52 protein-coding genes and 3 pseudogenes (2 of these 55 running past the window's edge) are annotated in these 57,671 nt (G+C 59.0%); 23 read left to right on the forward strand and 32 right to left on the reverse strand.

Annotated elements, in window-relative coordinates; translation table 11 throughout:
* Positions 1-515, forward strand: partial view of an NUDIX hydrolase gene (locus BW686_RS05040; RefSeq protein ID WP_084914933.1) — the 3' portion only. 49 nt of this gene lie to the left of the window's left edge; 515 of the gene's 564 nt are visible here — the last part of the coding sequence; its start codon lies off the left edge, out of view; its stop codon occupies positions 513-515.
* Here BW686_RS05040 and BW686_RS05045 read toward each other — a convergent pair.
* Positions 512-811: a DUF1330 domain-containing protein gene (locus BW686_RS05045; RefSeq protein ID WP_084914936.1), complete on the reverse strand. Its 300-nt coding sequence runs from the start codon at positions 809-811 to the stop codon at positions 512-514. The two genes, BW686_RS05040 and BW686_RS05045, sit on opposite strands and share 4 nt — an antisense overlap.
* A 94-nt stretch (positions 812-905) precedes the next feature.
* On the opposite strand from BW686_RS05045, the gene ribBA reads away from it, so the two are divergent.
* The 5 genes from ribBA (at position 906) to BW686_RS05070 (ending at position 6,246) form a co-directional block, all read left to right on the forward strand.
* On the forward strand, positions 906-2,015 hold the full coding sequence (ribBA, locus tag BW686_RS05050; RefSeq protein ID WP_084914939.1) for a bifunctional 3,4-dihydroxy-2-butanone-4-phosphate synthase/GTP cyclohydrolase II: 1,110 nt from the start codon (positions 906-908) through the stop codon (positions 2,013-2,015).
* A 291-nt stretch (positions 2,016-2,306) separates the two neighbouring features.
* A complete protein-coding gene (locus BW686_RS05055) occupies positions 2,307-3,332 on the forward strand; it encodes an ABC transporter substrate-binding protein (protein WP_084914941.1) in 1,026 nt (341 codons plus the stop codon).
* A complete protein-coding gene (locus BW686_RS05060) occupies positions 3,317-4,273 on the forward strand; it encodes an ABC transporter permease (RefSeq protein ID WP_084914944.1) in 957 nt (318 codons plus the stop codon). The genes BW686_RS05055 and BW686_RS05060 overlap by 16 nt, the downstream gene beginning before the upstream one ends.
* Positions 4,274-4,279: 6 nt before the next feature.
* Positions 4,280-5,095, forward strand: coding sequence for an ABC transporter permease (locus BW686_RS05065; protein WP_084914947.1), 816 nt, complete (start codon positions 4,280-4,282; stop codon positions 5,093-5,095).
* Positions 5,092-6,246 carry an ABC transporter ATP-binding protein gene (locus tag BW686_RS05070; protein WP_084914949.1) on the forward strand — a complete coding sequence of 385 codons (1,155 nt, stop codon included), beginning with the start codon at positions 5,092-5,094 and terminating at the stop codon, positions 6,244-6,246. The genes BW686_RS05065 and BW686_RS05070 overlap by 4 nt, the downstream gene beginning before the upstream one ends.
* A 7-nt stretch (positions 6,247-6,253) precedes the next feature.
* Here BW686_RS05070 and BW686_RS05075 read toward each other — a convergent pair whose 3' ends face one another.
* A complete protein-coding gene (locus BW686_RS05075; RefSeq protein WP_084914951.1) occupies positions 6,254-7,159 on the reverse strand; it encodes a LysR substrate-binding domain-containing protein in 906 nt (301 codons plus the stop codon).
* 113 nt (positions 7,160-7,272) lie between these two features.
* Between BW686_RS05075 and BW686_RS05080 the strand changes: the two genes are divergently transcribed.
* Positions 7,273-8,367: a tartrate dehydrogenase gene (locus tag BW686_RS05080; protein WP_084914954.1), complete on the forward strand. Its 1,095-nt coding sequence runs from the start codon at positions 7,273-7,275 to the stop codon at positions 8,365-8,367.
* 3 nt (positions 8,368-8,370) lie between these two features.
* On the opposite strand, the gene ptrR is transcribed toward BW686_RS05080, so the two are convergent.
* Positions 8,371-9,249 carry a putrescine utilization regulator PtrR gene (gene ptrR / locus BW686_RS05085; RefSeq protein WP_084914956.1) on the reverse strand — a complete coding sequence of 293 codons (879 nt, stop codon included), beginning with the start codon at positions 9,247-9,249 and terminating at the stop codon, positions 8,371-8,373.
* Between the two features lie 102 nt (positions 9,250-9,351).
* Here ptrR and BW686_RS05090 point away from each other — a divergent pair, with 102 nt between their 5' ends.
* Positions 9,352-10,743 carry an aldehyde dehydrogenase family protein gene (locus BW686_RS05090; RefSeq protein ID WP_084914958.1) on the forward strand — a complete coding sequence of 464 codons (1,392 nt, stop codon included), beginning with the start codon at positions 9,352-9,354 and terminating at the stop codon, positions 10,741-10,743.
* A 484-nt stretch (positions 10,744-11,227) separates the two neighbouring features.
* Here BW686_RS05090 and BW686_RS05095 read toward each other — a convergent pair whose 3' ends face one another.
* On the reverse strand, positions 11,228-11,812 hold the full coding sequence (locus BW686_RS05095) for a flavin reductase family protein (RefSeq protein ID WP_084914960.1): 585 nt from the start codon (positions 11,810-11,812) through the stop codon (positions 11,228-11,230).
* 130 nt (positions 11,813-11,942) lie between these two features.
* Here BW686_RS05095 and BW686_RS05100 point away from each other — a divergent pair, with 130 nt between their 5' ends.
* On the forward strand, positions 11,943-12,566 hold the full coding sequence (locus tag BW686_RS05100) for a nucleotidyltransferase family protein (protein WP_084914963.1): 624 nt from the start codon (positions 11,943-11,945) through the stop codon (positions 12,564-12,566).
* On the opposite strand, the gene BW686_RS05105 is transcribed toward BW686_RS05100, so the two are convergent.
* Genes BW686_RS05105 through BW686_RS05120 form a run of 4 tightly spaced genes read right to left on the reverse strand, consistent with a single transcriptional unit; the run spans position 12,547 to position 17,407 of the window.
* Positions 12,547-13,515 carry an XdhC family protein gene (locus tag BW686_RS05105; protein WP_084914965.1) on the reverse strand — a complete coding sequence of 323 codons (969 nt, stop codon included), beginning with the start codon at positions 13,513-13,515 and terminating at the stop codon, positions 12,547-12,549. The genes BW686_RS05100 and BW686_RS05105 overlap by 20 nt on opposite strands.
* A 2-nt stretch (positions 13,516-13,517) precedes the next feature.
* Positions 13,518-15,734 carry a xanthine dehydrogenase family protein molybdopterin-binding subunit gene (locus BW686_RS05110; RefSeq protein WP_084914967.1) on the reverse strand — a complete coding sequence of 739 codons (2,217 nt, stop codon included), beginning with the start codon at positions 15,732-15,734 and terminating at the stop codon, positions 13,518-13,520.
* A gap of 9 nt (positions 15,735-15,743) precedes the next feature.
* The gene (locus BW686_RS05115; protein ID WP_084914969.1) at positions 15,744-16,727 is read right to left on the reverse strand and encodes an FAD binding domain-containing protein; all 984 of its coding nucleotides are present in this window, start codon (positions 16,725-16,727) and stop codon (positions 15,744-15,746) included.
* On the reverse strand, positions 16,727-17,407 hold the full coding sequence (locus BW686_RS05120; RefSeq protein ID WP_084914971.1) for a (2Fe-2S)-binding protein: 681 nt from the start codon (positions 17,405-17,407) through the stop codon (positions 16,727-16,729). The genes BW686_RS05115 and BW686_RS05120 overlap by 1 nt, the downstream gene beginning before the upstream one ends.
* 923 nt (positions 17,408-18,330) lie before the next feature.
* Here BW686_RS05120 and mqo point away from each other — a divergent pair.
* The 3 genes from mqo to BW686_RS05135 all read left to right on the forward strand — a co-directional run bounded on the left by mqo (position 18,331) and on the right by BW686_RS05135 (position 23,700).
* Complete coding sequence (gene mqo / locus BW686_RS05125; RefSeq protein WP_179149176.1) at positions 18,331-19,968, forward strand: malate dehydrogenase (quinone); 1,638 nt, start codon at positions 18,331-18,333, stop codon at positions 19,966-19,968.
* A gap of 361 nt (positions 19,969-20,329) precedes the next feature.
* Positions 20,330-23,326, forward strand: coding sequence for an ATP-binding protein (locus BW686_RS05130; protein WP_084914976.1), 2,997 nt, complete (start codon positions 20,330-20,332; stop codon positions 23,324-23,326).
* Positions 23,323-23,700 carry a response regulator gene (locus BW686_RS05135; RefSeq protein ID WP_084914978.1) on the forward strand — a complete coding sequence of 126 codons (378 nt, stop codon included), beginning with the start codon at positions 23,323-23,325 and terminating at the stop codon, positions 23,698-23,700. The genes BW686_RS05130 and BW686_RS05135 overlap by 4 nt, the downstream gene beginning before the upstream one ends.
* A gap of 67 nt (positions 23,701-23,767) precedes the next feature.
* Here the strand turns inward: BW686_RS05135 and BW686_RS05140 are convergent, their stop codons facing one another.
* On the reverse strand, positions 23,768-24,628 hold the full coding sequence (locus tag BW686_RS05140; RefSeq protein ID WP_084915089.1) for a CAP domain-containing protein: 861 nt from the start codon (positions 24,626-24,628) through the stop codon (positions 23,768-23,770).
* Positions 24,629-24,832: 204 nt separating this feature from the next.
* Between BW686_RS05140 and BW686_RS05145 the strand changes: the two genes are divergently transcribed.
* Entirely contained in the window at positions 24,833-26,176 is a 1,344-nt protein-coding gene (locus tag BW686_RS05145; protein ID WP_084914981.1) for an APC family permease, read from the forward strand.
* Positions 26,177-26,193: 17 nt separating this feature from the next.
* Here the strand turns inward: BW686_RS05145 and BW686_RS27065 are convergent.
* The 5 genes and pseudogenes from BW686_RS27065 to BW686_RS05165 form a co-directional block, all read right to left on the reverse strand.
* A pseudogene (locus BW686_RS27065) lies at positions 26,194-26,301 on the reverse strand (TetR/AcrR family transcriptional regulator); the annotation flags it as partial.
* Positions 26,302-26,373: 72 nt separating this feature from the next.
* Entirely contained in the window at positions 26,374-27,339 is a 966-nt protein-coding gene (gene araH, locus BW686_RS05150) for an L-arabinose ABC transporter permease AraH (protein ID WP_179149177.1), read from the reverse strand.
* A 40-nt stretch (positions 27,340-27,379) separates the two neighbouring features.
* Positions 27,380-28,903, reverse strand: coding sequence for an L-arabinose ABC transporter ATP-binding protein AraG (araG, locus tag BW686_RS05155; protein ID WP_084914985.1), 1,524 nt, complete (start codon positions 28,901-28,903; stop codon positions 27,380-27,382).
* A gap of 91 nt (positions 28,904-28,994) precedes the next feature.
* A complete protein-coding gene (locus tag BW686_RS05160; protein WP_084914987.1) occupies positions 28,995-30,026 on the reverse strand; it encodes a substrate-binding domain-containing protein in 1,032 nt (343 codons plus the stop codon).
* A 182-nt stretch (positions 30,027-30,208) separates the two neighbouring features.
* A complete protein-coding gene (locus tag BW686_RS05165; RefSeq protein WP_084914989.1) occupies positions 30,209-31,084 on the reverse strand; it encodes an SMP-30/gluconolactonase/LRE family protein in 876 nt (291 codons plus the stop codon).
* 254 nt (positions 31,085-31,338) lie between these two features.
* Between BW686_RS05165 and BW686_RS05170 the strand changes: the two genes are divergently transcribed.
* Positions 31,339-32,481, forward strand: coding sequence for an aldose epimerase family protein (locus BW686_RS05170; RefSeq protein ID WP_084914991.1), 1,143 nt, complete (start codon positions 31,339-31,341; stop codon positions 32,479-32,481).
* A gap of 52 nt (positions 32,482-32,533) precedes the next feature.
* Here the strand turns inward: BW686_RS05170 and BW686_RS05175 are convergent, their stop codons facing one another.
* Genes BW686_RS05175 through BW686_RS27070 form a run of 4 tightly spaced genes read right to left on the reverse strand, consistent with a single transcriptional unit; the run spans position 32,534 to position 35,185 of the window.
* A complete protein-coding gene (locus tag BW686_RS05175) occupies positions 32,534-33,430 on the reverse strand; it encodes a metal ABC transporter substrate-binding protein (RefSeq protein WP_084914993.1) in 897 nt (298 codons plus the stop codon).
* Positions 33,431-33,441: 11 nt separating this feature from the next.
* Positions 33,442-34,311 carry a metal ABC transporter permease gene (locus tag BW686_RS05180; RefSeq protein ID WP_084914995.1) on the reverse strand — a complete coding sequence of 290 codons (870 nt, stop codon included), beginning with the start codon at positions 34,309-34,311 and terminating at the stop codon, positions 33,442-33,444.
* Entirely contained in the window at positions 34,308-35,057 is a 750-nt protein-coding gene (gene aztA, locus BW686_RS05185) for a zinc ABC transporter ATP-binding protein AztA (RefSeq protein ID WP_084914998.1), read from the reverse strand. The genes BW686_RS05180 and aztA overlap by 4 nt, the downstream gene beginning before the upstream one ends.
* A complete protein-coding gene (locus tag BW686_RS27070; protein WP_256898186.1) occupies positions 35,054-35,185 on the reverse strand; it encodes a hypothetical protein in 132 nt (43 codons plus the stop codon). The genes aztA and BW686_RS27070 overlap by 4 nt, the downstream gene beginning before the upstream one ends.
* A gap of 189 nt (positions 35,186-35,374) precedes the next feature.
* Between BW686_RS27070 and BW686_RS05190 the strand changes: the two genes are divergently transcribed.
* From BW686_RS05190 to BW686_RS05200, 3 genes are all read left to right on the forward strand, one after another.
* Complete coding sequence (locus BW686_RS05190; RefSeq protein WP_084915001.1) at positions 35,375-36,595, forward strand: putative DNA modification/repair radical SAM protein; 1,221 nt, start codon at positions 35,375-35,377, stop codon at positions 36,593-36,595.
* Positions 36,592-37,431 carry a TIGR03915 family putative DNA repair protein gene (locus BW686_RS05195; protein WP_084915003.1) on the forward strand — a complete coding sequence of 280 codons (840 nt, stop codon included), beginning with the start codon at positions 36,592-36,594 and terminating at the stop codon, positions 37,429-37,431. Before BW686_RS05190 ends, BW686_RS05195 begins: the two co-directional genes overlap by 4 nt.
* Before the next feature lie 91 nt (positions 37,432-37,522).
* A complete protein-coding gene (locus BW686_RS05200) occupies positions 37,523-38,368 on the forward strand; it encodes an NAD-dependent protein deacetylase (protein WP_084915005.1) in 846 nt (281 codons plus the stop codon).
* On the opposite strand, the gene BW686_RS05205 is transcribed toward BW686_RS05200, so the two are convergent.
* On the reverse strand, positions 38,365-40,728 hold the full coding sequence (locus tag BW686_RS05205; RefSeq protein ID WP_084915007.1) for a DNA polymerase II: 2,364 nt from the start codon (positions 40,726-40,728) through the stop codon (positions 38,365-38,367). The genes BW686_RS05200 and BW686_RS05205 overlap by 4 nt on opposite strands.
* Before the next feature lie 222 nt (positions 40,729-40,950).
* On the opposite strand from BW686_RS05205, the gene BW686_RS05210 reads away from it, so the two are divergent.
* On the forward strand, positions 40,951-41,391 hold the full coding sequence (locus tag BW686_RS05210; RefSeq protein ID WP_084915009.1) for a CBS domain-containing protein: 441 nt from the start codon (positions 40,951-40,953) through the stop codon (positions 41,389-41,391).
* Positions 41,392-41,442: 51 nt separating this feature from the next.
* Here the strand turns inward: BW686_RS05210 and BW686_RS05215 are convergent, their stop codons facing one another.
* Positions 41,443-41,976, reverse strand: coding sequence for a DUF4174 domain-containing protein (locus BW686_RS05215; RefSeq protein WP_084915012.1), 534 nt, complete (start codon positions 41,974-41,976; stop codon positions 41,443-41,445).
* 121 nt (positions 41,977-42,097) lie between these two features.
* On the reverse strand, positions 42,098-43,300 hold the full coding sequence (locus tag BW686_RS05220; RefSeq protein WP_084915014.1) for an aspartate aminotransferase family protein: 1,203 nt from the start codon (positions 43,298-43,300) through the stop codon (positions 42,098-42,100).
* A gap of 103 nt (positions 43,301-43,403) precedes the next feature.
* Here BW686_RS05220 and BW686_RS05225 point away from each other — a divergent pair, with 103 nt between their 5' ends.
* Positions 43,404-44,309 carry a LysR family transcriptional regulator gene (locus BW686_RS05225; RefSeq protein ID WP_084915016.1) on the forward strand — a complete coding sequence of 302 codons (906 nt, stop codon included), beginning with the start codon at positions 43,404-43,406 and terminating at the stop codon, positions 44,307-44,309.
* A gap of 61 nt (positions 44,310-44,370) precedes the next feature.
* Here the strand turns inward: BW686_RS05225 and BW686_RS27390 are convergent, their stop codons facing one another.
* Positions 44,371-45,243, reverse strand: coding sequence for a methyl-accepting chemotaxis protein (locus tag BW686_RS27390; protein ID WP_373270983.1), 873 nt, complete (start codon positions 45,241-45,243; stop codon positions 44,371-44,373).
* Positions 45,226-46,272: pseudogene (locus tag BW686_RS27395) on the reverse strand (methyl-accepting chemotaxis protein); the annotation flags it as partial. The pseudogene BW686_RS27395 and the gene BW686_RS27390, both read right to left, overlap by 18 nt.
* A 217-nt stretch (positions 46,273-46,489) precedes the next feature.
* On the opposite strand from BW686_RS27395, the gene BW686_RS05235 reads away from it, so the two are divergent.
* On the forward strand, positions 46,490-46,996 hold the full coding sequence (locus tag BW686_RS05235) for a GAF domain-containing protein (protein ID WP_084915021.1): 507 nt from the start codon (positions 46,490-46,492) through the stop codon (positions 46,994-46,996).
* A gap of 14 nt (positions 46,997-47,010) precedes the next feature.
* Here the strand turns inward: BW686_RS05235 and BW686_RS05240 are convergent, their stop codons facing one another.
* The 3 genes from BW686_RS05240 to BW686_RS05250 form a co-directional block, all read right to left on the reverse strand.
* Positions 47,011-47,259 carry a hypothetical protein gene (locus tag BW686_RS05240; RefSeq protein ID WP_084915023.1) on the reverse strand — a complete coding sequence of 83 codons (249 nt, stop codon included), beginning with the start codon at positions 47,257-47,259 and terminating at the stop codon, positions 47,011-47,013.
* Positions 47,260-47,352: 93 nt separating this feature from the next.
* Positions 47,353-48,192 carry a TauD/TfdA dioxygenase family protein gene (locus BW686_RS05245; RefSeq protein WP_084915026.1) on the reverse strand — a complete coding sequence of 280 codons (840 nt, stop codon included), beginning with the start codon at positions 48,190-48,192 and terminating at the stop codon, positions 47,353-47,355.
* An 82-nt stretch (positions 48,193-48,274) separates the two neighbouring features.
* Positions 48,275-49,441: a DUF2314 domain-containing protein gene (locus tag BW686_RS05250; RefSeq protein ID WP_084915028.1), complete on the reverse strand. Its 1,167-nt coding sequence runs from the start codon at positions 49,439-49,441 to the stop codon at positions 48,275-48,277.
* 78 nt (positions 49,442-49,519) lie between these two features.
* Here BW686_RS05250 and BW686_RS26760 point away from each other — a divergent pair, with 78 nt between their 5' ends.
* The 3 genes from BW686_RS26760 (at position 49,520) to BW686_RS05265 (ending at position 51,120) form a co-directional block, all read left to right on the forward strand.
* Complete coding sequence (locus BW686_RS26760) at positions 49,520-49,681, forward strand: hypothetical protein (protein WP_256898188.1); 162 nt, start codon at positions 49,520-49,522, stop codon at positions 49,679-49,681.
* 91 nt (positions 49,682-49,772) lie between these two features.
* Positions 49,773-50,276: a GNAT family N-acetyltransferase gene (locus BW686_RS05260; protein ID WP_084915030.1), complete on the forward strand. Its 504-nt coding sequence runs from the start codon at positions 49,773-49,775 to the stop codon at positions 50,274-50,276.
* A 289-nt stretch (positions 50,277-50,565) separates the two neighbouring features.
* Positions 50,566-51,120, forward strand: coding sequence for an ATP phosphoribosyltransferase regulatory subunit (locus tag BW686_RS05265; protein ID WP_306298894.1), 555 nt, complete (start codon positions 50,566-50,568; stop codon positions 51,118-51,120).
* Here BW686_RS05265 and BW686_RS05270 read toward each other — a convergent pair.
* The 6 genes and pseudogenes from BW686_RS05270 to tssB all read right to left on the reverse strand — a co-directional run.
* Positions 51,045-52,682, reverse strand: a pseudogene (locus tag BW686_RS05270) (AAA family ATPase); the annotation flags it as partial. The gene BW686_RS05265 and the pseudogene BW686_RS05270 sit on opposite strands and share 76 nt — an antisense overlap.
* 9 nt (positions 52,683-52,691) lie before the next feature.
* The gene (gene tssG, locus BW686_RS05275; protein ID WP_084915034.1) at positions 52,692-53,699 is read right to left on the reverse strand and encodes a type VI secretion system baseplate subunit TssG; all 1,008 of its coding nucleotides are present in this window, start codon (positions 53,697-53,699) and stop codon (positions 52,692-52,694) included.
* The gene (gene tssF / locus BW686_RS05280; RefSeq protein ID WP_179149178.1) at positions 53,663-55,450 is read right to left on the reverse strand and encodes a type VI secretion system baseplate subunit TssF; all 1,788 of its coding nucleotides are present in this window, start codon (positions 55,448-55,450) and stop codon (positions 53,663-53,665) included. The genes tssG and tssF overlap by 37 nt, the downstream gene beginning before the upstream one ends.
* 90 nt (positions 55,451-55,540) lie before the next feature.
* On the reverse strand, positions 55,541-55,951 hold the full coding sequence (tssE, locus tag BW686_RS05285; protein WP_084915037.1) for a type VI secretion system baseplate subunit TssE: 411 nt from the start codon (positions 55,949-55,951) through the stop codon (positions 55,541-55,543).
* Positions 55,952-55,964: 13 nt separating this feature from the next.
* Positions 55,965-57,440 carry a type VI secretion system contractile sheath large subunit gene (tssC, locus tag BW686_RS05290; protein WP_084915039.1) on the reverse strand — a complete coding sequence of 492 codons (1,476 nt, stop codon included), beginning with the start codon at positions 57,438-57,440 and terminating at the stop codon, positions 55,965-55,967.
* Between the two features lie 33 nt (positions 57,441-57,473).
* Positions 57,474-57,671, reverse strand: the final stretch of a protein-coding gene (gene tssB, locus BW686_RS05295) for a type VI secretion system contractile sheath small subunit (protein WP_084915041.1). Its footprint extends 300 nt past the window's final position; the window shows 198 of its 498 coding nt (coding positions 301-498); its start codon lies beyond the right edge, outside the window; it ends in the stop codon at positions 57,474-57,476.

The raw sequence follows: 57,671 nt of genomic DNA on the forward strand, positions 1-57,671 counted from the left end.
AGCGCATCCCTTCGGGCGACACCCATGCGCGGTTGATATGCGGCGGCTGCCAGTACATTCATTACGTCAACCCGAAGATCATCGCCGGCTGCATCATCGAACAGGACGGCAAATACCTGCTCTGCCAGCGCGCGATCCCACCTCGGCCCGGCACCTGGACACTGCCCGCAGGCTTCATGGAAAGCGGCGAGACCACTGAGCAGGCGGCGTTGCGGGAGGTCTGGGAAGAGAGCGGCGTACGCGCCGAGATCATCTCGCCCTACTCCATCTTCAGCGTGCCGAAAATCAGCGAGGTGTATATCGTCTTTCGCGCCATCGCGCTGGAAGTCACCGGCCAGTTCGGACCGGAAACCCTCGATTACAAATTCTTCGCCCCCGAAGACATCCCCTGGGACAGCATCTACTACCCCGCCATCCGCCAGATCCTCGAACGCTACATCGAAGAGCGCCAGGCCGGTGTGTACGGCATCTACATCGGCAACGACGACACCGGCAAGGTCCACTTCATTCGCTAGCGGCTGCTCTCAACCCCCTCGACTATCACAATCTCGGCGTTCGATGCGCCTTGACGGTGGCTCATCGCGTTCTGGTATTGGGGCGATTGATAACAGGCCACCGCCTGCTCGTAGGACTCAAATTCGATAATCACCGTTCGCTGCGGCGTGACTCGTCCCTCAATCGCTTCCGAGCGGCCACCCCGGGCGAGAAATTTCCCACCAAATAACTGGAAAGCGGCTGGCGCGCGCTGGGTGTATTCGCTGTACTGCTGTGGGTCGGTTACATCGACGTGTGCAATCCAATAAGCCTTCATCGCGATCTCACTGTTTCAATGATAGGGAATCTGTGAAATATTCTGTCTTATGGTATACCACGATTTAGTCATCCATTAAACCGGGATTCCGAGCATGGCATTCGACCGTATCGAAGACATTATTGAAGACTACCGCCAAGGCAGGATGGTGTTGCTGGTCGACGATGAAGACCGTGAAAACGAAGGTGATCTGCTGCTGGCCGCTGACTGCTGTTCGGCCCAGGCCATCAGCTTCATGGCCCGTGAGGCGCGCGGGTTGATCTGCCTGACGCTGACCGATGAACACTGCCAGCGTCTGGGCCTGGAACAAATGGTGCCGAGTAATGGCAGTGTGTTTGCCACCGCGTTTACGGTTTCCATCGAAGCGACCACGGGTGTGACCACCGGCATCAGTGCGGCAGATCGCGCCCGCACGGTGCAGGCTACGGTCAATCCGGCTGCGGTGCCCGAAGACCTGGTGCAACCGGGTCATATCTTCCCTTTGCGGGCGCGGGACGGCGGTGTGCTGACCCGCGCCGGCCACACCGAAGCAGGCTGCGACCTCGCAAGGCTGGCCGGTTTCACACCGGCCTCGGTGATTGTCGAAGTCATGAACGATGACGGCACGATGGCACGGCGCCCCGACCTGGAACTGTTTGCAGAAAAACACGGCATCCGCATCGGCACGATTGCTGACCTGATTCACTACCGGCTGAGCACCGAACACACGGTCGTCAGAATCGGCGAACGCGAACTGCCGACGGTACACGGCACGTTCCGCCTGTTCAGCTACGAAGACCGTATCGAAGGCGGCGTACACATGGCGATGGTGATGGGCGACATCCGCCGCGACGAGCCTGCGCTGGTGCGCGTGCATGTGGTAGACCCGCTGCGTGATCTGGTCGGCGCCGAGTACACCGGCCCCGCCAACTGGACGTTATGGGCGGCCCTGCAACGGGTTGCCGAAGAACGCCGCGGGGTGGTCGTTGTTCTGGCCAATCACGAATCCTCGCAAGCCTTGCTGGAGCGCATTCCGCAGCTGACCCAGCCACCGCGCCAATACACCCGTTCACAGTCGCGCATTTATTCCGAGGTCGGCACCGGCGCGCAGATCTTGCAGGACCTGGGTGTCGGCAAGCTGCGCCATCTCGGTCCACCACTGAAATACGCTGGTCTGACGGGCTACGATCTGGAAGTGATTGAAAGCATTCCCTTTCCCGGCTGACGTCGACGCCGCGCTGACCGGGCGGTGAGGCAAACCGCCCTCAGCCATTGGGTTCGACGCGTTAAAAAGCATCGAATGAAGGCATTTTGACAGGGCAAAACGCTTGCAGAAAGTTTGGAATACCATAATATGATATTCCATAAACCGGAGGTTTTGTCAGGTACACCCCGCAAAGGACAGCCTCAATAAAAGCGCCTGACAGTTTCAAGTTTCGAGGCCCATTGGACCTACTGCTCCCGACCAAGCGGGCGACAAAGCCCGCTCAAAAACACAACAAATGAGGGCGTGAACATGGTGTTGAACAAACGTGCAACGGCGGTCCTGGCGGCTGGCGTGCTGGCTTTATCGAGTGCCGCCGCTATCGCCGCCGAAAGCGTCAACTTCGTGAGCTGGGGCGGTTCCACCCAAGACTTCCAGAAAGAAGCCTGGGCCGCTCCGTTCAGCAAGGCCAGCGGCATCACCGTCGTGCAGGACGGCCCGACCGACTACGGCAAACTCAAGGCGATGGTCGAAAGCGGTAACGTGCAGTGGGACGTGGTCGACGTCGAGGCCGACTTCGCTTTGCGGGCCGCCAGCGAAGGCCTGCTGGAGCCTCTGGACTTCAACACCATCAAGCGTGACGAGATCGACAAGCGCTTTGTCACCGACCACGGTGCCGGTTCGTTCTTCTTCTCCTTCGTCCTCGGCTTCAACGAAGGCAAAGTGGGCGCCAAACCGCCGACGGACTGGTCCGCCATGTTCGACACCAAGACCTACCCCGGCAAACGCGCGCTGTACAAATGGCCTAGCCCCGGCGTACTCGAACTGGCCCTGCTGGCGGACGGTGTAACGCCTGACAAGCTGTACCCGCTGGACCTGGACCGCGCCTTCAAGAAACTCGACACCATCAAGAAAGACATCGTCTGGTGGGGCGGCGGTGCGCAATCCCAGCAACTGCTTGCTTCCGGCGAAGTGTCGATGGGCCAGATGTGGAACGGCCGCGTCTATGCCTTGCAACAGGACGGCGCACCGGTGGGCGTGAGCTGGAAGCAGAACCTGGTCATGGCTGATTTTCTGGTGGTGCCCAAAGGCGCGAAAAACAAGGACGCCTCGATGAAGTTCATCGCCAACGCGACCAGCGCCAAAGGCCAGGCAGACTTCTCCAACCTCAGCGCCTACGCGCCGGTCAACACCCAAAGCGTGGCGCGTCTGGACTCCACGCTGGCGCCTAACCTGCCGACCGCCCATGTCGCCGACCAGATCACTCTCGACTTCGCCTACTGGGCCAAGAACGGTGCGGACATTGCGACACGGTGGAACGAATGGCTGGTCAAGTAAAAATGACGGCTGTCGTCCCTCGTCAATCCAACCCGGCCGGTGGTGCGCACAGCACTGCCGGCGCGGCTTACCACAAGGCGACGAGCATGCAGCCATCTCCTTCCCTCGCCCAGCGCTGGCGCGGCAGTCGCAACCTGCTTCCGGCGCTGCTGTTCCTGGGGCTGTTTTTCTTCGCACCGCTGATCGGCTTGCTGCTGCGCGGCGTGCTTGAGCCGGTTCCCGGTCTGGGCAACTACGAACAGCTGTTCGCCAACTCGGCCTATTCAAGGGTATTGCTGAACACCTTTTCCGTGGCCGGTTTTGTAACGCTGTTCAGCCTGCTGTTGGGCTTTCCGCTGGCCTGGGTCATCACGCTGGTGCCGCGGGGCTGGGGGCGCTGGATTCTCAACATCGTGCTGCTGTCGATGTGGACCAGCCTGTTGGCACGCACCTATTCCTGGCTGGTGCTGCTCCAGGCATCCGGGGTCATCAACAAAGTGCTGATGGGCATGGGCATCATCGATCAACCACTGGAAATGGTACACAACCTGACCGGCGTGGTGATCGGCATGACCTACATCATGATTCCGTTCATCGTCCTGCCATTGCAGGCGACGATGCAGGCCATTGACCCGATGGTGTTGCAAGCCGGCTCGATCTGCGGCGCCAGTCCGTGGACCAACTTCTTCCGGGTGTTTCTGCCGCTGTGCCGGCCGGGGCTGTTTTCCGGAGGCCTGATGGTGTTCGTCATGTCGCTGGGTTACTACGTCACTCCGGCGTTGCTGGGTGGCGCGCAGAACATGATGCTGCCTGAATTCATCGTCCAGCAGGTGCAGTCGTTCCTCAACTGGGGGCTGGCCAGTGCCGCCGCTGCGTTGCTGGTCCTGATCACGCTGGTGCTGTTCTACTTCTACCTGAAGCTCCAGCCGGAATCCCCGGTCGGCGCCAGTAACGCGAGGTAAACCGCCATGCTCCTGACACCCAATGCCATGAGCCCCGGTCTGCGCAAAGGTCTGTACCTGACCACCGCGCTGATTGCGCTGTTTCTGTTGCTGCCGATCCTGTTCATCGTCCTGCTGTCGTTCGGCTCCTCCCAATGGCTGGTGTTTCCGCCGCCTGGCTGGACCTTGAAGTGGTATCAGCAGTTCTTCTCCAACCCTGACTGGGTGGCGGCTGCCCTGTCCAGTTTCAAGGTGGCGATTCTGACCACCATCGCCTCGGTGGCGCTGGGTCTGCCGACCGCTTTCGCGCTGGTGCGTGGCCGCTTTCCTGGGCGCGATATCCTGTATGGGGTCTTCACCTTGCCGATGATCGTGCCGCTGGTGATCATCGCCGTGGCGGTCTATGCGCTGTTTCTCAAACTCGGTTACACCGGGACGCTGTTTTCCTTCGTCGTCAGCCACGTGATCGTCGCGCTGCCGTTCACCATCATCTCGATCATCAATTCGCTGAAGCTGTTCGATCAGTCCATCGAAGATGCTGCGGTGATTTGCGGCGCATCGCGCATGCAGGCGATCTACAAGGTGACCTTTCCGGGCATCCGGCCAGGCATGATGGCCGGCGCACTGTTCGCGTTTCTGGTGTCGTGGGACGAGGTGGTGTTGAGCGTGATGATGGCCAGCCCGACCTTGCAGACCCTCCCCGTTAAAATGTGGACCACCCTGCGGCAGGACCTGACCCCGGTCATCGCCGTCGCCTCAACGCTGCTGATCGCGCTGTCGGTGATCATCATGTTCATCGCCGCGACCCTGCGTCGCCGCAACGAAGCCAGGAGTACGTCATGAGTGCCGTGATCAAAGACCCCGCCCAGTCGCATCAGAAACCCCTGGTCGCGCTGTGCAACCTGAACAAGCATTACGGCAACTTCGCCGCCGTCGATGACATTTCCCTGGACATTCAGGACGGTGAATTCCTGACCTTCCTCGGCTCCAGCGGCTCGGGCAAAAGCACCACGCTGTCGATGCTCGCCGGTTTCGAAACACCCAGTTCAGGCGAGATTCTGGTCAGCGGCAAATCGCTGGTCAACGTCCCTCCGCACAAGCGTGACATCGGCATGGTGTTCCAGCGCTACTCGCTGTTTCCGCACCTGTCGGTTCGCGACAACATCGCTTTCCCGCTCTCGATCCGCAAACTGCCTGCGGCTGAGCGCGAAAAGAAAGTCGATGCAATGCTCAAGCTGGTTCAACTGGAAGAGTTCGCCCATCGCCGCCCTTCACAACTGTCCGGCGGCCAGCAGCAACGGGTCGCCATTGCCAGAGCGCTGGTGTATGAACCGCGCATTCTGCTGATGGACGAGCCGCTGGGCGCGCTGGACAAGAAGCTGCGCGAGGACTTGCAAGACGAACTGCGTCAGCTGCACCGCCGGCTGGGCATCACCATCGTCTACGTGACGCACGACCAGGAAGAAGCCATGCGCCTGTCCCAGCGCATCGCGATTTTCAGCCACGGCAAGATCGTGGGGCTGGGCACCGGCTACGATCTGTATCAGAACCCGCCCAATGCGTTTGTCGCGTCGTTTCTCGGCAACTCCAACTTCCTCAGGCTCAAGGCGCAGGGCAATGCCGTGGCGACGTTCGAGGGCAGCCCGCTGGCGATTCGCCTGACCTCGGGATTGAAAACCGATCAGGACGTGCTGCTGATGGTTCGTCCGGAAAAAGCCCAGGCATTGAGTGTTTCCCAGGCCGCCGCCACACCGCTGGAAGCAGGCTGGAACGAAGTCAGCGCCAACGTCACCGAGGTGCTGTTTCTGGGTGAGAGCCAGACCTGTTCGGTGGTGACAACGGGCGGCACGGCGATGACCGTCAAGGCGCTGTCTGCCACCGGCATGCCGCTCAAGGCCGGCGATCCGGTGCGCGTGCGCTGGGCCGCTGCGGATGCGTGTATCTACACCGAATGGACAGACAATGACCTGAACAAGGCAGCCGGAGCGCACTGAACCGGAATCAGGCTGGCACATGATGCACGGCGAAGTAATCGCGCAGGAACTCCACCGTGACGCGAATCTTCGCCGAGCTCATGAGCGGCGAGGTATGCACCGCCCAGATATCGGCCTCCTGGCGGTACTCCGGCAGCAGTTGAATCAGCCGGCCTTCGGCCAGGTCAGTCCGCACGTCCCACAGCGAACGCAACAACACGCCTCGCCCGTCCAGGCACCACTGGCGGGCGATTTCGCCATGGTTGGTGGACAGGCTGCCGGTCACCTTCACGGTTTCAGCGCCTTGCGGCCCGCTCAAATGCCAGATGCCAAACGGACGGTCGCGCTCCTTGATCACCAGGCAGTCGTGATTCGCCAGTTCGCCGAGGCTGAGCGGCGTGCCGTACTGCTGCAGATACGCCGGGCTGGCGCACAGCACTCGCCAGTTACGGGCCAGATGCCTGGCGCGCAGATGCGGCGCGATTTCGTTACCGACGCGGATGTCCAGGTCCACGCCCTCCTCGATCAGGTCCACCAGCCGGTCCTGAATATCCAGTCGTATATCCAGCTTCGGATAACGCGCCGCCAGCTCTGACAACGCGGGCGCGACAAAGCGGCGACCGAAGCCCTGGCTGCTGATCACTCGCAACAGCCCGCTTGGCTCGCCGTGCAACGCTGCCACTTCATCGCTCATCTGCTGCACGGACTCAAGAATACCCTTGGCCCACTCATAGACCCGCTCGCCATCTTCAGTAATCGAGACCTGCCGGGTTGAGCGGTGCAACAGCACCACGCCCATGTTCCGCTCCAGCAATTTGACGCGCTTGCTGACGTACGCAGCAGACATGCCCAGCTCATTGGCAGCTCCCACAAAGCTTGAGCGCCGGGCGACGTGGATGAATACGTTCAGATCATCAAGGTGCGGATAATTCACGATTCGTGTTTTCTCAATCCATTAATCAGCTGATTATCTTTGTATCGTGCGCTTATAGCATGGATGGCCTGTGCTATTCAGCCCTTACATGCCGTCCAACAAGAGTGCCCGTCATGAACAACAAGAAACTGCGCATTGCTGCCATCGCCGGAGACGGCATTGGCCTGGAAGTCCTGCCTGAAGGTGTAAAGGTTGTTCAGGCCGCCGCCGCAAAGCACGGGCTGGACCTGGAATTCGAATACTTCGAGTGGGCCAGCTGCGACTACTACCTGGAACACGGCAAGATGATGCCGGATGACTGGTTTGAGCAACTGAAAGGCTTCGACTCGATTTTCTTCGGTGCCGTGGGCTGGCCGGACAAAGTGCCCGATCACATTTCCCTGTGGGGCTCGCTGCTGAAGTTTCGCCGTGAGTTCGATCAGTACGCCAATATCCGCCCGGTTCGACTCTTCCCCGGCGTACCCTGCCCGCTCGCCAACCGCAAACCGGGCGATATCGACTTCATCGTGGTGCGCGAAAACACCGAAGGTGAATACTCGTCGCTGGGCGGGATCATGTTCGAAAACACCGAAAACGAATTCGTGTTGCAAGAATCGGTGTTCACCCGCCGTGGCGTTGACCGCATCCTCAAGTTCGCCTTCGAAATGGCCAGCAAACGCGAGCGCAAGCACGTCACCTCGGCGACCAAATCCAACGGCATGGCGATCAGCATGCCCTACTGGGACAAACGCACCGAGGCGATGGCCAGTCACTACCCGGACATCAGTTGGGACAAGCAGCACATCGACATTCTGTGCGCGCGCTTCGTGCTGCAACCCGAGCGCTTCGACGTGGTGGTGGCCTCCAACCTGTTCGGTGACATCCTCAGCGACCTCGGCCCGGCATGCGCAGGCACCATCGGTATCGCGCCGTCAGCCAACCTCAACCCGGAGCGTCACTTCCCTTCGCTGTTCGAACCGGTACACGGTTCGGCACCGGATATCTTCGGCAAGAATATCGCCAACCCGATTGCGATGATCTGGTCGGGTGCCCTGATGCTGGAGTTCCTCGGTCAGGGCGATGAGCGCTTCGCGACGGCTCACGACGAGATCATCACCGCTATCGAGCAGGTCATCGCCAGCGGTGAGGTCACACCGGACCTGGGCGGCACGTTGTCGACACAGCAAGTGGGTGCGGCCATTGCCGAGCGGGTCAGCGCAGCCCGTTGAGCGCTATTCGGCGCTCGCTGGCCCGGCCTGCTTTTCCAGTAACTCCACAAAGCGGGTCAGGCTGCGCGACACCGTGCCCCGTCGCCAGATCAGCCAGGTGTGCAGGTAACGAAACTGCTCGGACAACGGCCAGATGCTTACCGTGGCGCAGCCGGGCATGCTTTCGAGCATACTGCGCGGCATCAGCGCCAGTCCGGCACCGGCACTGACGCAGGCCAGCATGCCGTGGTAAGACTCCATTTCATGGATCTTGCCCGGCACAGCCGCGTCTTCGGTGAACCAGCGTTCGAAGTGATGCCGGTACGAGCAATTGGCGCGAAACGCATAGATGCTTTCACCACTGACATCCCGCCCGCGCTTGACCGGCGAATGGTTGAGCGGCGCAATAATGACCATTTCCTCTTCGAATACCGGCACGCCTTCAAGCGACGGGTGCAACACTGGGCCATCGACGAACGCGGCCACCAGTCGCCCGGCGAGAACGCCGTCGATCATGGTTCCTGACGGTCCGGTGGACAGGTCCAGTTCGACCTTGGCGTTTTGCTGGTTGTAGGCGGCCAGCAGCGCGGGGATGCGCACAGCGGCAGTACTTTCCAGGGAACCCAGTGAAAAAGGCCCTTGAGGCTCTTCTCCCGAAACGGCTGACCGCGCTTCCTGCACCAGATCCAGAATGCGCCGGGTGTAATCGAGAAAACTCCAGCCAGCGGGCGACAAACGCAGACGGTGTTTTTCGCGAATGAACAGGTCCACGCCCAGGTCCTGTTCCAGTTGCTTGATGCGCGTTGTCAGGTTCGATGGCACGCGGTGAATCTGCTGCGCGGCAGCACTGATGCTGCCGTGCTCAGCCACCGCTTTGAATATCTCGAGCTGCACCAGATCCATTTCGCTCTCCATTCATGAACAATATGATCATTATTATTCAGTTTTAGAAAGCATTGCACGCCTATATGCTGGCTTCACTCCCCACCTCAACAGGATGGCGCAATGACAACTGTCAGCAGCAATACCCATGCAATTTCGATCAACCCGGCTTCAGGCGAGCAGATCGGCCACTATGCCTTCGAGTCCGATGCCACGCTGGATGCAAGCCTGTCACGGGCAAGAACCGGCTTCGCAGGCTGGAAGCGCACGCCTGTCCAGCAACGTGCGCAACGGATTATCGCCATGGGCCAGGCGCTGCGCGACAACGCCGACAACATCGCAGAGATGATCAGCCGGGAAATGGGCAAACCCGTGACGCAGGCCAGGGGCGAAGTCCAGAAATGCGCGCAACTGTGCGACTGGTATGCGGCGCAAGGGCCGGCAATGCTGGTCGCCGAATCGACCCAGGTCGAGGATGACAAGGCACGTATCGAGTACCGCCCGCTGGGTCCGGTGCTGGCGGTCATGCCGTGGAATTTCCCGATCTGGCAAGTGCTGCGCGGTGCGATTCCGACGCTGCTGGCGGGTAATACGTACGTGCTCAAACACGCGCCCAACGTCATGGGCTGTGCGTACCTGATGCGCGACGCGTTCAAGCAAGCGGGCTTCCCCGAGGGCGTGTTCGAGGTCATCAACGTCACCCCGGAAGGCGTTTCCAGGGCCATTGCCGACCCCCGCATTGCCGCTGTCACGCTGACCGGCAGCGTGCGTGCCGGTCAGGCCATCGGTGCGCAGGCCGGAGCCGCGCTGAAGAAGTGTGTGTTGGAACTGGGCGGCTCCGACCCGTTTATCGTGCTCAATGACGCAGACCTGGACCAGGCGGTGAAAGCCGCGGTGATCGGTCGCTTCCAGAACACCGGGCAAGTCTGTGCAGCCGCCAAGCGCCTGATCATCGAGCAAGGCGTGGTTGAGGAGTTCACCCGCAGGTTCGTTGAACAGACTCGCCAGTTGGTGACGGGCGATCCGTTGTCTGGCGAGACTTACATCGGCCCGATGGCACGCTTCGATCTGCGCGACGAACTGGACGCTCAGGTGCAAAAGACGCTGGCCGAAGGTGCAACGCTGTTGCTGGGCGGCCGAAAGGCGGATGGACAAGGCAATTACTATGAGCCGACTGTACTGGGCAATGTGACTGACCAGATGACCTCGTTCAGGCAAGAACTGTTCGGCCCGGTAGCGTCCATCATCACCGCCCGCGATGCGCAGCACGCACTGGAACTGGCCAACGACAGCGAGTTCGGCCTGACTGCGACGGTTTACACCCGCGATCTGGAACTGGCAGAACAACTGACCGAAGCGCTGGAAACCGGTGGCGTGTTCATCAACGGCTACAGCGCCTCAGACCCGCGTGTCAGCTTCGGCGGCGTGAAGAAAAGCGGCTTTGGCCGAGAGCTTTCGCACTTCGGCGTGCGCGAGTTCTGCAACGCACAGACCGTGTGGCGTGATCGTCATTAAGGGTCGGGAGACACCGGTACACATGTCCCCGGGGGAGCAAGCTTGCTCGCGAAAGCGGATTCACATCAGCATAAATCTTTGGCGGTCATACGGGCCTCTTCGCGAGCAAGCTCGCTCCCACAGAAGCCGTACTATCGCACTTCGGCGTGCGCGAGTTCTGCAACGCACAGACCGTGTGGCGTGATCGTCATTAAGGGTCGGGAGACACCGGTACACATGTCCCCGGGGGAGCAAGCTTGCTCGCGAAAGCGGATTCACATCAGCATAAATCTTTGGCGGTCATACGGGCCTCTTCGCGAGCAAGCTCGCTCCCACGCGTTTTGTGTATACGCAAGATACCTGTGGGAGTGAGCTTGCTCACGAAGAGATGATCCAGGCACCCCATTTTACAAGGCTGCACTGGCCTCTTCGCGAGCAAGCTCGCACAGGAGCCGTGGGGGCTTCAACTGACTATCGTGCGACGCAGCGCGTCACCCGTCAGTCGTCAGTCGTCACCTGTTGCCACCACCGCAGGCTCGCCAATCGTGTAGAAATGCCCACCCGCAACGTAATGCAGGCTGCGCCATTTCGGGTCGGCTTTTTCAAATTCCCAATGCCCATCGTTGAACACGCGGGTATCGGCCCAGGCGCCCACCACTTCGCCGATGAACAAATCATAGGTCTTCTGGTTATGCGGCTCGGGGATGACCTTGCAGATCAGCCACGCCGAGCAGCCGACGACCAGCGGCGAATCGTGCCCCTCGATACGGAACAGGTCCACATTGGCATTGTCCAGCTTGTCCGGGGTAAAGACTTTGCTCTGGGTGCCTACATCAAAGGTCATCTGCAATTGGTCCATATTAGGGACCTGCAAGGCGAAATATCCGCTCTTCTCGACCAGCCCGCGGGTCTTGGTCATCTTGTCGATCACCAGCGTCACCTTGGGCGGCGAGAAGTCCAGCGCACAGGCCCAGGCTGCAGCCATGACGTTATGAACGCCCTCGTGACTGGATGACACCAGCACGGTCGGCCCGTGATTGAGCAGGCGGTAGGCTTTTTCCAGCTCGACAGGACGAATGTGATTGTCCACTTGAAACCCTCGGAAACATGATTCGTACCGCTACCGGCAGAGCGGCGAAATAAGGCATCCTGCGTGCGCAACGCCGTACTGATTCGCGCGACGACAAGCAAACCCTCTCACCCACTCATAAGGCTTAGGATTGAGCAGCATAGACAGCCAGAACCCCAAAGTGTTCGCCCTGGTTCTCGCGGCAGGACGCAGCAGGCGCTTTGAAGGTGACAAGCGCCAAGCGCTGCTGCCCTGTGGACGCAGCTTGTTGACGGCAAGCCTCGAAAACGCCAGAACCGCGTTCAGCAGCACCGCGGTGGTACTGCGCACTGACGATGACACCCGCGTGCTGGGCATACCCGACGGCGTCAAGATTATTCGCAGTGAGCATGCCGATCTGGGAATGGGCCACAGCCTGGCCAGCGGCATTGCAGCCGCAATGAACTCTTCAGCCGATGCAGTGGCCGTCATGCTGGCCGACATGCCCTGGATACAGCCGCGTACTCTGCACACGCTGGCACTGCTGGCCGACCCGGCACGCATGGTCTTGCCCCTGCACGAAGGCCAACGCGGGCATCCTGTGATCATCGGACGCCGGTTCTGGCCGGCACTGCTGACGCTCGAAGGCGATCAGGGCGCGAAGGCCCTGATCATGAACAACCCTGATCTGTGCGACATCGTGCATTGCGATGACCCCGGCATCCTGCGCGATGCAGACACCCGCTCAGCGCTGGCGCTCGCCTGTCGGCAGCACCTTACAGGTCGCTCCGACTGACGCCGTTGGCAACCCGCAGAATGTCGGCCATCACCGCGACAGCGATTTCAGCGGGTGTCTTGCTGCCCAGATTCAAGCCGATAGGGGCGTGGATTCGGTCCAGCGCGTCAGCCTTCAGCCCGCCAATTCGCGCCAGCCGTTCCAGCCGCTTGCTGCTGGTACGCATCGACCCCATCGCACCGATGTAGAACGCCTCGGTACGCACCGCTTCGAGCATGCTCAAATCATCCAGTTTCGGGTCGTGGGTCAGCGCCAATACCGCCGTCGAGCTGTGACAGCCACCTTCGGCGATGAACACCGCAGGCAGCACGCCACGCACCTCGACGCCGGGCATCGAAAACCCGGTAGTGACTTCGGTGCGAGGGTCGCAAACGATGACTTCATAGCCCATCGCGACCGCAAAACTGGCACAGAACTCCGCGACTGGCGACAGCCCGGCAAGCAGTACGCGGTAGACAGCGCCCATCCGGATGCTGACGCGTTCGCCGTCAACCTGCACCCGCGCCTCACCCAGCGTGGCAGGCCCGATGCCTCTGCGCCCGCCGCCCAACTGCACCTCCCGGCTTACCAGCTCCCGCCCGGCAAGTGCTTGCTCGATGGCAGCCAGATGCGCGTCGGCTTCCGGGCTCGGCGCGATGAACTCGATCAACACGTCCAGCACACCGCCGCACGGCAAGGCACGCGTGGGTGCAAACCCGCCATCGCCATAGCGAACCACCTGATTGACCGGCTGAAACTGCCCGGCGGCCATGCGTTCGAGAAAATCCTCTTCCACACAGCCACCCGACAATGAACCTCGATGCTCGCCACTGTTCAGCGCTACCAGCATCGCCCCCGGCCCGCGCGGAGCAGAGCCGAACGTCGAGAGCACCGTACACAGCCAGACTGGCTTGCCACCGGCCAACCAGTCACGCGCCTGTTGTACAACCTGCAAATCGAGCTGCTTCATGGTTACAACCCTGCCATCAGTTTTTCCTTGGTGATGGGCAGGCTGCGCACCCGTTTTCCCGTGGCGTGGTAAACCGCATTGGCCACTGCTGCGGCCAGCCCGGTCACGCCGATCTCACCAATGCCCCGCGCGCCGAATTCGCCGAGGTTGTAATCCGGGTAATCCAGCAGCATGACGTCGATGTCCGGCTGATCCGCATGCACCGGCACCACGTACTCGGCGTAATTGTTATTGACCGGCAGGCCACTGCGCGGGTCGTACTCGGCGGCCTCGAACAGCGCCATGCCGATGCCCATGACAATGGCGCCTTCGACCTGATTGCGCGCCGCCAGCGGGTTGACCACCTTGCCCACGTCGATGGCGCTGACCACCCGCGATACGCGCAGGCTGGAAATACCCGGATCCCAGCGGACCTCGACAAAATGCACACCAAATGAGCGAAAGGAGTACTTGCCCGCTTCAGGCAGACCGCTGTGGAAATTACCTTCGGCACGCGACAAGCGCTGCCCGTTCAGCACGTCGACAAAACTGACACGCTGTTCGCCCGCCACTAACTGGCCCTTCTCGACCGTGATCGATTCAGGGTCTTTGCCGGCAAATACGGCGTCTTTGCTGACCGCGTACTGGCGCAATTTCTGCAACGCCTCACGGGTGGCCCCGGCAATCGCCGGCATCACGCTGGCGGTGACCCATGAACCGCCCGACACAGGGCCTGCCGGAAAAGACGAACTGCCCAGCTCCACTTCAACCCGCTCTATCGGGATGCCGGTCAACTGGCTGACCGTCTGCGCAACGATGGTGTAGGTCCCGGTGCCGATGTCCTGCAGGCCGCACTGCGCCAACGCAGTGCCATCGGAGCGCAGAATGACTCGCGCATCGGTCGGCACCTGATAAGCCTCCCAGTTGCAGGCGCCCATGCCGTAACCGATGATTTCATCGCCTTCACGCATCGACCCCACCTGCGCCTTGCGCGCCTGCCAGCCGAACCGCTCGGCAGCCTGGTCGATGGCTTCCGGCAAGTGATTGCTCGACCACGGCAGGCCCATGCTCTGATCCGTATCAGACAGGTTCAGCTTGCGGAACGCCAGCGGGTCCATGCCGCTGGCCAGGGCCACTTCATCGATGGCCGACTCCAGCGCAAACAGGCCAGGCGCCGCGCCCGGTGCGCGCATCGAGGTGGGCGTACCGCGGTTGATCGGGCTGATCTTGTGGCTGACCAGCACGTTGTCGCAGGCGTACAGGCTTTTGGTCACGCCACCACAGTTCTCGGTGTAGTCGTCGAGCATGGACGTGTTGTTGAACGATTCGTGACGAATCGACGTCAGCTTGCCGCCGGCATCGGTGGCCAGCCGCAGGCGCTGACGGGTTTCGGGACGATGGCCCACGGTGGTGAACATCTGCGCGCGGGGCAATACCAGTTGCACCGGGCGACCGGTCACTTTGGCGGCGGCACAGGCGGCCACCGAATGCGGCCACGGCCAGAGCTTGCCGCCAAAACCGGAGCCTATGAACGGCGCACGCACTTCCACCCGATCAGGCGACAGGTCAAACACGTTGGCCAACAGGTTGCGATGGTTGACCACCCCCTGGGTGCTTTCATAGACGAAGAGTTTGCCGTCCTGCCACCACGCGGTGCTGGCATGCATCTCCATCGGGTTATGCACTTCAACCGGCGTGGTGTAGGTCTGGTCGACCTGATTCCTGGCGCTCTGAAATGCGCCATCCGGGTTGCCACGGTTATGGCCCGCACCGCCATCGCGGACGCCATTGACGCGCATGCCCTCCTGCAAATCCTTGACCGCCGGGCGCTCTTCGTAATCAACGGTCACACGGTGCGCGGCCGCCCTCGCCTGTTCGAAGCTTTCGGCCACCACCAGCGCAATGAACTGACCGGGGTAGTAAACCCGGTCGTCCTCGAACGGCAGCCGATGCTCGTCGGCCTTGCTCGCCGACAACAGCTTGTCGAAGCTCAGCTTGGTGTTCGGGGTGCGGTGCAGCGTGGGGAAATTGCCGTGATGCAACACGTCGACCACGCCCGGCATTGCTTTCGCCTGCCGGTCATCGATAGCCAGCACGCGCCCGTTGGCAATCGTGCTGTACACGCCATAGGCGTACAGCATCTTGTCCATGGGATGGTCGGCGGCATAGCGCGCCTCACCGCTGACTTTCTTGCCGCCGTCGATGCGACGCTGCGGCGTACCGATAATGTTTTCGCTCATGAGAAATTCCTAGGCCGTGAGGTCACGAAGGTTGCGGACGACGACCTGCTGACCCAGCGGGATCTTGAAGGCGTTGTGTTCGTAGGCACGGGAGCCTTTCATCGCCAGCTCTGCGACCTGAGCGAAGGTGTTCATGTCGGCACGCTGCCCGATCAGCGCCCTCTCGGCCTCGACAGCACGCCAGGGCTTGGTGCCGACACCGCCCAGCGCAATACGTGCATCGGTAATGCGCTTGCCGTCCATCACCAGAATCACCGCACTGGACGCCAGGGCGAACTGATAAGAGGTACGGTCACGCAGCTTCAGATAAGAAGACCGACCGCCTGACAAAGGCGCGTCCAGTATCACGTGGGTAATTAGCTCGTGGGGAGCCAACGCATGCTCGCGCTGGGGTGTGTCGCCGGGCAGCAGGTGAAAATCGGCAAACGGGATGTCCCGCGTGCCGTTGGCGCTCTGCACCGTGACCTGCGCACCAATTGCCGCCATGCCGACGCACATGTCCGACGGGTGCGCGGCGATGCAATGATCGCTGGTGCCCAGCACCGCATGCACGCTTCGGTTCAAACCACCGATGGCTGCACAGCCCGAACCCGGCTCGCGCTTGTTGCAGGCCGATACGTTGTCGCGAAAATACGGGCAACGCACGCGCTGCATGAGGTTGCCGGCCGTAGTCGCCTTGTTGCGCAACTGGGTCGAGGCCCCCGCGAGCAACGCTTCGGACAAGACCGGATAACGTTGTTGCACCAGCGGATGGCTGGCCAGATCGGTATTGCTGACCAGCGCGCCAATACGCAAGCGACCGTCAGGCAGCGATTCGATCTGTTTCAACGCCAGGTGGTTGATGTCCACCAGTTGCTCCGGCTGCATCACATCGAGCTTGACCAGGTCGAGCAGCGTGGTGCCACCCGCCAGGTAAAAACGCTGACCCTGACCTGACGCGGAGGTGACCGCCTGTGCGGGCGAAGCGGCCCGCGCGTAATCGAACGTTCGCATCAGGCAGCGCCCCCCATTTTCGAGCGGGCCGACTGCACCGCCGACAGAATGTTCTTGTAGGCACCGCAACGGCAGATATTGCCGCTCATGGCTTCCCTTACGCTGGCGTCATCGGACGGGATGTTCGGGTCCTTGAGAATGGCGACGGCGCTCATGATCTGCCCTGACGTGCAATAACCGCACTGATAGGCGTCATGCTCCCAGAACGCCTCTTGCACCGGGTGCAATTTGCCGTTCTCCGCCAGCCCTTCGATGGTGGTGATGCTGTCACCCTGATGCTGCACTGCAATGGACAGGCAGGCGTTGATCGCCACGCCATTGACCAACAGCGTACACGCGCCACACTGGCCGTGGTCACAACCTTTCTTGGTCCCGGTCAGTTGCAGACGGTCACGCAACACGTCCAGCAGCACGGCATTGGCGGGTACGTTCAGGGTGTGAACCTGACCGTTGACCTTGAGCTGGATACGGTGCTCACCCGCCGCAGGTGCATCGGCGTCCTCTACCGCAGGCGCGACCGCTGCGGCGGGTGCTGCTTGCAGCATGCCGTCGGAAGGAATCCAGGTAGACAATGTGGCGGCGGCAATGCCCGACGCCCCGAACTTCAGAAAGTTACGGCGTGAGGGCTGCACGGCACTGCCGGACGCAGCAGTTTCCTTGTGCTTTTCAGGTTCAGTCATCAGGTTCACTCGGTCATAGCCGACGCTGCTATGAAGCGACGGGCGTTATTTTAGGTCAGCGGCCCCGGGGCGTGTTTTCTGCTCGTTGACCTGTCAGGTGTTATCAGTCACAAGAGCTAAAACGCTATCACCGGCACTCAATGTTTAACTGGCCAGCGCCGCTAAAGTTCCCACTCATTGACGAGCGTCTGTATCCAGAGATTGCCGGTTGTTGCACGCGGTTACCCAATGACCCTAACAGTCAGCGCGGGCACTGATTAGCCAGCCCGTTCGGCTAGCCGTTATGAAAATAATTCATGAATACGTTGCCACAAGGCGAACGACACAGGAGCGCTCGTCCACGCAGTCAGAGCAAGCAGCGAAAGAACATGGCGAAAGCGGGCATGCACGGAGCCACGCGGCTCAGGGCAGCCGACTCAAGGCTGGAAGAAAAATGACGATATATAACGGCAGGAAGGTCTGGAGGCGTCTAAATCGGGGCATTGATGCCCGATGTGATGATGGCACCTCGCAACGGAGGCCCACATTATGCGAAAATGCCGCGTCTTCGCCGATATGGCACCGTGGTTTCACAGGGCATGCGTATGAAAATACGCGTCAAACGTGTCTCCATGCCCCGATGCGGCGTCTCAGACTCCGTGAACAGGCTGACCAGGTGTGTCTTCCCTTAGGTGCAACCGGGCAGGCTTCCGGACATTGCAGCACACCGATAGAGCAACATGTCACTCATGACGCTGAATCCAACGATGATAAGAAGCCAGCGCAGCAGGACATAAATTGAGGTCTCGAGCGGTATTATATTGGCCTTGTATGTCCACCTCTAGTCCCTGTGGGTGCGAGAGTTTGTCGCATGCATCGATGCATGTGACAGGCCGCAGCTTCAGGACCAGTCGGCGGATGGCGTTTATCAAATGGATGGCAGAATGTTTAAGAAAGTGAATACGGCCCTTTTGGGTATGGCCATTTCCATGGGCATCATGCCCGTGCATGCAGCTGAAACCAAAAAAGTCGACGTACTGCTCGTCGGCGGCGGCATCATGAGTGCAACCCTGGCGGTCTGGCTCAACGAGCTGGAGCCAGGCTGGTCGATGGAAATGGTCGAGCGCCTCGATGGCGTGGCCGAAGAAAGCTCCAACGGCTGGAACAACGCCGGTACCGGTCACTCGGCGCTGGCCGAGCTGAACTACACCCCGGAAGACAAGAACGGCAACGTTGATATTTCGAAAGCTATCGAGATCAACGAAGCGTTCCAGATTTCGCGTCAATTCTGGTCCTGGCAGGTCAAGACAGGCGTTCTGAAAACCCCGCGCTCGTTCATCAACTCCACGCCGCACATGAGCTTTGTGTGGGGCGACAACAACATCCAGTTCCTGCGCAAGCGTTACGCAGCATTGCAAGCCAGCCCATTGTTCAGCGGCATGCAGTACTCCGAAGACCACGAGCAGATCAAGAAGTGGGTTCCGCTGATGATGGAAGGTCGTGACCCGGCGCAGAAGCTGGCCGTGACCTGGAGCCCGATCGGCACCGACGTCAACTTCGGCGAGATCACGCGTCAGTTCGTCGGCAACCTGAAAGCCAAGTCCAACTTCAACCTGCAGTTGTCGAGCGAAGTCGAAGACATCACTCACAACGATGACGGCACCTGGCGCGTCAAGTACAAGAACCTGAAAGACGGTTCCGTCACCGAAACCGACACCAAGTTCCTGTTCATCGGTGCTGGCGGTGCGGCGCTGCATCTGCTGCAAGAGTCGGGCATTCCTGAAGCCAAGGAATACGGCGGCTTCCCGGTTGGCGGTTCGTGGCTCGTCACCGAGAACCAGGACCTGGCCATGCAGCACATGGGCAAGGCCTACGGCATCGCTTCCACCGGTGCTCCACCCATGTCGGTTCCGCATCTGGACACCCGTGTGCTGGATGGCAAGCGCGTGATCCTGTTTGGCCCGTTCGCGACCTTCTCGACGAAGTTCCTGAAAAACGGTTCGTACTTCGACCTGCTGACCAGCACCACCACGCACAACGTGTGGCCAATGACCCGCGTGGGCATCGAACAGTACCCGCTGATCGAATACCTCGCCGGCCAGGTGATGATGTCTGACGATGACCGCTTCGCGGCGCTGAAAGAATACTTCCCGAACGCCAAGAAAGAAGACTGGCGCCTGATGCAAGCCGGTCAGCGCGTACAGATCATCAAGCGTGACGAAGAGAAAGGCGGCGTTCTGAAGCTGGGTACCGAAATCGTTGCGTCCAAGGACGGCTCCATTGCCGGTCTGCTGGGCGCTTCGCCAGGTGCTTCGACTGCAGCGCCAATCATGCTCGGCGTGCTTGAGAAGGTCTTCAAGGACAAGGTGGCGACCCCGGCCTGGCAGGAAAAACTGCGCCAGATCGTGCCTAGCTACGGCACCAAGCTGAACAACAACCCGGAGCGCGTTGCCGAGGAATGGGCTTACACCTCCGAAGTCCTGCAACTGACTCCACCACCGCCGGTCAACAAGGCAGGCACGGCTCCAACGCCTGCTGCCCAGCCAGCGAAAAGCAATCCAGCCAGTGACATGGCGCTTTAAGGCCTTCACCGCTTGAAGCAAAGCCCCGCCAGACCACGTCTGGCGGGGCTTTTTTGTAACGGTCGAATACGTCCGAAAACTTCAGTTAAAGCCACGCATCCTTGCGGCACCTGTTATGGTGGCCGCACTTCCTCCCATCTCTGGCTTGCATGAGCAGAGCGCATCATCCAGGTCTCCACGCCGCACCTTCGCGGCAACCTCGCATCTTCTTGCGCTGTCAATCTGGGCCGCTAGCCGCCCGAAGCACTGCTGTGGCTGACGAAAACCCGTCCGAAATCCTTGTGCTGCATGACAAATGCATCTTGAGGCGCGCGCAGCAGCTGGCTGTTTCCGGTTGAACTATCAGATGGAGTTGAGGCAAATGATCGAGCACACACTGGACGCGAGCACCGATGCCGCGCTTGAAGCGGCGCTTGCCGAATGCGCGCGTGAGCCGATCCGGGTTCCCGGTGCGATCCAGCCTCATGGGGTATTGCTCAGCGTGACAGGTGTGCCTCTGCGCATCGAACAGGTCAGCGCCAATTGCGCAAAGGAACTGGGCCTGAGCAGCGCCGAGCTGTTGGGCGAGCCGCTTTCATTGCTGTTATCGTCCGACCATTTGATGCTTGTCGATCAGGCGTATGACCAACTCACCGGCACAAACAGTGATCCCATAAGGCTGACAGTGGGCGTTGCCGAGTACAGTGCTTCACTGCATCGGGCCGGTGACGTACTGATTATCGAGCTGGAACCCTTTGTGGAAGCTGCGCGGGAACAATCCAGAATCATCACCCGCGTACTGCGCAACCTCCAGGCCGCCACCACACTGGAAACGCTGTTCGATATCGGTGTTCACGAGATTCAGGCGCTGACCGGTTACGACCGGGTCATGATCTACCGGTTCGAGCCAGAAGGTCATGGCAAGGTTGTTGCGCAGGCATTGACCGGTCCCCTGCCCAGTTACAGCGGCTTGAATTTCCCTGGCTCGGACATTCCTGCTCAGGCGCGAGAACTTTACCGCTTGAACTGGATCCGGGTCATTCCGGACGCCGCCTACGCTCCGGTGCCCTTGGTACCGATGTTGCGCCCCGCCACCGGACAACCGCTCGACCTTGGCTTCTCGACACTGCGAAGCGTGTCCCCGGTGCATTGTGAATACCTCAAGAACATGGGCGTACGCTCATCGATGAGCATCTCGCTGTTGGTGGGGGGTGAATTGTGGGGCCTTATCACCTGCAGTCATCCCGAACCGCTGTTGGTGTCCCGAGAGCTGCGCGACGCCTGTGCGATGATCGGTCAGCTGTTGTCGGTGAAAATTTCTGCCATCGTCGCCACTCAGATCCAGCGTGAGCGGGAAGAGAAAGTCGTCCTGCTGCGGCAGCTTGCGGAGGTCATGAGCAGGGCCGATCACGACATTCTGGACGGCCTGTCGAGCAGGCCGGAGCTGCTTCAGTCGCTGACACTGGCGGATGGTGCTGCCGTACTGATCGACGAACGCGTTCACCTGTTCGGCAATTGCCCGACGACCGACGAGGTGCGCGCTCTGTACCTCTGGATAAGAGACAAAGGACTGACCAGCCTGAGGTCCACAGAGCAGGCCAAAGGCTTGCAGGGGCTGGGCGTTTTTCACACAAACTCCCTGCAGAAGGTCAACCCCGACAGCGCGGCCTATCGAGCGGTGGCGAGTGGTGTCATCGCATTCACCCTGCCCAAACCGGTCGACAATGCCGTCATGTGGTTTCGCGCTCAACTCACCTCGACCATGAACTGGAGCGGCGACCCGGCCCATCATGTCAGCGTCAGCCCGGCAGACTCTGCCAGCCATCGCCTGCGCCCGAGGCAGTCCTTCGACGTATGGACCCAAGAGACCACCGGCATCGCCAGGCCGTGGTCACAGGGGGATCTGTACGGCGCTGAAGATCTTCGCCGCTCTGCTCTGGAAATAGATCTTGAGCGCCAGGTCCAGCGCGAGCAGGAAGCGGTCCGCTTGCGTGACGAACTGGTCGCCGTGGTTTCCCATGACCTGCGCAACCCGATGTCCATCATCATCATGCAGTGCGGCATGATGCAGCGGTGGGTCGTCGGCGACACGCACTTTGAAAACCGCCACATCCGCCGTGCGCTGGGCACCATCGAAAAAGCGACAACCCGCATGAACAGCCTGCTGGAAGATCTGCTGGACACCGCGCAGATCGAGGCCGGGCGTTACCAGTTGTCACGCCTTGCGCTGAGTGTCACCAGCTTGCTTGAAGAGGCCTGCAGCCTGCTGGTGATGCTGACGACGGAGAAGAATATCGAGCTCAATTGCACCTCGGCACAGGGTCTGGTGATCGATGCGGACCCGGAGCGGATCTTTCAGGTGCTGTCCAACCTGGTGGGTAACGCCATTAAATTCACCCCCAAAGGCGGTCGCATCAATATTGATGCAGTCGCCGATGGCGACGACGTCCTGTTCAAGGTCAGCGATGACGGGATCGGCATTCCGACGGAACACCTGCCCTATATTTTTCAGCGTTACTGGTCCGTCAAAGAAGGCAACCCGCGTGGCAACGGTCTGGGGCTCTATATCTGCCAGGGCATCGTCACCGCACATGGCGGGCGTTTATGGGCAGAAAGCTCGACCGACTCGGGCAGCGTATTCTCCTTCACCCTGCCCATGCATCAGGGACAGGACACAGTGGGCGAAACGACCTTTCTGAAACAGAGCGGCACCACTCACCGGCTGGCGCAGTCGATCTCCAGCAAGCTGGAACGTCAGCAACTGGAAGATCGGCTGACCCGGGCCGGCTTGTTGAACGAGCTGAACCATCGGGTCAAAAACACCCTGGCAACGGTTCAGGCTATCGCGTCCCTTACGGTCAATAGCTCTGCCTCGCTGGACTCGTTTCGCAAAAGCTTCGATGCGCGGCTGCTTGCACTGAGCCAGGCGCACGATGCGCTGGCACGCGCAGAATGGATTTCAACCGAGCTGGTCGATCTGATCGAGCAGTTGCAGGTGGTAGACGGCGCGCAGCACCGGATCACGTTCAAAGGTGATGCGGTGACACTGGAGCCGCGAATGTCGCTGACGCTCTCGATGGTGCTGCACGAACTGATGGCCAATGCCGTGCAACACGGCGCGCTTTCTTCACCGGCGGGTCAGGTGACCGTGATCGCTGCCCTGAATGCCGAGCACACACCACCCGCGTTGAAAATCGACTGGCTGGAAACGGACGGCCCACCGGTCCTGGCCACCACGGTAAAAGGCTTCGGCTTGCGCTTGATACGCCGCAGTATCGAGCGAGAACTCAAAGGCAAGGTCGACGTTCAGTTCGCCAGCACAGGCATTCGCTGGTCAATACAGATCCCGTGGCCAGAAAAACCGGAGGACGCGGAATGAGTGTCAGAACAGACGAAGAAATCTCGCTCCCCAAGGTGTTTCTGGTGGAAGACGAAACCATGCTCGCGATGCTCATGGAAATGATGCTTGAAGACCTCGGGTTTGCTACCGCCTACCATGCCAGTACGCTGGGCGAAGGCATCGAATATGCCCGTAACGGTGACTACGACCTGGCGATACTGGATATCAACATCATCGGCGGGAACTCGTTCCCGATAGCCGCGGAGATTGCGCATCGCGGCATACCCTTCATGTTTTGCTCCGGGTATGGACGACTGGGCATTCCAGAGGCCTGGGTCGACCAGCGCTGCGTCGCCAAACCGTTCAGTGCAAGACAGCTGGACGACGCACTGGCCGAGTTGCTTCAAGCATGATGCGTCAAGGGCCGAAAAAACGCTGACATCCCGGTGAACCGCCTGCCCGATCAAAACATGAAGCTTATCAGGGAGCGCCGAACAACATGGTCCAGTACACGCCGTAATCGGTGTCTGCCCCTGTCGCATAGGCTGCGCCGACTTCAGTGAACATCGGGTTCATCAGATTGGCGCAATGCCCAGGGCTGGCCAGCCAGCTGGCCATCGCCTTGCTGGCGGTAGTCTGCCCCGCTGCGATGTTTTCCCCTATCTGCCGTCCGTTGTAGCCTGCTGCCCGCGCGCGATCCGCTGGCGAATCGTTATCGAAGCCGCGATGGGTGAAGTAGTTTTCACTGGCCATCGACTGACTGTGCCCTTGCGCCGCCCTTTCCAGTGTCGTGTTCCAGCTCAATGGGCGCGCCGAAGGGAACGCCCGCTTGCCGCACAGGCGTGGCTTTGCTCGCGCAGCATTAACCTGTGCCAGCAACGCTTTGCCAGCCGTCCGGGCATCTTCCAGCGGGCTGTCGACCCTCGGTTTTGCCAGCACGACACGCCATTGGCTGCGCTCTTGCGTCACGCCGATATCGGCGTACTGCGGGTCAAGCAGCGCGCTGCAATAACGGCTCTTGAGCATGGCGAACGCTTCATCAGCGGTTGACGCACCGGCCAGCCGAATGCTCCGGACCGTCACCGCCTGATAACCGGAGGCCTTGAGCGCATCACGCGAGCTGCCGGAAAAATCGATGGGCAGCGCCAGCACTGAATTGAGCGTCAGCGCTCTGGAAGCGTCGGGCGTGCGTGCGTCGCAGCGCTCGGGTTGGCCACGATAATCATTGATGGCCTGCAGCAGTCGCCGTTCATCACCGGCATGGGCGTGAGTGGTGAACAACGGCAGCAGCGACAGGAGGCAGGACAAGCCTCGCCTGACAAGACCGAGGGATTGGGGCATGAGGCAAGAGCTCTGAGCAAGAAATGGAAAGCCCTGAATCAAAAGGCCGAAATAGGACCTTGAAACAGGGCCGAGGTTCCTGCTTGCCAGACCCCGTACCGGCTCATCGAGAGAGCGTCAGCGCGCGCCGCGAAAGATAGAACCAACCCTCCCGGCCGTCCTCTGAACTTCATACCCGACCTCTTTTGAAAAGGATCTTTCAGCATGATCACCTCAGACAGTTCCGCGTCGGAACCATCGTCGCCAGCCACCGCTTCCTTACGCCGGGCAATTACCGCGCCCATGCTGATGCTGTTCATTCTGGGTGATGTATTGGGCGCCGGCGTTTACGCGCTGGCCGGAACAATAGCCGGTCGCGTCGGTGGCGCGATCTGGGCTCCACTGCTGATCGCGCTGTGCTTTGCGCTATTGACCGCGGCATCCTACGCCGAACTGGTGACCAAATACCCACGTGCCGGTGGCGCTGCGGTGTATGCCGAAAAAGCGTTCGGCAAACCGCTGCTGTCATTTCTGGTCGGTTTCTCGATGGTCGCGGCGGGCGTGACCAGCGCAGCGGGGCTAGCCGTTGCCTTTGCCGGCGACTACCTGCAGGCACTGGTCGACTGGCCTGCGCAGTGGGTGTGCGTGGGCTTTCTGGTGATCGTCGGCCTGCTCAACGCACGGGGCATCAAGGAATCGCTGTCCGCCAACCTGCTGATGACCGTCATCGAGCTGAGCGGCCTGCTGATAGTCATAGCAGCGGCGGTCTGGTTCGTCAGCCAGGGCCACGGAGAACCACAGCGGGTTTTCGAGCTGGATACGGCTTCGCCGGCCACCGCCATTTTGGGTGCATCGCTGCTGGCGTTCTACTCGTTCGTGGGTTTTGAGACGTCTGCCAACCTGGCAGAAGAGATCAAGGATGTGCGACGGGTGTACCCCCGAGCGCTGTTTGGTGCCCTGCTGATCGCGGGTGCGGTGTACATGCTGGTCGGCGTCGGCGCGGCAATGGTGCTGCCGGTCGACCAATTGAAGGATTCACAAGCGCCCCTGCTGGATGTGGTCAGCGCCTCCGGCCTGGGCATACCCGCACCTTGGTTTGCGGTCATTGCGCTGATCGCCGTGGCCAACGGTGCATTGCTGACCATGATCATGGCGAGCAGGCTGACTTACGGCATGGCGCGCGAAGGTCTGCTGCCCGCGGCTCTGGGCGCGGTGCTGCCACAGCGTCGCACGCCAGGCATCGCCATTCTCGGCACCACGCTGGTGGCCATCGCGCTGTCTTTTACCAGCACCCTGACCGTTCTCGCAGAAACCGTGGTGCTGTTACTGCTCTTTGTGTTTCTCAGCGTCAATGTCGCCGTGCTGGTGCTCAAGCGGGACAAGGTCGAGGCCGGACACTTTCAGGTTCACTGGGCCATTCCCGTGCTCGGGATTCTTTCGTGCCTGCTGCTGCTAACTCAGCAAGGCCCGGAAACCTGGCTGCGCGCAGGCATCATGCTGGTGGTCGGAGCGCTGCTTTATGGCCTGACCCGGCTGGGCAGCCTGGCCCAGGCTTCACACACGCGCTGAACCTGGCGCTGCAAACCTCACCGCTTGCCGGTACTTTGCCGAATCGCGGCAAGCGCCAGATCCAGCCCGTCGATGATGAGCTTCAGGCCGAACCTGAACTCATCTTCAACCGGGACACTTCGACCGGGACACCGGGCAAGTGACGAACGCCTCTCTTGCAGACCTGGCAGCCAACGGCCGTTCGAGCGATAACAGGCTTAACGACGCTTCATCCGGTCGATGATCACCGCGAGCAGCAGAATCGTGCCGCGAATAACGTACTGATAGAAGGTGTCGATGTTTTTCAGGTTCATCGCGTTCTCGATGATTGCCAGGATCAGCACCCCGGCGATCACATGACGGATCATGCCGATACCGCCGCTCAGCGACACCCCGCCCAAGACACAGGCCGAGATCACGGTCAGTTCGAAGCCCTGGCCAATCATCGGCTGGCCGGACGTCATGCGTGAAGCCAGCACCACACCTGCCAGCGCACCAATAAGGCCGTGGACGGCGAAGATGATGATCTTGGTTCGGTCGACATGCACGCCCGCCAGCAGTGCAGCTTCCTGGTTACCACCGATGGCCATGGTGTTGCGCCCGTAGGTGGTGTAATTGAGCAACCAGCCAAAGAAGATGAAGCAGCCGATGGTGATCAGAATCGGCACCGGCACGCCATACACCTGACCATTGCCGAAGATGAAGAAGTCCTCGTTGGACACACCGACGGCCTTGCCGTTGGAGAAGATGTACGCCAGGCCGCGCACAATCTGCATGGTTGCCAGCGTCGCAATCAGCGCATTGATGCGCAATTTGGCAATCACGATGCCGTTGATAAGGCCGACGACCAGTCCCAGCGCCAGCGCAGCAGATACGCCCAGAAACACGCTGTCGGTGTCGCGGATCACGATACTGGCGATGACCCCGGAACAGGCCAGCACCGAGCCTATCGACAGGTCGAAATGGCCGGACGCCAGGCAGTACAGCATGGTGCAGGCCGCGATGCCGACGGTTGAAATAGCAAGGCCGAGGCCGCGCATGTTAAGCGGCGACATGAAGTTGTCGATGAACACGGCGCAGAGCAGGAAGATCCCCAAGGCGGCCAGGAGCATCACCCAGTCATCGGCAAAACGTCGCAGGTTCATGCCCTGACGGGGAGCCTGCAGGCTGGATTCGGTAGACATACGTACCTCTTTTTTATTGTTCATGGTCAATGGCCGATTGTCAGCCGCGCGTGCGTGGCAGGGCCAATTGCAGAAGTCGCGACTCGTCAGCCTCGTCGCGGTTGAGTTCACCGGTGATCGCGCCTTCGCTCATCACCAGAATGCGGTCGGAAATACCCATGACTTCCATCAGATCGCTGGACACCACAATCACCGCAATGCCATCCGCCGCCAGGTTGTGAATGATCTCGTAGATTTCAGACTTGGCCCCGACGTCGATGCCACGGGTCGGCTCATCCAGCAACAGCACTTTCATCGGCATCGACAGCCAGCGACCCAGAATGGCCTTTTGTTGATTGCCGCCGGACAGGAACATGATCTGCTGCTCGGGAGACGGCGTCTTGACGTTCATCGACTTGATCTGATTACGGGCGTTATCACGCTCCCAGCGGCCCTGGATCAAGCAGCCAAGGTTTACGTGCCGTGGCCGAGCGCCGATATTGATGTTCTCGGCGACGCTGGACAGCGGCACAATACCTTCCTTCTTGCGGTCTTCCGGGCACAGCAGGATGCCAGCCTCGATGGCATCGCGTGGCGATCTCAGGGTCAACGGCTGACCGTCCAGTTGCAGATTGCCTGCTGTACTGCGCGTCAGTCCGGACAGGATGCGAAACAGTTCGGTTCGTCCTGCGCCGACCAAGCCGAAAAAGCCCAGTATTTCGCCTTTCTGCACGGCAAAAGTGACCGGCTCCTGCAAGCCGGGACCCATCAGCCCGGTGACGCGCAGGCTGGGTCCCTTGTGCTCACGGGGGCGGTAATTGTAGATATTCTGGATGTCGCGACCCACCATGCAGGTGACCAGCCGGTCGTTGTCCAGATCAGCCATCTGCTCGAAGGTTTTGACGAAACGGCCGTCCTTGAACACCGTTACCGCGTCGCAGACCCGGAAGATTTCCTCCATGCGATGGGAAACGTAAAGAATCACCCTTCCCTCGTCACGCAGCCGGACGATAATCGCCATCAGACGATCAATCTCGCGCGCCGACAGGCTGCTGGTGGGTTCATCAAAGGCGATGACGTGAGCATTGCGCGACATGGCCTTGGCGATTTCCACCAGTTGCCGCTGCCCCAGCGACAGATCGCCTAAACGCGTGCGCGGGTCGATTTCGTCGGCCAGGCCTTTAAGCAACTCACCGGCTCGACGGTACATCGCACCGCGATTGATCAGCCCGAAACGATTGGGCATATGCCCGAGCAGCAGGTTTTCGGCGACGGTCATTTCCGGCACCAGATGCAGTTCCTGGTGAATCACCGCCACGCCGGCCGCGATACTGTCGGCAGTGGACTTGAACTGATGAGTCTGATCGCCGATCTGCAGGCTGCCACTGTTGGGCTGGTAGGAACCGCCCAGGATTTTCAGCAAGGTGGACTTGCCTGCGCCGTTCTCGCCCATCAGTGCATGGACGCTGCCGGGACGGGCCTCGAACGTGATGTCCGACAGCGCCTTGACGCCGGGGAATACCTTGCCGATGCCGTTAAAGCGCAAGGCACCGCCTATGGCTTGTTGCTGGATAGCCTGTTGCATGACACCCACCTCCTCGCGCCTGAAAGGGACTTGAAGCCAAGCCCCTTGTTCAGCTCGCTTTTTTCTTATTTTTTGGAGAGACCGCCCTTGATCAACTCTTCTTCTTTTCTTCTTTGTAGAGACCGATCTTGGTCAGCTCTTCTTTGAAGTTTTCGCGAGTGATCAATGTCACATCATCCATAGCGGTGTACTTGGGCGGTTCGACACCTTTGGTGACCCAATTGAACACGTACTCGGCCGTGCGGTAGCCTTCCTTGTCGGGGCTTGGCAGCATCGAACCGAAGAAGCCGCTTTCTTTTTTCCTCAACTCATCAATGGCGTCGGTGCCATTGATACCGATGCCGATCACGTTTTTGGCGGAGAAACCGGCGCCCGCAGTGGCGCGTACGCCGCCCAGTACCGTGTTGTCGTTCATGCCGCCAATGATGAGGTTCTTGGCATCGCCTGGCAGTTTTGGCAACGCCGAGTTGGTAGCGTCCATTCCGCCTGGTACATCAAGTGTCTTTTGTGAAGCAAACAGAATGTGATCGGCGGGCAAGCCTGCTTTTTTCAGCGCATCCACCGAGCCGTCGGTGCGCTTTTTGCCGGTATCGAGCTCGCTGTAGGTGTTGATGATCGCGTAAGTGCCCTTCCACTCACCCTCGTCCCACTTGCGATTCTTCGCTTCGGTCGCCATGGCGGCGCCTTGTTTCTGGCCGACTTCGAATGCCGCCATGCCCAGATACGGCACATCCTCCATAGGGTTGCCCTTTGCATCGACGAAGCGGTCGTCCACCACCATGACCTTCATGTCGTTGAGCTTGGCTTTGGCCACGATGGCAGGGCCTAGCGAAACGTCAGGTGGGCAGATCACAAACCCTTTGACGCCACTGGCAGCAAGGCTGTCGATCGCAGACAAGGTCTTCTCGCCGTCGGGAACGGCAATCTTCACGACAGTGAAGCCCAGCGCTTTCCCGGCTTTTTCGGCAAATTGCCACTCGGCCTGGAACCAGGGCTCTTCAGCCTGTTTGACCAGAAAGCCGATCTTGACCTCTTCGGCAGCGGAGATAACACCACTCATACCCAAGACAGCGGTAGTGACGGCGGCACAGCACAGGGAACGGATCCCGTGACGACTCAACATAGCTAACTCCTTATTTTTATTGAATAGCTACAACGTTCAGCGAGGTGGCGGTTGCAAACGCACAGGCGTCAGAAACCGGTTAAATAGTCATACCATATAAAAAGCGACTTCTATGTAACCGAATGTCACTCCTGCTATCACCTTCCTGTCTCCGTGCAATGAGGGGGACCGGCAATGACATGTCATAAGCCCGCGAATCGGTGGCACAACGTCCCTTTGACGCCGGTGTGCGCCATCAGTACCGCGCCGTCGAACTGACCGTGCGCGTCATCAGGTGCGGCGCTGGTGACGTACAGCGTCTCCAGGTCAGGACCGCCGAACACGCAACTGGTGGGGTGGCTGACGGGCAATTCGACGATTCGGTCGACACTGCCATCAGGGGCAAAGCGAATCAGGCAACTGCCGCCCCAACGGGCGTTCCAGACATAGCCCTCGGCGTCCATCGCCGAGCCGTCGGGCGAACCGCGGCTGTGTTCGGCTGCCCAGACCTGGCGGGGTCCCAGCGCACCGTCCGCCAGCACCGGGTATTGGTAAATAACGTCGTCGAGGGTATCGGCGCTGTACAACAGGCTGCCGTCGGCATTCCAGAGTAATGTGTTGACGATGCCCTGCCCGTCCAGCAGGCGCGTCACGCTCGCCTCGGCGTCGACCCGAAACAGCCCGCCCGAACGGCGAACCAGAGGAATATCGCCGCCTTCGGCGTCAATATTGTTCTGCATACTGCCCATCCACAGACGGCCGCTCGCATCACACCGGGCTTCATTGGCGCGATTGCCGGGAATGGGGTCTGCCACGCAGAACAACGACAGTGAGGTTTTTTCGGCGGTCAGGTCCAGGCGATAGACGCCACTGGCCAGCGTTACCAGCGCATCGCCCCGAGTGGTCGGAATAAACGCGGAAACCGGTTCGGGCATGCGCCATTGACGATATTGCTTGGCGACCAGGCTGCAGGCCAGAAAGCCCGCGATGTCGACCCAATACAGGGCCTGCTTTTCGGCATCCCAAAAGGCGCCCTCGGCCAGCTTGAAACGGTGCTCGGAAACGGGCAGCCAGTTCATGAAAATGTCCTTTGTTATTGTTGTAAAGGCACTTTTTAACCTGTGTCGCGCTTGAAGGTCGGTGAATTCCGTTCATTCGCCTAAAAAGCCTGATCAGATCAGCTAAGGTGACAGACCAAAGCCCACTGATGCTGGCACTACTAAATAGTATTACGATTTATTTTTCAAGCGGCATTTTATCGGCTATAACCCCATGCATCGAATGAATTTCGATGAAATAGTCTTACCAATAACAATAAAAGTGGGTAGATCAGATGAAAAAGTACGCTCTTCTCAGCACTTTTGGACTGTCCTTGATGATCAGCACCTTGACGGCACAGGCCGCACTCACCAGCGAACACAGCCATTTCGGGCAAACGTCCGACGGTGCTGCCATCGAAAAATACACGTTGCGCAACAGTCATGGCGTACAGGCCAGCATCATCACCTATGGCGCTACGCTGCAATCGCTGCTGGTGCCCGACAAGGCCGGCAAGGTAGACGACATCGTGCTGGGTTTTGACGATGTGCAGGGTTATCAGAACAATGGCACCGTGTATTTCGGCGCGACCATCGGGCGCTTCGGCAACCGCCTGGCAGGCGGCAAGTTCACGCTGGATGGCAAGACCTATCAGGTGCCACTCAACGACAAGACCAACGCGCTGCATGGCGGAGACAAGGGTTTTGACAAACGCGTGTGGAAAGCTCAGGAGACCAGGACCGGTGATTCGGTCGGCGTGAAGCTGACCTACGTGTCGCCAGACGGTGAAATGGGCTTCCCCGGAACATTACAGACCGAAGTCACCTACAGCCTGAACGACAAGAACGAGCTGAAGATCGACTACCGCGCGGTCACCGACAAGCCGACGGTGCTGAACCTGACCAACCACAGTTATTTCAACCTGGCGGGCGCAGGCAGCGGCGATGTGCTCAAGCAGGTTGCGACCCTTCACGCCTCGCATTACACACCCGTCAACGACAAGCTGATCCCGACCGGCGAGCTGCCCGCTGTGGCCGGAACCCCGATGGACTTCCTCAAGCCCACGGCGTTCGGCAAGCACATCAAGGACGATCATCAGCAGCTCAAATACGCCGAACCCAAGCAAGGCGGCTTTGATTTCAACTGGGTGCTGGACACCAAAGGCGACGTGAAGAAACTGGCGGCTGAAGTCAGCGATCCGCAATCAGGGCGCAGGTTGCAGCTGTTCACCACAGAGCCCGGCGTGCAGTTGTACACCGGCAACTTCCTGGATGGCAGCATCCACGGCAAGGCGGGCAAGGTTTATCCGCATTGGGGGGCTTTCACGCTGGAGACCCAGCATTATCCGGATGCGCCTAATCAGCCGAACTTCCCCAGCACACGACTGGACCCGGGCAAGGCCTACACCCAGACCACCGTGTTCAAGTTCCTCGACTGACACCTGAACAGTGTGCAGCCCTTGAACCGCAAGGGCTGCACATGCACTGCCGTTACTGATTACGCTTCATGGCCGCGGTCAGGGTATCGACGTTGTAGCGGAACATCTTCGCGTAAGTCGGCGCTGGACCGTCGGCCGGCGAAAGCGCTTCGACGTACAGTTCACCACCTGGCTGGGCGCCACTGGCTTCGGCGATCTGCTTGACCAGACGAGGGTCGCTGGAATTCTCGAAGAAATAGGCGCTAACATGTTCGGCCTTGATCTGGCGAATCAGTTTCGACACATCCGCTGCCGACGCTTCGGACTCGGTGGACAGGCCCAGCGGCGACAGGAACGTCACGCCATACGCATCGCCAAAGTAGCCGAACGCATCATGCGACGTGAGAATCTTGCGCTTGGCCGCCGGAACCGACTGAATCTGATCGCGGGCATAGATATCCAGTTGCTGCAGCTCGACGATGTAGCGATCACCGTTCGCCTGGTAGACGCTCGCCCCTTCCGGATCGGCTTTCTTCAAGGCAGCCACAATGTTGCGCACATAAATCACCCCGTTGGCAGCGCTGTTCCAGGCATGCGGGTCAACAATGCGCTTGCCGTCCTCATCCATGCTGCGGGTCTTGATGCCTTGTGACAGCACCACCGGCTTTCCTTTGTAACCGGACGCCTTGATCAGACGGTCCATCCACCCTTCCAGGTGCAGACCGCTGACAAACACGAGGTCAGCACTTTTCAATGCCTGGGCATCGCTCGGCGTCGGCTCATAGACATGCGGATCGCCATTCGGGCCGATCAGGGATTTGACGTGTACGCGATCACCGCCGACCGTGCTGACCATGTCGGCGATGACCGTGAACGATGCCACCGCCTCAAGCGGTTTGGCCTGGGCCAGGCTGGCGAATGCCGACAACGCCAGTGCCGCCATAGAACTCAATAACATCAATCGTTTCATGACATACCCTTTCAATGAGCCAGGTGAGGTTTGGGAAACAGCCGACGCACGATCCCCGTGCGCCCGAACAGCAGGGAAACGCCGTAGAACGCACTGGCGGTCAGGACGATGGCCGGCCCGGAGGCGACGCCAACGTGGTAGGAAACGATCAGCCCGATCAGGCCGGACAAGGTGGCCAGCAGCGTCGAAATCACCATCAGGCCGCTCAACGAGTTGGTCCAGAAGCGGGCCGCGGTGGCGGGCAACATCATCATGCCCACCGCCATCAGGGTGCCCAGCGCCTGAAAACCGGCGACCAGATTCAGCACCACCAGCAACAGAAACAACACGTGGTACAGAGACCCACGCCCACCGACGGCACGCAGGAAACCCGGATCGAAACACTCAAGCACCAGCGGGCGATAGATCACCGCCAACAGCACCAACGTGAACGAGGCAATGCCGCCGACCATGTAGATGGCTGTATCGTCAATCGCCAGGATGGTGCCGAACAGCACGTGCAGCAGATCGACGCTGGACCCGTGCAGCGAGACGATCAGCACGCCAGCGGCCAGCGAAGTGAGGTAGAAGCTGGCGAAACTGGCGTCTTCACGCAGCGAGGTCAAGCGACTGACCAGGCCGGACAGCAGGGCCACTGCCAGCCCGGCAATCAACCCGCCAAAGCCCATCGCAGGCAGCGACAGCCCGGCAACCATGAACCCCACCGCCGCCCCCGGCAAGACCGCATGGCTCATGGCATCGCCCACCAGGCTCATGCGACGCAGCATCAACAGCACGCCGACCGGACCGGAGCCAATCCCCAGCGCCAGACACGCCACCAGCGCACGGCGCATGAAGCCAAACTCGATAAACGGCTCGATGACCAGGCTATAGAGCATCATGAGCGCTCGTCCTCGGCATCACACAACAGCGCGTCCGGGCTCCAGTATTCCGCCATGTTGCGCGCCTTGCGCAGGTTGGCGACGCTGAGCACATCCGCCGTCTCGCCCCACGCGATGGCTTCGCGGGCCATCAGCAGGGTCTGCGGAAAATGCTGACGAACCTGATCGATGTCATGCAGCACGGCAATCACCGTCCGCCCCTGCCCGTGCCAGACGCGTACCAGTTCAAGCAGGTCGCGGGTGGTACGCGCATCAATGGCTGTGAACGGCTCGTCCAGCAGGATCACCGAAGCGTCTTGCAGCAGCAGTCGGGCGAACAGGACACGCTGAAACTGGCCGGACGACAGTGAGCCGACGCTGCGTTTCTCGAACCCCTCCAGGCCGACGGTGCGCAGTGCATCCTGCGTCAGCACGGCGTGCTGCCGCGTGAGGCCGCGAAACGGGCCAACGCTGTGCCACGCCCCCATCGCCACCGTGTCGGCGACGCTCAATGGAAAGCTGCGATCAATCTCGGCCGCTTGAGGCAGATAACCAATGGTGCGGGTTGCCAGACGTCCGCGATCAACATGACCCTGTGCGGGTTTCATGGTCCCGGCAATGGCCTTGATCAGGGTGGATTTCCCTGCACCGTTCGGCCCGACGATGGCGGTCAGGCTGCCCGCTTCGAAACGCCCGCTGATGTGATGCACCGCAGGACGGCGTTCATACGCCACGGTCAGATTTTCCAGCGCAATGGCGGCGCTCACGGAATGGCCACCGACCAACCGATGGCCAGCCACAGCAACGTCAGTATCACCAGAGAAAACAGAATGCGTTTCCAGGCCGATAGCGCCAGCGCAGAACCCGCGATTGAAGGGGAAGGAGAAGATTTCACGCGTCAGTAACCTGCAAATATTTGTTACAGTATTACATACCTGTCAATCTGCCCGTTATAAAATAACATTTAAGTTTGCAACTGCAATGCGCGGTGATAACGAGCGACCTTCGGTCTGATCCGGGCATCAGCGCTTGAGTCTGCATGGGCAACCCTATACTGTACATACAAACAGTTAAGGGGCATTCCATGCAGCTCATCGACAAGCTCAGCATTCTGGCGGACGCCGCCAAGTACGATGCGTCGTGCGCCAGCAGCGGAGCGCCCAAGCGCAGTTCGCAGAACAAAAGCGGGCTCGGCTCCACCAACGGCATGGGTATCTGTCACAGCTATACGCCGGATGGACGTTGCGTATCGCTGCTGAAAATCCTATTGACCAACTTTTGCCTGTATGACTGCCAGTACTGCGTCAACCGGCGCTCCAGCGACGTGCCCCGCGCGCGTTTTACGCCCGAAGAAGTGGTTACGCTGACGCTGGATTTTTACCGGCGTAATTGCGTGAGCGGTCTGTTCCTGAGTTCCGGAATCATTCGCTCGGCGGATTACACGATGGAGCAACTGGTCGAGGTCGCCCGGTTGCTGCGAGAAGTGCATGAGTTTCGCGGCTACATTCACCTCAAGACCATCCCCGATGCAGACCCCGCGCTGATCGAAAAGGCCGGCCGCTATGCAGACCGTCTGAGCGTGAATATCGAACTGCCCACCGACCTGAGCCTGCAGACCCTGGCGCCGGAAAAAGACGTGGCGTCCATCAAGCAGGCCATGCAGACCATCTACACCGGCGAACAGACTGTACGCAACGAACCGCGCTCGCCACGCTTTGCGCCAGCCGGGCAAAGCACGCAGATGATTGTCGGTGCCGACGCCACCGATGACAGCACCATCCTGCACAGCGCCCAGTCGCTGTACAGCAACTTCAAACTGCGCCGGGTCTATTACTCGGCTTTCAGCCCGATCCCCAACAGCCCCAATAGCGTTCCGCTGGCCGCCCCGCCGTTGATGCGTGAACACCGCCTGTATCAGGCCGACTTCCTGTTGCGCGGCTATGGTTTTACGGCAGGCGAACTGCTCGACGGGCCTGGCGATCTGGCGCTGGACATCGATCCCAAGCTGGCGTGGGCGCTGGGCAACCGTCAAGTATTCCCGCTGGACCTCAACAATGCCGACCCTGCGTTGATCGCCCGTGTTCCGGGCATTGGTATTCGTACCACCCAGCGGCTCGTCGAACTGCGCAGACAGCGACGCATTCGCTACGAAGACCTGACGCGCATGCGCTGCGTGTTGGCCAAGGCCAAGCCCTTCATCATCACCAGCGACTATCATCCGCCGCACGCCGAGACCACCAGCGAGTTCCTGCACCATCAGTTGCGTGACCGGCCACAGCCTCAGCAAATGGGGCTCTGGGGATGATCTGCCTTGATTGCGACGACCTGTTCGACACCTGGCGGTTGCAGGCTCGCTGGTTGCTAAGCCACGAAATCGACCCCAGCCAGGTCAGCTGGAAATCGCCGGATGCCGCCGATCTGTTTGGCAGTGAAGAGGCGTATCCAGAGGAAGCCGGTCCGTTTCAAGCCCGCGTCCCGCTGGAACTGCTGCCATTGCTGGAAAGCACCTCACGCTATCGCGGCGAGCAACGCTGGAGCCTGCTGTACGAAGTGCTGTGGCGCGTCACCCACGGCGACCGCACCGCCATGATGGCTGGCGATAAACTGGGCAGCGAATTGCATCGACGGCTCAAGTCAGTGCGTCGCGAGGCGCATCACTTGCATGCTTTTTTGCGGTTTGTCGCGCTGCCCCCTGCCGACAACGAAGCGGTGAGCATGCGCCCGCAATACGTAGCCTGGCATGAACCGGCGCACGACATCCTGCTTAGCGCCAGCGAGCATTTCATCGGCCGCATGGGCCAGCACCGCTGGATGATCGCCACGCCGCAAGACGGTGTGTACTACGATGGCAAGCAGTTGATCCACGAACGCCGCTGCCCCGAAGCATGGCAAATCATGGCGCGACAAGTGGAAGATCCACACGGCGCATTGTGGCTCACTTACTACAGTCACATCTTTAACCCTGCCCGCCTCAACCCTAAAGTCATGGAAGGCCATTTCCCCTCGCGTTTCTGGAAAAACCTGCCCGAAGGCCCGCTGATCCCGGCGCTGATCACCCAGGCCCGTACCGGCAAGCAACGCGACGGCCAGGCCAGCGACATAGGTGCCCGACGCGGCAAGAAGATCGCGCTCAAGGAGTAAACGCCTGATTCTCGCGGCCGTGCGTTCAGCTATCCGCGATGCGTGGTGATAATGTCACGACCATGACAGACAGGCCATCCGAGGTTCCAACATGCTCGACAGCCCTACCCGCCATTTGCTCGATACCCTTTGCCAGACGATGGTCGACAGGTCATTTCTGGTCGTGACCGGAGCAGGCATCAGCACCGCATCCGGCATTCCGGATTACCGTGACAAGGACGGCGTGCGGCGTGGCAAGCAGCCAATGATGTATCAGGAGTTCGTCGGCAATCCTGCCGCCCGGCAACGTTATTGGGCGCGAGCCATGCTGGGCTGGCCGCGTATCCGTGCAGCACAGCCCAATGCGGCTCATCAGGCGCTGGCCGCATTGCAGGCTGAAAATGCCATTAGCGGTTTGATCACTCAGAATGTCGATGCGCTGCACACCCAGGCCGGCAGCCAAGACGTCATCGAACTGCACGGCAGCCTGCACCGCGTAATGTGCCTGGACTGTCAGCAGCGAATGGACCGGGCGGCGATTCAAGAGCAGTTATTGCAGCAGAATCCGTACCTGTCCGGCGTCCATGCGACGCAGGCCCCTGACGGCGACACATTGCTGGACCCCGCTTTCGAAGCCGGCTTCAAGGTTCCCCACTGCCTGCACTGTCAGGGCGACAGGCTTAAACCGGATGTGGTGTTCTTTGGTGAAAACGTCGCCCCGCCAACCGCTGCCAGAGCGACATCGAGCGTGGAACAGGCCGAAGGCCTGCTGGTGGTGGGCTCTTCTCTGATGGCCTGGTCGGCGTTTCGCCTGTGCAAAGCGATGGTCGAGCAAGGCAAACCGGTCATTGCCATCAACCACGGCAAGACCCGCGCCGATGAGCTGCTCGAGATGAAAATCGAAGTCTCCTGCGAACAGGTTTTGCCGTGGATCGCCGACCAGTTAAGCAGCCGTTAGAAAAGCCCGAGCTGCCCCCCGATCAAGGTACTGAAATCGTCGTCCACGAACGGCAGGATCGCATCAGCCAACGGTTGCAACTGGCGCGTCACGTAATGATCGTAGTCGATAGGCGCATGACGAATTTCCAAGGGTTCCGGCCCGGCCGTGGTCATCACGTAGCTGATCCAGCCGCCGCTCTGGTACTGGCGCGGGCGCTTCTGCTGATCGTTGTATTCATCGGCCAGACGCGCGGCGCGCACATGCGGCGGCACGTTGCGCTGGTAGTCGTCAAGCTTGCGGCGCAGACGCTTGCGGTAGACAAGCATATCGTCCAGTTCGCCTGACAACGTGCGCTGCACATAATCACGCACGTACTCCTGATACGGCTGGCGCTTGAAAATGCGCAGGTACAGCTCTTGCTGGAACCGCTGGGCCAGCGGCGACCAGTCGGTGCGCACCGTTTCCAGGCCCTTGTAGACCATTTCTTCGGTCCCGTCGACACGCGTGACAAGCCCGGCGTAGCGTTTCTTGCTGCCCTCCTCTGCGCCGCGCACGGTGGGCATCAGAAAACGTCGAAAATGCGTTTCGTATTGCAGTTCCAGCGCACTGTGCAAGCCGTATTCTTTCTGCAAATGCTCGCGCCACCACTGGTTGACCTGCTGCACTAATGCCTTGCCGATGCCCGCCGCTTCTTCTTGCCCGTGGGGACGACCCAGCCAGACAAACGTCGAGTCAGTGTCACCGTAAATCACGGTATAGCCCTGCGCCTGAATAAGATCGCGGGTCTTGAGCATGATTTCATGGCCGCGCAAGGTAATCGATGACGCCAGACGCGGGTCGAAAAACCGGCAGCCGCTTGATCCCAACACACCGTAAAACGCATTCATGATGATTTTCAGCGCTTGCGACAGCGGGGCATTCTGCTCGCGTTTGGCAGCCTCCCGACCTTGCCAGACGCGCTCGACAATGGCGGGCAGACTGTGCCTGTTGCGTGAGAACCGCGCGCCGCGAAAACCCGGCACCGACGCGCTTTCTTCAGGATGACGCATGCCTTCGATCAGGCCCACCGGGTCAATGAGAAACGTGCGAATGATCGACGGATAGAGGCTTTTGTAATCCAGCACCAACACCGACTCGTACAGCCCCGGCTGAGAATCCATGACGAAACCGCCTGGGCTGGCTTCGGGCAGTCGCTCGCCTTGATTAGGCGCCACAAATCCCTGGCGGTGCATCAGCGGAATATACAAATGGCAGAACGCGGCAACCGAGCCACCGCTCCGGTCGACAGGCAGGCCGGTCACTGTGGCGCGCTCAAGCAGAAAGGTCAGCAACTGGGTCTTGGCGAAGATGCGCGTCACCAACTCGCAGTCCTTGATGTTGTAGCGCGCCAGCGCCGGCTTGTCCTCGGCGAACATGCGGTTGATTTCGTCCATGCGCTGGTACGGCGTGTCGATGGCCTTGCCTTCGCCCAGCAACGTCTGCGCGACGTATTCAAGGCTGAACGACGGAAAACTCCAAGTCGCCGAACGCAGCGCCTCGATACCGTCGATGATCAACCGACCGCTGACTTCGGCAAAAAAGTGATTGTTGCGGCTGCCATGCTCGCGCCAGCCCATCGGCTCCCCGCCGCGCCCGAGCCGCAGTGGCACCTGCAGGCGCTGGGCATGTTCGTGCAAGACGCGCAGGTCAAACTGCACCACGTTCCAGCCAATGAACGCGTCGGGGTCGTGCAGCGCCAGCCAGTCGTTCAGGCGCTCCAGCAACTGCGCCCGGGTGTCGCAATAGTCGAGCTGAAAATCCAGCGCCTCATCGCCGCCGTTGGGCGGGCCAAGCATGTACACCTGACGCTGGCCACAGCCCTCCAGCGCGATTGAGTACAGCTCACCCCGCGCGGTGGTTTCGATATCCAGCGACACCAGTTTCAGCTGTGGCCGGTAATCCGGCGCAGGTCGGATCTGCGCCTCGCAAAGCACGCCATCGGCATTCGGTGTACCGCTAAATTGCACGGGCGCAGTGATGAAGCGTTCCATCAGGTAACGTTCGGGCGGGCGGATGTCGGCTTCGTAAACGTCCACATTGCCCCTGCGCAGCAGCTTCTCGACGTTCATCATCTGCCGGTGCTGCTGACAGTACACACCCAACACCGGGCGATGGCGAAAGTCGCAGAGTTCCAGCGGGCGCAATTCCACTCCACGCTCGGTACGCAACAACGAACGGGCGCGCTCGCCCTGTTCGGCAGGAATGAAAGCGACAGAAGGCTGGCAAGGCAGACGAATGTGACGAGGACCTTGGTCGGTGGCCAGCCAGAAGTCGACCTCAGTCCCGGCAGGCGTATCTTGCCAGTGCCGACTCAGGATAAAGCCCTGCTGTAAATCCAACGCTGCAACCTCGACTGTGGGTGAACACGCTGATTCTACTTGGCTATTAGCGTGAAGGCGCGGTTCTCAGTCCAATCAAGGTAATTACGGAAACGCCGACTATTGATTCCGTCTATGCCCCTGATGCTTATTTAGCAGTTGATTGGTTGGCCGGGCTGCACGAATCTGTAGCGTCACTGCACATGCACTACAGTCATACAGGTCGCCATCCCGGAGAGCATCATGAAAACCGTCGCCCAACTGTTGAAATTGAAAGACCTGCACAACCAGCACGTGCATACCATCGAGCCACATCAGATGGTGCTCGATGCGCTCAGGCTGATGGCGGATAAAAATATCGGCGCATTGCCAGTGGTCGAAAACGGCGTGGTAGTGGGCGTGGTCAGCGAACGCGACTACGCGCGCAAGGTGGTTCTCAAGGGGCGCTCTTCGGTCGGCACGCCGGTCAGCGAAATCATGAGCAACAAGGTCATCACCGTGGATTCGCAACAGAGCGTCGAAGCCTGCATGGGCATCATGACCGACAGCCACTTGCGGCACCTGCCTGTCGTGGAAGACGGACAACTGCTGGGCCTGCTGTCCATTGGCGACCTGGTGAAGGAAGCCATCGCCGAGCAAGCCAGTCTCATTCAACAGCTTGAACAGTACATTCGCGGCGACTGATCAAAACCCTTGCCCGAACAGCGCGCGGAAACCCGCGCGCAATGGCATCACTCAGTCATCCAGCGTTTTGCCAGGCGCCCCGCCTTTGGTGGGCTTGCCAGGCTTTTCGGCCGGTGCAGGCTTGGCTTCCGGCTCCGGTGGTGGCGCAGACGCCTCCTGTTCACGCATCGGCATCTGGTCGATGGTGGCAAATATCTCTTTGGGGTCAATCGGCCCGGACTTCTCGATCTTCTTCTCGCCGTCCTTGCCCACCAGAATGACCTTGGTCTGCGCCCCCGCACCCAGTTTCAACTCACGTATCAAAGCCATGGTCGATTGCGCATCCAGGGTTTTGCCATTGCGCTCGCCAATGGTATTGATGACGGTGAACAACACCATGTTGCGCTGCGCGAACGCTTCACGATTAGCGGGTTCGTCCAGCGCTTTCTTGAGGTTGACCAGTGTCGGATCGACCGTGCTGGGCGCGATGATGATCAAGGGACGCGACTTGCCGCGCTCCTGCGCCAAGGGGCTGTCGCTGTCGGCGGCTAGCGCTGAACCGGCAGCGACAAGCAGGGTGGCGAGGGTCAGGGACCGGATTAACATGGTGGGCTCCTTTCAAATCCATTGGGTAGCCATCGCGCAGACACACGCGATGCTGGTCTGTTCTACCGCATATGGGTCATCCCGGTACAGCCCGATGTCGTCCTTTTCCCCGATTCCGACCTTACGCTGAACGTTTGAGCGACCGCTGGCCGACACTGTCCAGTGTCGCCGATAACCGCTGGACGACCTGGTCCACGTCGGCGGCCTGCAGCACCAGCGGTGGCAACAGACGGATGACCTTGCCCCGCGTGACGTTGATCAACAGTCCGAATTGCTCGGCCGCGACCCGCGTCAGATCGGGAATAGCCTCTTGCAATTCGACGCCGATCATCAGCCCCTGACCGCGAATCTCCAACACCAGCGGATGCTTGCCGAGCACGTTGTGCAACTGTTCAATCAAGCGCTGGCCTTGTAGCCGGGCATTCTCCACCAGCCCTTGCTGCTCGATGATGTCAATCACGGTGCAGCCCACCCGGCAAGCGAGTGGATTGCCACCGAACGTGCTGCCATGACTGCCCGGCGTGAACAGATCCGCTGCCCTGCCCCTCGCCAGACAGGCACCGATCGGGATGCCATTGCCCAAGCCTTTGGCCAGCGTCATGACATCGGGCACGATGCCTTCATGCTGAAAGGCAAACCACTGGCCGGTGCGCCCCATGCCGGTCTGGATTTCGTCGAGCATCAACAGCCAGTCACGCCGTGTGCAACGCTCACTCAACGCCTTGAGATAACCGGCAGGGGCCACCTGCGCGCCGCCCTCGCCCTGAATCGGCTCCACCAACACGGCAGCAATCCGATGACCGTGAGTCACGCAGACGTTGTCGAAGGCGGCAAGATCACCGAATGGCACTTTGATGTAATCCCCCGGCAAGTCGCTGTAGCTCAAGCGCACCGAGGGTCCATCGCTGGCGGCCAGTGTGCCCAGCGTGCGCCCGTGAAATGCATTTTCCATGACCACCACCAGCGGCTGCTGAATGTGCTTGTGCCAGCCATGCAGGCGCGCCAGTTTGAGCGCCGTTTCATTGGCTTCGGCACCGGAATTGTTGAAAAACACCCGGTCCATCCCGGCCAGTCCGGTCAGCTTGTGCGCCAGCCGCTGCTGCCAGTCAATGCTGTACAGATTGGAGGTATGCAGCAGCAAACCTGCCTGTTCACGGATCGCCTCGACCAGCAGCGGGTGTGAATGCCCGACACCGGTCACGGCCACGCCCGCCACTGCATCCAGATATTCGCGACCACTCTGGTCCCACAGGCGCGTGCCCAGACCGCGAGTAAAACTCAGGGCCAGCGGTTGATAAGTGCTCATCAGGCAGGCGGGGGTCATGGCGTGAAGCTCCTTGGGTAGGTGTCGGTTTTTGCAGTATGGTTAACCACCTGTTCTGGATAAACAGCGAAATACTTCAATCATTTTAAAGCTGAGATTGTTAATGGACTTGTTTCAGGCGATGCGGGTATACGTGAAGGTGGTCGAAACCGGCAGCCTCACGGCGGCAGCACAGGCGTGTTCGATTTCCACAACGATGGTCGGCAATCACTTGCGCGCACTCGAGCAACGCCTGGGTGTCAGCCTCATGCAACGCACCACCCGCCGCCAGCGGCTGACCGAGTTCGGCACTGCGTATTACCAGCGCTGCCTGGAAGTTCTGGGGCTGGTCGCCGAATCCGAGCAACTGGCCGAGCAGGCGCAGGGGGATCCGACCGGCACATTGCGTATCACCGCACCGCTGACCTTCGGCTCGGAGTTGCTGGCACCTGCTTTGGTCGGATTTTCGCAGCGCTTTCCTGACGTCAGGCTTGATCTGGTGCTGACCAATCAGCGACTGGACATGATCGACAATGGTTTTGACGTCGCTATCCGTCTGGGCAACCTTGCGCAATCATCGCCATTGATTGCACGCCCGTTGCAGGATTACACCCTGACCATTTGCGCTACGCCGGACTATCTTGCCCGCCACGGTGCGCCCGTCAGGCCCGAAGACCTTCGCTTGCATAATTGCCTGGCGTTCGCCTATCCGGCCGGCGATGAGTGGCGTACCGCCGGTACGCAATGGCGCATGACAGGCCCCGAGGGCGAGGTTCTGGTAGACGTGGACGGCTCGATGGTGGCCAATACTTCATCCGCTCTTTATCAGGCTGCGCGCGCTGGAATGGGCGTGGTGATGCTTCCGGATGCGCTGGTCCAGCGGGATTTGCAGGAAGGACGGCTGGTGGCACTGCTGACAGACTACCGTCTGCCCAGACGACCGATGAACCTGCTCTATGTGCAGGACCGTTATCGGTTGCCTAAATTGAGAAGTTTTGTGGAGTATGCGATCAGCTTGTGGGGACGGTAGCGGCAGGCATCCGGTGCGCAGCGTTGCGCTTGCACCGGATACCCTTTGCCCAGCTTGGGGGTCAGACCTTGAATCGGCTGACCAGGCTTTGCAGATGCCCGCCCAGACGAGCAAGCTCGACACTCGACGCGGCCGTTTCTTCGCTGGCCGACGCCGTCTGCTCGGAGATATCCCGCACATTCAGCACGCTGCGATTGATCTCTTCGGCAACCGCGCTTTGTTGTTCGGCGGCTGCAGCGATCTGATGGTTCATCGTCTCAATGGTCGAAATTGCCTGTGTGATGTTGCTGATCGAAACGCCCGCATTACGGGTCAGCTCGACGCTGTTAGTGGTCAGCGCCTGGCTGTTGTCGAGGATCGTGGCCACCTGCGTGGTGCGGCTGTGCAATCCGCTGATCAGCGCGGCAATTTCCTCGGTCGATGTCTGCGTACGCTGCGCCAGGCTTCTGACTTCGTCAGCCACTACAGCGAAACCTCGACCGGCCTCACCGGCACGTGCCGCTTCGATGGCAGCATTGAGCGCCAGCAGGTTGGTCTGCTCGGCAACGGCCTTGATGACGTCAAGTACGCCGCCAATCTTGTTGCTTTCGCTCTTGAGGTCGTCCATCGCCGACTTGGAGTGCTGGACTTCAGTGGCGAGTTTTTCGATCTGTGCCACCGCTTTGGACACCACGCCATCGCCTTCACGCGCTTCTTTCGAGGCGTTGACCGCAGCATGTGACGCCTGCTCGGCATTTCTCGCGACTTCCTGAACGGTCGCCGACATCTCGTGCATGGCGGTTGCCACTTGATCCGTCTCGGTTTTCTGGCTGTTTACACCGGCACTGGTTTGCTCCGTGACAGCAGACAACTGCTCGGCAGCGCTGGCTATCTGGGTCACGCCATCACGCAAGCCACCGATCAACTCGCGCAGATTGGTGGTCATGCGCAGCATGCTGCCCTGCAACAGTCCAAGCTCATCCTTCCGGGTAACCGCCTGGTTGTGCGTCAGATCACCATCGGCCACACGTTCAGCCAGTTTCAATGTTTCAAGCAACGGGCCGACGATAAGACGGGTGATGATCCAAGCGGCCAGGAAACTCACGATCAGCGCTGCGACCAGCCACATGGAGAGCATGGTTTTGGCCTGCCCCACGTCCTCGATTCTCAGGTTGACCTGATTGGCGGAAAGCTGATCGGCGGAGTTAAAGAGGACGCCGATGCTTTTATCGATACCGGCCTGAGCCTGGTCAATCTTTGCTTGCGCAGCAGTGAACTGGTTAAGGGTGTTCTGATAGTTAATCAGCGACTCTTCAAGGTGCCTGGTAATCGCGGATTGACTGTCAAAACCTTGCAGGTTCCTGACATAGGTAATGACGGTATTCATCGAGGCTTCTGCGGGCGCTTTGTTCTCGGCTTTCAGCGAGTAGGTGTAGCCGCGCAGATCGAAACGCATTTTCTGAAACAGGGTCATTGTCTGCGTGACGGTCTCTCGGTCCTGAGCGTTGCCATTTTCCGACCTTGCGTAAGCATTCAGCTTTTGCAGATCGTCGGCTGCCGCATCGGCATACTGACCAAACACGCCACGAGTCGCTTCACGGGCGGCGGTCGCCTGAATGAGGCTGTCATAGTGAACGCGATAGTCTTTCAGCGCATCGGCAGACGCGTTCACTAACGGAGTGTTCAGTGGGGAGTCGAACACCTCCTGAGCATATTTGACGTGGGTTTCCAGCGCCTCAAGTGCCTTTTTCCAGTTGGCGGCTCGTTCAGCATCGTATTTGATCGTGTAGGCCAGACGTGCGATCCGGACGTCTCGCGTCAGCGTGCTCATCTTGCCGATGTCGGCGATCCTTTCGCTACGCTCGCTGAGTGACGTGATACCGCTCCAGCCTGTCAGTGCGATCAGCACTGTCAATACGATCACCAGAGCAAAGCCCAGCGCGAGCTTGGACCTGACAGAAATATTGCTCAGCGTTTTTTTCAACGTAATGTGCTCTTGTTAGGTCATCGGTGGATACACGAGGCTAATCCTTGCCGCCTATACAACACCGTGATGTCGGCAGCGTGACGCCAAACTTTAAAGTTGGCGTCAATATTCTTGCCTGAAAATAGTTTGCGGGCGGCACGGCGGCATATGGCTTTTTAAACCGGGTCAGTTAGCATGGGCTGCTGCACACACACTGAGTATTCCGGAGAACTGCATGAGTCTGGCGTTGACGGCTTCAAGGGGCGGCTTGACCACTGAGGAGCGATCTGCGATTGCCGAGATCGAGGCGACGACTAACGTCTTGCGGTTGGTCACGCGGCTGACCGGCATGCGCTTCGCGGGCATCGCGAAGTTCACCGATGCGGACTGGATTGCCTGCTCTGTCTATGACCCGATGGACCTTGGCATCGACGACGGCGATGTGTTCGCACTCGAAACAACATTGTGCAGCGAATTTTGCGTTAACCCCGAAGCCTTGTTCGTACCGCAGATCAGCCAGGACGGCCGGTACGCGAATCGCCCGGTTGTAAAACGGTACGCCATAGAAAGTTATGCGGGCGTGCCTATTTTTCTTCCTGACGGGCAGCTTTACGGCGCACTGTGTGCGCTGGATTCACAAGTAACCCTGTTTGAAGACCCTGATCTGCCAGAAACATTGACGCTGTTTGCACGGCTGATCGGCTGCATCTTCTTCGCCAATATCACTGACACCAGCGCCTGAAGAGATACACCCGATTACAACTGAGCGGGTTGTTCCAGCACCGCGTACAGGTTGGCAGATTCAAGCATCACGCTGCTGAACCGCCGCTCATCGAGCGGCATGGTCTGTCGTTGCGAAACAGGCCTGGGCGGGCTTTCCCCGTTCAGCATGTCCGAAGGCAGATCGATTCCGAAATGAGGGAACGGTTCCTGGGCCACCAGGCCTCCGGCCGCCAGAACCAACAAAAAGAAGACGCCCGCAATGGGCTCTTTAGATCTGCACATAACCGCTTCTCCAATCCGGTAAAACGATTCGACTCAAGACAGTCCCCTCAGCATGAGGACCGGAAAGTTGCTCGGGTGTCGCCTTCTGGCGAATCACTCAAAAGGCTCTTCGCCTTGCAGCTTGGTGCGGTGCATCAGCCGCCCGGATGCCGGGTCGTAAGCTTCTGCCCGGTGCAAAGTGCCGGTGTTGTCCCAAATCACCAGATCCCCTGAGTGCCATTCATGGCTGTAGCTGAACGCCTCGGCCGTGGCCCACTCGCGAAGACCGACCAGGATCTGCGCGCTTTGCGCTGGGCTGATGCCGATGACCTGCCGGGCGGTACAGCCAAGAATCAGAGACTTGCGACCGGAGCGGTGCTTCCACACCAGCGGAAGCTCCTTTTCACCGATGGCCTGCATTGCCGTCAGCATGGCCAGGCTGGGCTCCGGATTGTAATAGAGTAACGATGCCCACGGGGCATGTATCACGCGCAGGGTTTCGTAACGTCGTTTGTCTGTGTCCGGCAAAGCGTCGTAAGCCGCATAGGTGTTACAAAACCCCGTGTTGCCTCCCCAGCTTGCCGCCACTTTGCACGACAACAACGAAGCCAGAATCGGTGCATCGCTGCCAGTGCCGTCGATGTGCCAGTAAAACGAGCCCTTGAGAAACTCCGCGCCTGCCGGGTTCTCTTTGACGTCGAGGCTGATCCGGGTGATGTTCTGGCCGTCATTGGCTTCAGGGCAAAAAGTCCCGAGTGTCCGGGTGAATGCAATCTGCTCGGCGTCGGTAAAATGGATCTGCGGGAACACCAGCACACCGCGTCGCTCCAGCAGTTCACGAATGTCCTTGGCGAAGTCGCCGGACAACAATGCTTTCTTATCAGCGAAAAGACGCGTGCCGATACATGGCTTGATGGACTCCTGAACCATCCGGGCATTCGAAGCGGCTGACATGATGCGACCCTCTTCATAAGTGAACACAACGGTACACTTATGAAGAGGGGGAAGCAATACCCTGTTTTTGGCGCAGGGCGCGCTATCTATGCTGCAGGTAGGCGCCCAAGTGGTCGTGCAAGAAGAACGCAAGCAAAGCCCCTGTCAGCATTGCCAGCCAATCAAGGGCCCTGGCCTTGCCCCACAGTGGCGTTCGCTCACGCAGCCGAAAATACCAGGGGCCTGTACACAGGATCAGACCTTGCCCGCACAACAAGACGAGGGCGAGGAAAATACCTGTGCTCAGAAAGCCTTCATCCCTGACACCCCACCGGCCTGTCGACTGATTCATGGCAGCGAAGTAAAGACCACCCATGCCGATGATGGTCATCGTCAGGCCGATGGGCCAGGCTGGAAAACCGGGCCGCTGCATCGACTTTTCAAGGTTTGAGCGATCACCCTCCAACACTTCGATGATTCTCGGCCATCCCGCCAAGCGGGCAAGCGTCAGCACGTCGTGCCCGTTGCGGTTAGTCGTTGCAGGGTCTGCCCCACTGTGCAAGAGGGTAATCACGACATTGCAATTGCCCGCGAGTGCTTCGCGGTGGATCATCTGCCAGCCCTCTTCGTCATAGTCAGTGACAAGCGCAGGATCCTCCCGAAGCCCCTCTTCTACCGCGCTCTGAGCATTCAGCCCCATCGGATGCTCACGCCGTTCAAGCGTGTTCAAAGCGCGTTTGTCCGCCGCACTGGCCAGTGTGCGAGTAAAGCGGACCGGTGACTTGCCCTTTGCAGGCGGGACCAGCATGACCGTTCCCGCCTCACCAAAGTCCAGCCCCCATGCCTGATCATGCTCGATGCGTTCGGCCGAAGACATGCCGCACCGCAACGCATCAATGGTGAAGCCGCCGAATACGCGGCCGCCCAGCACATAGACCCAGTCGTTCAGGCGGGTCAGCGGAACGGATACCGGGTCCCCGGCGTTGATCGAACTCACCCACTCAGGTTCATTCATGAGAACGCCTGAAAGGGTCTGGCCGTCAAAATCGACATCCGTCACCCACATGTTCTCGACCGATGGGCTATCCGGATCAGGCGAATCCGTAGAAAACGACACCTTTATCGCCGCCAGGTCCAGCGCCTGCACAATCCGGCGGCGCTCCCAGGACATCTCCCGCCAGAAAAACTTGAATGTGCGGCGCGCACTGGCAACCGCGGCACGGAAGTCTTCGCTTTCGCCTTCAACGCCGTAGATCATGTGTTCCGTCATAAGCCGGGTAATTCCTTGTGCGAAGAGAAGCGAACCAAACTGCAGTGACGCTGGACTGTCTTCAATCCAGGTATTTTAATGAACATCAACAGCCGCTACATCGACGATTATCTGCTGGCCTTCGGCGTGACTCAAGATGCGCCCTACAGCGTGCAAGGCACATGGGCCAACGACGACAGGCTGTCCCCGTTGATAGACGCCCGGTTTGCCGAATGGCAGGCAATGGGCAAGCCTGAGTAAATTGTCTGAGCAGTCTTCCGCGGCCGCCCGGCGCAGGTAATCATGCGTTTTAACCTGATCGGGTTAACGCAATTCAAAGGAGTGAATCCACGTGCATACACCCATCCCGCAGATCCTCATCCAGCGCATGGCTGAACCTCATCTTGAAGGCGTCACAGCGCTCTACAACGAGCCAGCGGTATGTCGTCAGGTGTTGCAGATGCCTTATCAGTCCATCGACGTGTGGCGCAAACGTCTGGCCGACAGCACTGAGCGGCATGTGAAGCTGGTTGCGCTGAATGGCGGCGAAGTCATCGGCAGTATTGGCCTCGAGCAATATTCACGCAGCCGGCAGAGCCATGTCGGCGCTATCGGCATGGGCGTCGCATCGTCCTGGCACGGCAAGGGTATCGGCTCCAGGTTACTGGGCGCAGCGCTGGACGTGGCCGACAACTGGATGAACCTGCATCGGGTGGAGCTGACCGTCTATGCCGACAATGAAGCGGCGCTGGGCCTCTATCGCAAATTCGGTTTCGAAGTCGAAGGCCGCCTGCGTCACTACGCGGTCCGCGAAGGCGTGTTTGTCGACGCATTGAGCATGGCACGGTTGCGATAAGCCTGAGTCTTCAGAACAGCCGCTTGAGCTATGGCTGAAAGCGTGCAAGGATCAGGCATGAATAACATTCCTCAAAGCAACCGACATCACCATCACGGCTCCTTTCAAGGTGCTGCGGTTGCTTGTGCTCATCGATTGGCCAGACCAGGATTCATGCTCTGACCCGTCAGTGAAACAGACCAAGGCGCCTCAGGCGCCTTTTTTATTGCTTGAACATAAAGGGAGATGACACACATGACCATGCTACGTGGAACTCGCATCGTGACCGGACCAGAAGCCGCAATCCTGCGTGAAACGGAAAGTCGTTTCCGGAGCTATCTTCATCGAAGCGGGTGCTGAAGAAGCAATCGTCCCGGCTTTATGGGGTCAGGACACCTTTATCGAAAAGGCCGGCGGCAGCGAGATCATCGGCCAGATGTGGGCCTTCAATGACAAGGCGGGGCGTGCTTGCTGCCTGATCCCGGAAGCCACTGCCTTGTTTCAGGAACGCAGCGACCTGCTGTTGAACGGGCGCAGCGAGGCGCTGTTTTTCTATGTAGCACGCTGCTATCGGTACGAACGACCTCAGGCCGGACGCTATCGCGAATTCACTCAGTTGGGGCTGGAAATTCTCGGCCCTTCGCCGCAGGAAGGTTTGCTGCGCAGTCAGGCTGTCTGCACCGGCTTTCTTGACTCGCTGGGGCTGGATTACCAATTGAACAGCGCAGTCAAACGAGGCCTGAGTTACTACCTTGAAGGCAATGGCTTCGAAGTGCGCTGCCCACGGTTACCCGTCCAGGCACTGACCACTTCCGCGACCAGCCTCGGACACACCTCAAAACTCACAAGACGGTCATTGACTTGAGCGTTCATCAGTTTCTGTTGAATCTGAATCAACTCGGACTCCAATGCCTCAGCAGACGGACACTGACTGTCTTCAGCATCCCGTTGCACGCTCAGGCTGGCCAGTTGGCTACGCAGGTCAAGCAGACGTTCTGCTGCTTTCTGCTGATCAACCCACATGACCTCCAGTGCAGCCAACTCTGACTGGATGCGCGACAGGTCTGACGCCAGCGTATTCACTACGTGTTGATCAACCGTCAGCCCCGCAGCGGCATCACGCTGCATCGCGTCGTAATGCCTTTGGCTGTGAATCTGATCGCTTTGCAGACGCTCCAGGCGCTCAGGCACGGCAACCAGACTGATTCGCACACGAGCGCAGGCCGTATCAAGCAGATCGACCGCCTTGTCGGGCAACTGCCGCCCGGAAAGATAACGTGCCGAGAGTCGGGCAGCAGCGACGACAGCGTCATCGCGCAAAAAAACGCCATGGCTCCGTTCATAGACAGGGGCAAGCCCACGCAGGATGGTGATGGCCTGCTCTACTGTAGGTTCAAGCACCCGCACCGGTTGGAAGCGGCGCGCGAGCGCTGGATCTTTTTCAAAGTATCGTCTGTACTCGGCCCAGGTGGTCGCTGCGATGGTGCGCAACTCTCCGCGCGCCAGCGCCGGCTTCAAAAGATTGGCCGCATCAGATCCGCCAGCCTGTGAGCCTGCACCGATCAACGTATGCGCTTCATCAATGAAAAGGATGACAGGTTTCGACGATGACTTGACCTCATCGATGACGCCTTTCAAGCGGCGCTCAAACTCACCCTTGATGCTGGCACCGGCCTGGAGTAACCCCATGTCCAGAGACAACAACTCGACGTTTTTTAAAAGATCCGGGACACGCCCGGCAACGATTCTCAACGCCAGCCCTTCGACAATCGCCGTTTTACCGACGCCCGCCTCGCCCACCACAATCGGATTGTTCTTGCGCCGACGAGCGAGTATGTCGACCATCTGACGCAAGCAATCGTCACGACACATTACGGGATCAAGCGCCCCCTCTCTGGCCTGTTGTGTCAGGTTATGAGTGAAACGTTCGAGCAATGACTCGCTCTGATCCACTGTTTTTCTGGCCACACCGGATGCGTGTTCTGCCAGAGCGAAATCGCGAAAACGTTCAATATTGATTCTTGCAAGAAGCGGCTGATAGGGACGGTCCGCATACCGCAACGGATTACGCAGCAAGGCGAGAATCAGTGCAGCCTGGTCAACATGGCTTTGCCCCAAATCCAGATTGGAAATCAACAACGCGTCCTGAAGCCACTGAACAAGTTCGCTGGCAAATACAGGGCTGGAAGCGGCACAGTACTCGACGGGAGGAAGCAGCAAGCGGGCAAACTCGGTAATCGCGACATCGGCATCCTGCAAAGCCCGCTGCAGCATGCCGTCAGGTCGTTCCAGCAGGGCAAGCAGCAGGTCCTCAACAAGAATCTTGCTGCTGCCTCTGGAGACACAGCGTTCGGCGGTCCCTTCAAGCTCTCTACGCGTAGGCTCATCCAGGGCGTTAACAAGTTGCTGCAGGTCTAGATTGATCATGATTAATCCTTAATGACTCGGTTTGTTTAGCAAAACCAAACCTTGGGCACGCTCACGCCCCAGCCAACTGGTCCAGCCCAGCCGACACGTGTTTGCCTGACCGATGCAAATATCTCTGATGTCTTCACTCAAAAGCTCAAGACAGACGTCGTAATCCAGCGGATCGCGCAACGTGAACTGCACGAGAGCCCCCAACGGCACATGGCCCTGGCCTATGGGCAGAAATTCATGGAAGCGATCCCAATTCAGTTGTTTTATATGGATGCGAAACTTGCCTCCCCGATCAGGAACCCGCTTGCCCAGCACGGCATCCCGGCCTAGCCGGCTACTGGCTATACCAAGACGATTCACGTGCGACTGCCCGATCTCTACCGATCGTTCCACGCATTGTTCAATGAACAACGGAGCATGCTTGAAGTAGTAACGAAGCACCGACTCGATCAGGGCGGCAGAATGCGCGCGCAGGCTCAGCAGGCCCAAGTAAGGCAACAGCCGCTTCCAGTTCAATTCGGTGGTGTTGCGAATGCGCTCTCCGTGCAAGCCGATCAAGGCAAAGAGTTGCTCGGAAAACGGATCGGTCGCGCCACTGGCGAACATCGCGTGGTAACGATACTTGCGCCATACAGGCCACATGAGTTTCTGCAGGCGATGATTGAAGATGTCCAGAAAATCACGTGTCGCATTGGGTTTTTCCCGCTCTCCCAATGCTTGCTCGGCATAAAAAGTCGGCAGCGGCGAACCGGAGCCGGCCAGACTCATTACATTAAGGTAAAGCCGAACATACAGTTTTTCGTTCTCATGAAAAAAAGCCATGCCTTCAATATCACTGCGCGGAAATCCGAACTCCGGATTTGCCCGTAATTCAAGGTAGTCATGCAGTTGCTCATCATCAGCGTTCGGGTGAACGTCGCGCAGCCCGTCAAGGATCAGAGGAATCGCCTGATAAATCGAATACTCCCGTATATTCTGGCTGAGCGTTGTCAAAGCAGCGGCTGCTGTCCCATGCGTGGCATCCATTCGTAACCACCTCCCTGTGCGGTTTTAACGTGCAGTTCATGGAAAGAGTTCAAGCTGGCGTAAAGCGCGAAGAACTCGTTGAGGACGGAAGCGAACAGAAACAGACCGGCTTCATCCGCCCACCCTTCGGGCGCAATAAGCAGTTCGGTCTTTATGCCCCTCACCGGTCGGCCTTCGTGCAAACGGTCAACGTGTTGATGATTGATGGACATGAGCCCGCTTAACAAACGCTGACTGACTTTCTCGGCACGCTTGTCGTGGTAACGTGGAAGATCGTAAGTTTCAAGAATGACTTTTAACGCCTCGATGCTCGCCAGGGACAGATAATTCAAAGACATGTTGCTGATGACGCGCCATAGAAAATCCCGGTCGACGGGAGGCACGTAGCTCTTGGTGGCAGCTGTAATATTCCTGAACCGAAGGAAGTCGGGGGTATCTTCGCTTGGCTTGCATATGCCTCCCACCCTGATGCGCTGTGGAAGATTATGGTTTGTGCAGGTTAATCCAATGGAAATGGTTTCATTTTTTCGATCCGTGCGAACATCGAAACTTAAATATGTATCAAGCCCGTCATGCACGATAGAGTCACGATGACGCACACTATAATAGGGAGCGTTGCCCTGCACATCGACAGCCGGATCGTGCTCGAATGACTCGAAAGGCACATAGTCTTGATAGCCCTTTCCTCCGGGTTGCCACCCGGTGACTGCATCAACCGAATACACTCCACAACTGCCGTGCGCCCAGTGCGCGGGGATCAACAGATACTCATCCTGGCGAGCATCGGCGAGGATAGGCAGCGCATCCTGCTGGAACAGGTTAACCACCGGGGTGCAGTACAATTTTATATGCTCAGTGGTGGGGCGGAGGTTATGCAGTTCCTCGCTGTGCATTTCAAAGACCCACTGAAAACCGCGCGCATTGACCAACTGATCTTCGCTCAGTGACTGGATGACCTCGAGCCCACCGACGTCAGAAAAAAGAAATTTGTCTGGAAAACAAAAGTACTCTTGCAGATAGCGGTAACCCCGAAACGTATTCAGGGGATAGGGAATCAATGACTCTTCTTCCGAGAAGCCGACGGCCTGCACCCTGTCTGCCGAAATATCGAACTGGACGGGTGCCCCGTCGCGAGCGATCAGCGGTTCATCCTGCCCATTCAGCAATAACAATTTGATACTTTTCAACTTTCGCATGAAGCCAAGGTACAGCGCCTGGCTGATATACCGATCGCCTGCAAAGTGAAGCCGTAGCCGGCTCAACTTCAACATTCCCAAGTGCCCCTCGCCTGTCATCTCCAGGCCCAATGTCAACGTTGCAACCTCTCCGTCAGCCGAGTACGAAACACGCGATAACGTCAGGGGCAATACCTCTGTTGAAAAGCACGTACGAAACCGGCAAGTCAAACCATCCACGGCCTCGCTTTCAACCGACATGCCACGCTTGACCGTCAAGCCAGGGCCGGAAGCGATCAACGGTTCGAATTGCAACATGCTCATTGCAGGCATAGGCCGCATGTAATTTGGCCACAGCAATTGCATAAGCGAATGGGTCAGTTCAGGCAAATTGTCATCGAGCTTTTGACGCAAGCGTCCCGTCAGGAAAGCAAAACCCTCAAGTAAGCGCTCGACATCAGGATCTTCGCTGCCCTCTCCCAAAAACGGAGCCAACGCGGGATTACGCGCTGAAAACTGTCGGCCCGCTTGACGAAGAGCCATCAGTTCATCTTGATAATAGTGGTTAAATGACAACGTTGACCTACCCGAATGAACCATGAACATTAACAAAAGAAATCACGCGTAACCTCGAGGGGTCACGAACTGACAAGCGAGGCCGTGGCGTTACACCACCGTTACTTCTCCACTGCCGCTGAGCGTCGCAAAAAGCCGAACAGGCTTTTTAATGCCGTCCACCTCCACACTGGCGTTTATAGAAAACTGACGCCTGAGCAGACAATTTTCGTTTTCCTCAGGCACCACACAAACTTCTGATAAGCGAGGTTCGTAAAGGCGAACGGTTTTTTCAATAGCCTCTCGAGACTGTCTGACTGACTCGTGAAAACTCACGTTCATGTCATTAAGGTCCGGCAATCCATAATCAGGCAGCATTTTCACAGTTCCTGCACGGGTACAAAGCAACTGTGAGACGTGCGACGCTATGGACACCATAAGCCGCTCCTCACCAGGAGGATACGGCGGCTGCCTCATGTTCTCGGCGACAAGACGTTCGAAAAGGCTTCCCTTCGGATTCATGGCCTGCCTCTGCCTATTCTTTGTCCATCTTCCCAATCAGTGACAGCGTGAAGTCGGCAACCATGTATTTGAAATGCGGACGAACATTCAAACTGACGCGGTACCAACCCGGATCGCCTTCAACATCACTCACAGTGATCTGAGCCTTACGTAAAGGCCGTCTGCCACGCACTTCAGCGCTTGGATTTTCCTGATCGGCAATGTACTGACGGATCCACGTGTTGAGTTGAACCTCCAGATCTGCCCGCTCTTTCCAGGCGCCTATCTGTTCCCGCTGCAACACTTTGAGGTAATGCGCAAGCCGATTGACAACCATCATGTAAGGCAACTGGGTTCCCAGTTTGTAATTAAGCTCGGCTGTTTTACCCTCTGGACTATTGCCAAAAAGCTTGGGCTTTTGCACTGAACTTGCGGAAAAGAACACCGCGTTGTCGCTTCCTTTGCGCATGGTCAATGCGATGAAGCCTTCCTCTGCCAGCTCGTACTCGCGCCGGTCGGAGACGAGTACTTCAGTAGGAATCTTGGTCTCGATTTCCCCCATGCTTTGGAAGTGGTGCAATGGCAGGTCCTCGACAGCACCGCCACTCAATGGGCCAATGATGTTGGGGCACCAACGAAATTTGGCGAAGCTGTCTGTCAGCTTTGTAGCAAAAGCGAAGGCAGTGTTTCCCCACAGGTAATGCTCGTGAGCCTTCGCGACGCTTTCCCTGTAAGCAAACGTTTTTACCGGATTGTCCTCTGGCTCGTAGGGACCGCGCAGAAGAAAACGTGGCACTGTCAATGCAAAATAGCGTGCATCCTCCTGCTGCCGAAAACTCTGCCATTTCGCAAACTGCGGTCCATCGAAGTGGTCTTTCAGATCTTTCAGATCGGGCAGCCCGGTAAACTGCTCAAGCCCAAAAAACTCGGGGCCTGCTGCGGCAATGAAGGGTGCATGGGCCATACACGCGACGCTTGATACGTATTGCATTGTCTTTACGTCTGGCGCAGTGGGGGAGAAAAAATAATCGGCGATGATCGCGCCGACAGGGTTACCACCAAACTGGCCGTATTCGGCTGTGTAGACGTGCTTGTAGAGCCCCGACTGAACGACTTCAGGCGAGTCCTCAAAATCGTCGAGCAAGTCTTGCTTGGAAACGCTCAGCAACTCGATTTTTATGTTTTCACGAAAATCGGTTCGGTCAATCAGTAGCTGCAATCCACGCCACGAGGCTTCCAATGCACTGAACTCTGCATGATGGATGATTTCATCCATTTGACGACTCAGCGTGGCATCAATTTCAGTAATCATCCGGTCAACCAGCGCTTTTTTTACCGGTTCATTGCTGTTTTGCGGTTTCAGCAGTTCTTCAATAAATGCAGCGACCCCACGCCTCGCAATGTCATAGGCCTCATCGCCAGGGTTCAATCTGGTTTCAGCAATCACCTGATCAAGAATTCCAGTATGAAACTCGCGCCTATCACCTTGCTGCATAGCTTTTGTTGTCATGCCTTGGGCACTCCAAAAATAAAGTTCAATGATCTATTGCGCCACTGCATCCAGGCCTAGCTCAGCCAATACTTTATTGCGAGACTCCTTATCGGCGATGACCTTCTCAATGGCCTTGCGAAAAGCCGGCATGTTCCCCAACGGCCCCTTGAGGGCCATAAGAGCGTTACGTAATTCCATCAGTTTCTTAAGTTCGGGAATCTGCTCGACGAGGCTGGCCGGGTTAAAGTC

Origin of the sequence: Pseudomonas syringae, from assembly GCF_002157375.1 — a bacterium.
Lineage (GTDB): Bacteria > Pseudomonadota > Gammaproteobacteria > Pseudomonadales > Pseudomonadaceae > Aquipseudomonas > Aquipseudomonas syringae_T.

Coding starts and splice junctions, on each gene's coding strand:
- BW686_RS05090 (WP_084914958.1), top strand. CDS start 9,352: ATGACAACTGTCAGCAGCAATACCCATGCAATTTCGATCAACCCGGCT.
- BW686_RS05145 (WP_084914981.1), top strand. CDS start 24,833: ATGATCACCTCAGACAGTTCCGCGTCGGAACCATCGTCGCCAGCCACC.
- BW686_RS05045 (WP_084914936.1), bottom strand. CDS start 811: ATGAAGGCTTATTGGATTGCACACGTCGATGTAACCGACCCACAGCAG.
- BW686_RS05140 (WP_084915089.1), bottom strand. CDS start 24,628: ATGCCCCAATCCCTCGGTCTTGTCAGGCGAGGCTTGTCCTGCCTCCTG.
- BW686_RS05200 (WP_084915005.1), top strand. CDS start 37,523: ATGCTCGACAGCCCTACCCGCCATTTGCTCGATACCCTTTGCCAGACG.
- BW686_RS05110 (WP_084914967.1), bottom strand. CDS start 15,734: ATGAGCGAAAACATTATCGGTACGCCGCAGCGTCGCATCGACGGCGGC.
- BW686_RS05240 (WP_084915023.1), bottom strand. CDS start 47,259: ATGTGCAGATCTAAAGAGCCCATTGCGGGCGTCTTCTTTTTGTTGGTT.
- BW686_RS05250 (WP_084915028.1), bottom strand. CDS start 49,441: ATGACGGAACACATGATCTACGGCGTTGAAGGCGAAAGCGAAGACTTC.
- tssG (WP_084915034.1), bottom strand. CDS start 53,699: ATGGATGCCACGCATGGGACAGCAGCCGCTGCTTTGACAACGCTCAGC.
- BW686_RS05060 (WP_084914944.1), top strand. CDS start 3,317: ATGGCTGGTCAAGTAAAAATGACGGCTGTCGTCCCTCGTCAATCCAAC.
- BW686_RS05180 (WP_084914995.1), bottom strand. CDS start 34,311: ATGATGCTCTATAGCCTGGTCATCGAGCCGTTTATCGAGTTTGGCTTC.
- BW686_RS05245 (WP_084915026.1), bottom strand. CDS start 48,192: ATGTCAGCCGCTTCGAATGCCCGGATGGTTCAGGAGTCCATCAAGCCA.
- tssC (WP_084915039.1), bottom strand. CDS start 57,440: ATGACAACAAAAGCTATGCAGCAAGGTGATAGGCGCGAGTTTCATACT.
- BW686_RS05115 (WP_084914969.1), bottom strand. CDS start 16,727: ATGCGAACGTTCGATTACGCGCGGGCCGCTTCGCCCGCACAGGCGGTC.
- BW686_RS05170 (WP_084914991.1), top strand. CDS start 31,339: ATGAAAAAGTACGCTCTTCTCAGCACTTTTGGACTGTCCTTGATGATC.
- BW686_RS26760 (WP_256898188.1), top strand. CDS start 49,520: ATGAACATCAACAGCCGCTACATCGACGATTATCTGCTGGCCTTCGGC.
- BW686_RS05165 (WP_084914989.1), bottom strand. CDS start 31,084: ATGAACTGGCTGCCCGTTTCCGAGCACCGTTTCAAGCTGGCCGAGGGC.
- ribBA (WP_084914939.1), top strand. CDS start 906: ATGGCATTCGACCGTATCGAAGACATTATTGAAGACTACCGCCAAGGC.
- araG (WP_084914985.1), bottom strand. CDS start 28,903: ATGCAACAGGCTATCCAGCAACAAGCCATAGGCGGTGCCTTGCGCTTT.
- BW686_RS05070 (WP_084914949.1), top strand. CDS start 5,092: ATGAGTGCCGTGATCAAAGACCCCGCCCAGTCGCATCAGAAACCCCTG.
- BW686_RS05080 (WP_084914954.1), top strand. CDS start 7,273: ATGAACAACAAGAAACTGCGCATTGCTGCCATCGCCGGAGACGGCATT.
- BW686_RS05190 (WP_084915001.1), top strand. CDS start 35,375: ATGCAGCTCATCGACAAGCTCAGCATTCTGGCGGACGCCGCCAAGTAC.
- mqo (WP_179149176.1), top strand. CDS start 18,331: ATGTTTAAGAAAGTGAATACGGCCCTTTTGGGTATGGCCATTTCCATG.
- BW686_RS05065 (WP_084914947.1), top strand. CDS start 4,280: ATGCTCCTGACACCCAATGCCATGAGCCCCGGTCTGCGCAAAGGTCTG.
- BW686_RS05210 (WP_084915009.1), top strand. CDS start 40,951: ATGAAAACCGTCGCCCAACTGTTGAAATTGAAAGACCTGCACAACCAG.
- BW686_RS05225 (WP_084915016.1), top strand. CDS start 43,404: ATGGACTTGTTTCAGGCGATGCGGGTATACGTGAAGGTGGTCGAAACC.
- BW686_RS27390 (WP_373270983.1), bottom strand. CDS start 45,243: ATGCTGCGCATGACCACCAATCTGCGCGAGTTGATCGGTGGCTTGCGT.
- BW686_RS05160 (WP_084914987.1), bottom strand. CDS start 30,026: ATGTTGAGTCGTCACGGGATCCGTTCCCTGTGCTGTGCCGCCGTCACT.
- BW686_RS05135 (WP_084914978.1), top strand. CDS start 23,323: ATGAGTGTCAGAACAGACGAAGAAATCTCGCTCCCCAAGGTGTTTCTG.
- BW686_RS05055 (WP_084914941.1), top strand. CDS start 2,307: ATGGTGTTGAACAAACGTGCAACGGCGGTCCTGGCGGCTGGCGTGCTG.
- BW686_RS05195 (WP_084915003.1), top strand. CDS start 36,592: ATGATCTGCCTTGATTGCGACGACCTGTTCGACACCTGGCGGTTGCAG.
- BW686_RS05235 (WP_084915021.1), top strand. CDS start 46,490: ATGAGTCTGGCGTTGACGGCTTCAAGGGGCGGCTTGACCACTGAGGAG.
- BW686_RS05105 (WP_084914965.1), bottom strand. CDS start 13,515: ATGAAGCAGCTCGATTTGCAGGTTGTACAACAGGCGCGTGACTGGTTG.
- BW686_RS05130 (WP_084914976.1), top strand. CDS start 20,330: ATGATCGAGCACACACTGGACGCGAGCACCGATGCCGCGCTTGAAGCG.
- BW686_RS05215 (WP_084915012.1), bottom strand. CDS start 41,976: ATGTTAATCCGGTCCCTGACCCTCGCCACCCTGCTTGTCGCTGCCGGT.
- ptrR (WP_084914956.1), bottom strand. CDS start 9,249: ATGGATCTGGTGCAGCTCGAGATATTCAAAGCGGTGGCTGAGCACGGC.
- araH (WP_179149177.1), bottom strand. CDS start 27,339: ATGTCTACCGAATCCAGCCTGCAGGCTCCCCGTCAGGGCATGAACCTG.
- tssE (WP_084915037.1), bottom strand. CDS start 55,951: ATGAATCCGAAGGGAAGCCTTTTCGAACGTCTTGTCGCCGAGAACATG.
- BW686_RS05175 (WP_084914993.1), bottom strand. CDS start 33,430: ATGAAACGATTGATGTTATTGAGTTCTATGGCGGCACTGGCGTTGTCG.
- BW686_RS05220 (WP_084915014.1), bottom strand. CDS start 43,300: ATGACCCCCGCCTGCCTGATGAGCACTTATCAACCGCTGGCCCTGAGT.
- BW686_RS05120 (WP_084914971.1), bottom strand. CDS start 17,407: ATGACTGAACCTGAAAAGCACAAGGAAACTGCTGCGTCCGGCAGTGCC.